Annotated in this window: 41 protein-coding genes, 1 tRNA gene and 1 riboswitch (1 of these 43 running past the window's edge); of the genes, 15 read left to right on the top strand and 27 right to left on the bottom strand. The window is 70.5% G+C overall.

Annotation, left to right across the window (positions count from 1 at the left end):
- Nucleotides 1-508 precede the first annotated feature (508 nt).
- From J7I98_RS19440 to J7I98_RS19430, 3 genes are all read right to left on the bottom strand, one after another.
- Nucleotides 509-1,045, bottom strand: coding sequence for a GNAT family N-acetyltransferase (locus tag J7I98_RS19440; protein ID WP_214922011.1), 537 nt, complete (start codon nucleotides 1,043-1,045; stop codon nucleotides 509-511).
- On the bottom strand, nucleotides 1,045-1,509 hold the full coding sequence (locus tag J7I98_RS19435) for a pyridoxamine 5'-phosphate oxidase family protein (RefSeq protein WP_308377862.1): 465 nt from the start codon (nucleotides 1,507-1,509) through the stop codon (nucleotides 1,045-1,047). The genes J7I98_RS19440 and J7I98_RS19435 overlap by 1 nt, the downstream gene beginning before the upstream one ends.
- A 67-nt stretch (nucleotides 1,510-1,576) precedes the next feature.
- Nucleotides 1,577-2,587, bottom strand: coding sequence for a CapA family protein (locus J7I98_RS19430; RefSeq protein WP_308377861.1), 1,011 nt, complete (start codon nucleotides 2,585-2,587; stop codon nucleotides 1,577-1,579).
- A 395-nt stretch (nucleotides 2,588-2,982) separates the two neighbouring features.
- Between J7I98_RS19430 and J7I98_RS19425 the strand changes: the two genes are divergently transcribed.
- Nucleotides 2,983-4,341 (top strand): rhodanese-like domain-containing protein, encoded by a 1,359-nt coding sequence (locus tag J7I98_RS19425; RefSeq protein WP_214922010.1) that lies wholly within the window; start codon nucleotides 2,983-2,985, stop codon nucleotides 4,339-4,341.
- A gap of 135 nt (nucleotides 4,342-4,476) precedes the next feature.
- Here the strand turns inward: J7I98_RS19425 and J7I98_RS19420 are convergent.
- The 10 genes from J7I98_RS19420 to J7I98_RS19375 form a co-directional block, all read right to left on the bottom strand.
- Nucleotides 4,477-4,550: transfer RNA gene (locus tag J7I98_RS19420), tRNA-Pro, on the bottom strand.
- Nucleotides 4,551-4,658: 108 nt separating this feature from the next.
- The gene (locus J7I98_RS19415) at nucleotides 4,659-5,585 is read right to left on the bottom strand and encodes an alpha/beta fold hydrolase (protein WP_214922009.1); all 927 of its coding nucleotides are present in this window, start codon (nucleotides 5,583-5,585) and stop codon (nucleotides 4,659-4,661) included.
- A 146-nt stretch (nucleotides 5,586-5,731) separates the two neighbouring features.
- Complete coding sequence (locus tag J7I98_RS19410; RefSeq protein ID WP_214922008.1) at nucleotides 5,732-5,905, bottom strand: hypothetical protein; 174 nt, start codon at nucleotides 5,903-5,905, stop codon at nucleotides 5,732-5,734.
- Nucleotides 5,906-6,084: 179 nt separating this feature from the next.
- Complete coding sequence (locus J7I98_RS19405; RefSeq protein ID WP_214922007.1) at nucleotides 6,085-7,266, bottom strand: Gfo/Idh/MocA family protein; 1,182 nt, start codon at nucleotides 7,264-7,266, stop codon at nucleotides 6,085-6,087.
- Nucleotides 7,266-7,835: a GAF domain-containing protein gene (locus tag J7I98_RS19400; protein WP_214922006.1), complete on the bottom strand. Its 570-nt coding sequence runs from the start codon at nucleotides 7,833-7,835 to the stop codon at nucleotides 7,266-7,268. The genes J7I98_RS19405 and J7I98_RS19400 overlap by 1 nt, the downstream gene beginning before the upstream one ends.
- A 27-nt stretch (nucleotides 7,836-7,862) precedes the next feature.
- The gene (locus tag J7I98_RS19395; RefSeq protein WP_214922005.1) at nucleotides 7,863-8,435 is read right to left on the bottom strand and encodes an ATP/GTP-binding protein; all 573 of its coding nucleotides are present in this window, start codon (nucleotides 8,433-8,435) and stop codon (nucleotides 7,863-7,865) included.
- Entirely contained in the window at nucleotides 8,413-8,784 is a 372-nt protein-coding gene (locus J7I98_RS19390) for a DUF742 domain-containing protein (RefSeq protein WP_214922004.1), read from the bottom strand. Before J7I98_RS19390 ends, J7I98_RS19395 begins: the two co-directional genes overlap by 23 nt.
- 3 nt (nucleotides 8,785-8,787) lie before the next feature.
- Entirely contained in the window at nucleotides 8,788-9,222 is a 435-nt protein-coding gene (locus tag J7I98_RS19385; RefSeq protein WP_214922003.1) for a roadblock/LC7 domain-containing protein, read from the bottom strand.
- 73 nt (nucleotides 9,223-9,295) lie between these two features.
- A complete protein-coding gene (locus J7I98_RS19380; RefSeq protein WP_214922002.1) occupies nucleotides 9,296-11,104 on the bottom strand; it encodes a sensor histidine kinase KdpD in 1,809 nt (602 codons plus the stop codon).
- Between the two features lie 227 nt (nucleotides 11,105-11,331).
- Entirely contained in the window at nucleotides 11,332-12,612 is a 1,281-nt protein-coding gene (locus J7I98_RS19375; RefSeq protein ID WP_214922001.1) for an MBL fold metallo-hydrolase, read from the bottom strand.
- A 212-nt stretch (nucleotides 12,613-12,824) separates the two neighbouring features.
- On the opposite strand from J7I98_RS19375, the gene J7I98_RS19370 reads away from it, so the two are divergent.
- The 5 genes from J7I98_RS19370 to J7I98_RS19345 are packed head-to-tail and all read left to right on the top strand — an operon-like array spanning nucleotide 12,825 to nucleotide 20,913.
- Entirely contained in the window at nucleotides 12,825-13,982 is a 1,158-nt protein-coding gene (locus J7I98_RS19370; protein ID WP_214922000.1) for an acyl-CoA dehydrogenase family protein, read from the top strand.
- 1 nt (nucleotide 13,983) lies between these two features.
- The gene (locus tag J7I98_RS41140) at nucleotides 13,984-16,254 is read left to right on the top strand and encodes a thiamine pyrophosphate-dependent enzyme (protein WP_251020850.1); all 2,271 of its coding nucleotides are present in this window, start codon (nucleotides 13,984-13,986) and stop codon (nucleotides 16,252-16,254) included.
- Nucleotides 16,251-17,438 carry a Glu/Leu/Phe/Val dehydrogenase dimerization domain-containing protein gene (locus tag J7I98_RS19360; RefSeq protein ID WP_214921999.1) on the top strand — a complete coding sequence of 396 codons (1,188 nt, stop codon included), beginning with the start codon at nucleotides 16,251-16,253 and terminating at the stop codon, nucleotides 17,436-17,438. The genes J7I98_RS41140 and J7I98_RS19360 overlap by 4 nt, the downstream gene beginning before the upstream one ends.
- Complete coding sequence (locus tag J7I98_RS41135) at nucleotides 17,435-20,095, top strand: acetate--CoA ligase family protein (protein WP_308377860.1); 2,661 nt, start codon at nucleotides 17,435-17,437, stop codon at nucleotides 20,093-20,095. Before J7I98_RS19360 ends, J7I98_RS41135 begins: the two co-directional genes overlap by 4 nt.
- Nucleotides 20,092-20,913 (top strand): SDR family oxidoreductase, encoded by an 822-nt coding sequence (locus tag J7I98_RS19345; RefSeq protein ID WP_214921998.1) that lies wholly within the window; start codon nucleotides 20,092-20,094, stop codon nucleotides 20,911-20,913. The genes J7I98_RS41135 and J7I98_RS19345 overlap by 4 nt, the downstream gene beginning before the upstream one ends.
- A gap of 176 nt (nucleotides 20,914-21,089) precedes the next feature.
- On the opposite strand, the gene J7I98_RS19340 is transcribed toward J7I98_RS19345, so the two are convergent.
- Nucleotides 21,090-21,668, bottom strand: coding sequence for a hypothetical protein (locus tag J7I98_RS19340; protein WP_214921997.1), 579 nt, complete (start codon nucleotides 21,666-21,668; stop codon nucleotides 21,090-21,092).
- A gap of 23 nt (nucleotides 21,669-21,691) precedes the next feature.
- Nucleotides 21,692-23,224, bottom strand: a complete 1,533-nt coding sequence (locus tag J7I98_RS19335) for an APC family permease (protein ID WP_214921996.1) — start codon at nucleotides 23,222-23,224, stop codon at nucleotides 21,692-21,694.
- Between the two features lie 191 nt (nucleotides 23,225-23,415).
- On the opposite strand from J7I98_RS19335, the gene J7I98_RS19330 reads away from it, so the two are divergent.
- Nucleotides 23,416-24,036 (top strand): TetR/AcrR family transcriptional regulator, encoded by a 621-nt coding sequence (locus J7I98_RS19330; RefSeq protein ID WP_214921995.1) that lies wholly within the window; start codon nucleotides 23,416-23,418, stop codon nucleotides 24,034-24,036.
- 25 nt (nucleotides 24,037-24,061) lie between these two features.
- Entirely contained in the window at nucleotides 24,062-24,985 is a 924-nt protein-coding gene (locus tag J7I98_RS19325; protein WP_214921994.1) for a carbohydrate kinase family protein, read from the top strand.
- A 21-nt stretch (nucleotides 24,986-25,006) separates the two neighbouring features.
- Here the strand turns inward: J7I98_RS19325 and J7I98_RS19320 are convergent, their stop codons facing one another.
- A complete protein-coding gene (locus tag J7I98_RS19320; RefSeq protein WP_214921993.1) occupies nucleotides 25,007-26,008 on the bottom strand; it encodes a DUF6745 domain-containing protein in 1,002 nt (333 codons plus the stop codon).
- Between the two features lie 62 nt (nucleotides 26,009-26,070).
- Entirely contained in the window at nucleotides 26,071-26,397 is a 327-nt protein-coding gene (locus J7I98_RS19315) for a hypothetical protein (RefSeq protein ID WP_214921992.1), read from the bottom strand.
- A 174-nt stretch (nucleotides 26,398-26,571) separates the two neighbouring features.
- Here J7I98_RS19315 and J7I98_RS19310 point away from each other — a divergent pair, with 174 nt between their 5' ends.
- From J7I98_RS19310 to J7I98_RS19285, 6 genes are read left to right on the top strand one after another with little or no spacing between them, the layout of a single operon-like run.
- Complete coding sequence (locus tag J7I98_RS19310) at nucleotides 26,572-27,516, top strand: STM4015 family protein (RefSeq protein WP_214921991.1); 945 nt, start codon at nucleotides 26,572-26,574, stop codon at nucleotides 27,514-27,516.
- Between the two features lie 7 nt (nucleotides 27,517-27,523).
- On the top strand, nucleotides 27,524-28,495 hold the full coding sequence (locus J7I98_RS19305; RefSeq protein ID WP_214921990.1) for an STM4015 family protein: 972 nt from the start codon (nucleotides 27,524-27,526) through the stop codon (nucleotides 28,493-28,495).
- Nucleotides 28,476-29,627: an STM4014 family protein gene (locus J7I98_RS19300; protein WP_214921989.1), complete on the top strand. Its 1,152-nt coding sequence runs from the start codon at nucleotides 28,476-28,478 to the stop codon at nucleotides 29,625-29,627. The genes J7I98_RS19305 and J7I98_RS19300 overlap by 20 nt, the downstream gene beginning before the upstream one ends.
- Nucleotide 29,628: 1 nt before the next feature.
- The gene (locus tag J7I98_RS19295) at nucleotides 29,629-30,441 is read left to right on the top strand and encodes an STM4013/SEN3800 family hydrolase (RefSeq protein WP_214922024.1); all 813 of its coding nucleotides are present in this window, start codon (nucleotides 29,629-29,631) and stop codon (nucleotides 30,439-30,441) included.
- Nucleotides 30,438-31,802 carry an STM4012 family radical SAM protein gene (locus J7I98_RS19290; RefSeq protein ID WP_214921988.1) on the top strand — a complete coding sequence of 455 codons (1,365 nt, stop codon included), beginning with the start codon at nucleotides 30,438-30,440 and terminating at the stop codon, nucleotides 31,800-31,802. The genes J7I98_RS19295 and J7I98_RS19290 overlap by 4 nt, the downstream gene beginning before the upstream one ends.
- A 7-nt stretch (nucleotides 31,803-31,809) precedes the next feature.
- Nucleotides 31,810-32,700, top strand: coding sequence for an STM4011 family radical SAM protein (locus J7I98_RS19285; RefSeq protein ID WP_214921987.1), 891 nt, complete (start codon nucleotides 31,810-31,812; stop codon nucleotides 32,698-32,700).
- Here J7I98_RS19285 and J7I98_RS19280 read toward each other — a convergent pair.
- The 3 genes from J7I98_RS19280 to J7I98_RS19270 all read right to left on the bottom strand — a co-directional run bounded on the left by J7I98_RS19280 (nucleotide 32,653) and on the right by J7I98_RS19270 (nucleotide 37,139).
- Entirely contained in the window at nucleotides 32,653-33,444 is a 792-nt protein-coding gene (locus tag J7I98_RS19280) for an SGNH/GDSL hydrolase family protein (protein WP_214921986.1), read from the bottom strand. The genes J7I98_RS19285 and J7I98_RS19280 overlap by 48 nt on opposite strands.
- A gap of 192 nt (nucleotides 33,445-33,636) precedes the next feature.
- Nucleotides 33,637-34,536 (bottom strand): LysM peptidoglycan-binding domain-containing M23 family metallopeptidase, encoded by a 900-nt coding sequence (locus J7I98_RS19275; RefSeq protein WP_214921985.1) that lies wholly within the window; start codon nucleotides 34,534-34,536, stop codon nucleotides 33,637-33,639.
- Nucleotides 34,537-34,540: 4 nt separating this feature from the next.
- A riboswitch (cyclic di-AMP (ydaO/yuaA leader) is annotated at nucleotides 34,541-34,713 on the bottom strand.
- A gap of 311 nt (nucleotides 34,714-35,024) precedes the next feature.
- A complete protein-coding gene (locus tag J7I98_RS19270) occupies nucleotides 35,025-37,139 on the bottom strand; it encodes an alpha-galactosidase (protein ID WP_214921984.1) in 2,115 nt (704 codons plus the stop codon).
- Nucleotides 37,140-37,308: 169 nt separating this feature from the next.
- Between J7I98_RS19270 and J7I98_RS19265 the strand changes: the two genes are divergently transcribed.
- Complete coding sequence (locus J7I98_RS19265) at nucleotides 37,309-38,121, top strand: tyrosine-protein phosphatase (protein WP_214921983.1); 813 nt, start codon at nucleotides 37,309-37,311, stop codon at nucleotides 38,119-38,121.
- 30 nt (nucleotides 38,122-38,151) lie between these two features.
- Here J7I98_RS19265 and J7I98_RS19260 read toward each other — a convergent pair whose 3' ends face one another.
- From J7I98_RS19260 to J7I98_RS19230, 7 genes are all read right to left on the bottom strand, one after another.
- Nucleotides 38,152-38,298, bottom strand: a complete 147-nt coding sequence (locus J7I98_RS19260; RefSeq protein ID WP_214921982.1) for a DUF6126 family protein — start codon at nucleotides 38,296-38,298, stop codon at nucleotides 38,152-38,154.
- 1 nt (nucleotide 38,299) lies between these two features.
- Nucleotides 38,300-38,893 carry a helix-turn-helix domain-containing protein gene (locus J7I98_RS19255; RefSeq protein ID WP_214921981.1) on the bottom strand — a complete coding sequence of 198 codons (594 nt, stop codon included), beginning with the start codon at nucleotides 38,891-38,893 and terminating at the stop codon, nucleotides 38,300-38,302.
- A gap of 63 nt (nucleotides 38,894-38,956) precedes the next feature.
- Nucleotides 38,957-40,354 (bottom strand): aspartate aminotransferase family protein, encoded by a 1,398-nt coding sequence (locus J7I98_RS19250; protein WP_214921980.1) that lies wholly within the window; start codon nucleotides 40,352-40,354, stop codon nucleotides 38,957-38,959.
- Nucleotides 40,351-42,264, bottom strand: a complete 1,914-nt coding sequence (gene dxs / locus J7I98_RS19245; RefSeq protein ID WP_214921979.1) for a 1-deoxy-D-xylulose-5-phosphate synthase — start codon at nucleotides 42,262-42,264, stop codon at nucleotides 40,351-40,353. The genes J7I98_RS19250 and dxs overlap by 4 nt, the downstream gene beginning before the upstream one ends.
- A gap of 25 nt (nucleotides 42,265-42,289) precedes the next feature.
- Nucleotides 42,290-43,453 carry a flavodoxin-dependent (E)-4-hydroxy-3-methylbut-2-enyl-diphosphate synthase gene (gene ispG, locus J7I98_RS19240; RefSeq protein WP_214921978.1) on the bottom strand — a complete coding sequence of 388 codons (1,164 nt, stop codon included), beginning with the start codon at nucleotides 43,451-43,453 and terminating at the stop codon, nucleotides 42,290-42,292.
- A gap of 4 nt (nucleotides 43,454-43,457) precedes the next feature.
- Complete coding sequence (gene hpnH / locus J7I98_RS19235) at nucleotides 43,458-44,480, bottom strand: adenosyl-hopene transferase HpnH (RefSeq protein WP_214921977.1); 1,023 nt, start codon at nucleotides 44,478-44,480, stop codon at nucleotides 43,458-43,460.
- Between the two features lie 5 nt (nucleotides 44,481-44,485).
- On the bottom strand, nucleotides 44,486-45,082 hold the 3' portion of the coding sequence (locus J7I98_RS19230; protein WP_214921976.1) for a 1-hydroxy-2-methyl-2-butenyl 4-diphosphate reductase. The gene runs 57 nt beyond the window's last position; the window shows 597 of its 654 coding nt (coding positions 58-654); the start codon falls outside the window, past its right edge; it ends in the stop codon at nucleotides 44,486-44,488.

The following is a 45,082-nucleotide window of genomic DNA, read 5'->3' as shown; positions in this document are numbered from 1 at the left end:
GGGCCGGAATATGGCCCGCTGTCCTCAGCGTCCTCGCTGTGTTTGCCTACCCGCCGCATGGGCCGGTAGGACTTCAAAGGAACCACCAACCCACCGAAGTGGGCCGGGGTATCAACATATCTGGCGTTGACTTTTGGCACGCTGTTGAGTTCTCAAGGAACGGACGCTTCCTTTGTACTCACCCTCGCGGGCTTTCCTCCGGGCTTTCGTTCGGTATTTCGTGTTTCCGACTCTATCAGACTCTTTCGTGTCCGACTTCCTCGTCGGTGGGGTTTGTCTTTCCGGCTGTTGGGCCGTTCCGACGTCCCGAACTCTAGCGGATTTCCCGGGCGGCTCATAATCGAGCCAGTGGAATGAATTCCGGCATGCCGAAATTCTCCCGGACGGGAGATCGTGCTGAGTTTGGGTGCCGCATTCGCGGCGGAGGTAACTGCCGCAGAACCGTTCCGGCTCCGTGACAACTCGGAGGACTGTACAGAGGAGCCACCTGCCCGTCAAACCCGCCGGCTCACGCCGTCAGATCGTCCGCCAGCAGGTCCATCAGCAGTCCGTCGTGCCAGCTGCCGTCCGGCCCCTGCTCGTACTGACGCATGATGCCGACAGGGCGGAAGCCGACCTTGCTGTAGCACCGGATGGCAGGGGCGTTGTCCGCAGCGGGGTCGATGACGAGCCGGTGGTGGCCGTGGTCGGTGATCAGGTGGCGGGCCAGGGTACGTACGGCGTCGGCGCCCAGGCCCCGGCCGTGCATCGCGGGGTCGAGGTAGATGTCCAGGCTGGCGTGGCGGTACTCCGGATCGGGCTCGGCCTCCCACTGGATGGCGCCGACCGTACGTCCGTCGTGCTCGATCGCCAGGACGGTGAGGTCCGGGTCGTCGATGGCGTCCGTAACGGCCGCCATCAGGTCATCTCCACCGCGCCACTTCTCGTAGACCTCGGGGGTGGCACGGATGGCGGCCAGGGCCGGAACGTCGTCCGGCACCGCCGGGCGCAGCACTACGTGCTCGCCGTACAGGTTCTTCACGGCTCGGACCGCTGCGTCAGACATCAGCCACCTGCCTCTCCTCCCCGCATGCAGGATGCGACTGAATAGCTCAGGTCCTGGGCGTTCAGGGACGACGGGGTCAACCGCAGCCATGTCGTGCCGCGTTGTTCAGGATCCTCGTGCAGATAGTCCAAGAAGCGTTTGTCCCACTGGGACTCGTCCATGCCCAGGTAGCGGACGAGTTTGCGTCGGCCGCGTGGCACGTCGAACGGCACGAGCTCCGCGCGGCCCCGGGCAGTGACCTGGCGAACGGCACCTGTCGCGACATCGCACTCGTCGACCACAAAGGCAACCTCTGGATCGCAACTCACCCGGTGGAAGAGCCCGCCCCACGGTCCCGTCAAGATCCAGAAGGCTCCTTCCTCCCACAGGAACCACACGGGCCGCACCGTCGGCCCATCGGTCGCGATGCGTGCGGTGAGCGGCCGGGCGAGAAAGGCGTCGATGTCGAAAGGCGGAGTCGTCACGCAATCATTCTTTCCTTCGCAGGCGCCGCCGGAACCGGTGGAACCCGCGGAACCATAGGCCAGTACCTCACTGCCACTCGACCCTCAGGCGACCGCCCCACTCGGTCACGGCGGTGCCGAGCTCGGCGCAGGCGGCGGTGAAGCGTTCACGGATCCAGTCCCATTCCTTTCCGCGTGCCAGCCGGGTGTGGCAGTAGTCCAAGAAGAGTGGGATCGCCTCAAGCCGTATGGGCACAGTGTGCGCGGGGTCCGGGCCGTCCAGGGTGACGAGGAAGAGCAGCCCGTGATCATTACGGAGCACGGGGTCGACCGCGTAGTCGTCGACGAAGTCACCCATGTCGTAGATGACGCGGTCGGCCACCCCGTGGAAGACATGGGCTGAGTGCCCGGCGACCAGCGTCGCTCCCGCCTCCAGCAACTGCGGGGCCGACCGCAGCACATAGTGCGGCGGCCGAAGGGTCATATTGGGTCCCCAGTGCGGGGTGACCAGTACGACGTCGGCCGTGGCCGCGGCCTGCGCGACCAGGTCGGTCAGCCACCCGGGTACGCCCCGCCCGAGGTCGGCGTACGCCACGCCGGGGCGGTCGTCGTCGGCGGCGAAGTCCTCGGGGTGGTCGGTGGCGCCGACCACGGCCACCCGTACACCGCCCGCTTCCAGTACGGCGAATTCGCGGGCCGCCCGCAGGTCCGCCCCCACGCCGACGGCACGGACACCGGCCCGGTCGAGCAGGGTGCGGGTGTCCGCCAGGGCGTCGAAGCCGTAGTCCAGGGCGTGGTTGTTGGCCAGCGTCACGCAGTCGACCCCGCACTCCGCCAGCAGCCCTGCGGTGGAGGATGGAGCACGGAAGAAGAACGGCTTGCCGGGGTGCTGCCAGCGCTCCCCGCCGTCGGAGACGCAGCACTCCAGGTTGAGCACGAACAGGTCCGCCTCCGCGACGGCCGCCAGGATCTCCGGGCAGAACAGCGTGCTCGGCAGGGGCGAGCTCCGCAGCTGCTCGGCCACGCCTCGCCCGAGCATCGTGTCGCCGGCCATGGCCACCGTGATCGCCATCTTCCCGGCCCGCCTCCCGAAGCTCACGCGGATGCCTCCTTCCATCCTGCTGCGCGAGCATGGCGAACGCGATGCGGGACTGCGGGATCCAAAGGTGCGGGATGCGCGCGGTACGGCGGCTGACTGAGTGCCCCTGAACAAACCCCAACGCTCCCGGCAGCCGGTTCAGTCGCGCCCACTCACAAGATCGAGTGGCGCGCAGCCTCGCAGCGGCCGCGATGCTTGCCCTCACAGCGGCTCAGCCCACCGCGACCTCGGAGCTGGTACGGGAAGTCCCCGCACCGTAGACAAGTGCGCCCGCCGGTGCCGCTCCGTGCGAGCGGCACCGGCGGCGGAGCACAGCGAGCCGGTGGGCCTGAGCGGCGAGCGGCCTGGCGCGCGCCGCAGCGGCCCGGCTCCTACGCTGATATTCGGAGGACCTGATGGGCTTCGCCGACGATCACCTCACTCCGCTCGTCGACACAGGCCTGGGCAACAGTGCCTACCTCGTCGAGCTCGGCGACGGCCGCGCCCTGGCCGTGGACGCGAGCCGGGACCTGCGGGCGCTGCGCGAGGCGGCCCGGCGGGGCGGGCTGACGGTCGCGTTCGCCGCCGACACCCACCTGCACGCCGACTTCCTGTCCGGCGCACTGCAGCTCGCGCACGACGACGGCGCCGCCGTGCTGGCCTCCGCCGCCGGGAACCGGACCTTCCCGCATCACCGCCTCGACGACGGCGACGAGACCGACCTGGGCGGGCTGACCCTGCGTGCGCTGGCCACCCCGGGCCACACCGACGAGCACCTGTCCTTCCTGCTGCTGGACGGCTCCCGCGAGCTCGGCGTGTTCACCGGCGGCTCGCTGATCGTCGGCTCGGCCGCGCGTACCGATCTGCTCGGCGCCGACCGGGCGGAGGAGCTCGCTCGTGCCCAGTACCGGTCTCTGCGTCGGTTGGCCGAGCTGCCCGACGAGGTCGCGGTGTGGCCCACCCACGGCGCGGGCTCGTTCTGTTCCGCCCCGCCGGGGGCCGAGCGCACCACCACCATCGGCGCCGAGAAGCGGGCCAACCCGCTGCTCGCCGCGCCCGACGAGGATGCCTTCGTACGGCAGCTGGTGGGCAGCCTCGGTTCCTACCCGGCGTACTTCGGCCGGCTGGCCGAGATCAACCGGCGCGGGCCCGGCATCGTCGAGTCGTCCCCGGTGCTCGCCGCGCTCACCGTGGCCGAGGTACGGGCCCTTCTGGACCAGGGCGCACAGCTTGTCGACGTACGCCCGGTCGTGGACTTCGCCGCAGGGCACATACCCGGCGCGGTCTCCATTTCGCTGCGCGACCAGTTCGCCACCTGGCTGGGCTGGTTGCTGCCCGACGACCAGCCGATCGTCTTCGTCACCGCAGCCGGGCAGGATCTCGCGGGACTCGTCTGGCAGGCGCTGAAGATCGGGTACGAGCGCCTCGCAGGGCACTTGCACATGGCCGTCTGGACCGCCTGCGGAGGCGAGCGGCAGACCCTCGAACGGCTCACCGCCGAGCGCATCGCCGACCGCCCGGTCCTCGACGTCCGCCAGCACTCCGAGCACACCGCCGGACACATTCCCGGCGCGGTCCCCATCGAACTGGGTGAGCTCGTCGACCGCTCCGGCGAAGCACCGGCGGGCGCCGTGGTCGCCTGCGGCCGCGGCGAGCGCGCCACGACCGCCGCCAGCCTGCTCCAGCGCGCGGGACATCAGGGCCTTGCTGTCCTCGCCGGCGGCCCCCGCGACTGGGCCGAGGCCACTGGCCGACCGCTCCAGGAAGGCGCGTGACAGCACTTCGGAGCAGCCGTACGCATGTACGAAACACGCCTACGTGCGGGGCAGCGACGGCCGCTGCGGCCCCAAAACGGTCAGAGGCCGTATCGAATTTCTCCGATACGGCCTCTGACCTGCGACTTCGAAAAGTCGGGACGACAGGATTTGAACCTGCGACCCCTTGACCCCCAGTCAAGTGCGCTACCAAGCTGCGCCACGTCCCGATGCCCGTCTGGCCTGGGGTTTCCCCCTGGCTGAACGCGCTTGAGAACAATACCGCACTTCGACCGGTGGTCACGAATCCCATTTCGCGCTCAAGGGTGCCGACGTGCTCAGACGCGCTTGTCGAGCCAGGCGGTGAGGTCGTCCTGGACCTCCTCGCGGCTGGTCTCGTTGAGGATTTCGTGACGGGCGCCCTCGTACCCCTTCCAGGTGAGGTCTTCGGTGCCGATGTAGCGGAAGTCCTCCAGCAGTTCGTACACGAGCGTCATCCGCTGGTTGCAGGGGTCCTCCGTGCCGACCGCGATGTGCACGGGCAGGTCGGCGGGGATGCGGGCGAGGTTGCGCGGGTCGTTGATCTTGCGGATTGCGTGTACCCAGTCCAGCGCGAGACCGGCGCTGAACGCGAAGCCGCAGCGCTCGTCCGCCGCATAGGCATCGACTTCCGCCTCGTCGCGCGAGAGCCATTCGAAGCCTGTGCGGTGCGGGTACGGGTCGTTGAAGGAGGAGAAGAGGGAGGGGATCCAGGAGGAGAGGACGGCGCGGCCGTGCGCCGCGATCTCCTCCTCCAGGCCGGCGATGGACCCCTGGAGCTCGGCTCCGGGGAGCGTGCGGAACGTACCGGAAAGGATGAGACCGGCCAGGTCGTCCGGGTACTCCTGCGCGTAGTCGCGGGCCAGCATGGAGCCGAGGCTGTGGCCGAGCAGCACCACAGGCAGGCCCGGGTGCAGCGCCCGTGCCTGGTCGCCGACCGCCTTGAGGTCGCCGACGATCGCGCGCCAGCTGTCCTCGCCGGCCACGCCGTAGCCGCCGGTGGCGGCCGCTGTCGCGCCGTGGCCACGGTGGTCGGAGGCGATCACGCCGTAGCCGTGGGAGACCAGGTGGCGGGCGAACCGGTCGTAGCGCAGGGCGTGTTCGGCCGCGCCGTGTGCGATCTGGACGAGGGCGCGTGGCCTGCCGTTCTCCGGGAGCCAGGTGTACGCGGCGATCTGCGCGCCGTCGCTCGCGGTCGCCGTTCCCGTGCGGTACGCGGTGCTCATGGGGCGCGCCTCCTGTGTGTCTGCGGTCGGGTGCCGGTCGGCGGGCGGGTGGATCGCACCCGCCGGGGCCTGGCCGGACACTGCCCCGGAGGCAGCGCCTCACACCGGACTCGCGCCGGTCCATTTACCCCTCCGTGGGCGCGAACCTACTCTGAGCGACGCATTCGGGAAAGCGCTTTCCGCCCAGCTCGGGCAAGAAGCTCGACGAACAGCGGCGCGATCGCGATTTTGTGTTCGTGGGCACCCGGCTTGTCCCGTACGGCGACTCCGGCGGCCGGGGCCGCTTCGGCCGCCGTAACCGGCATGACGTGCCGGCTCACGGTGAACTCCCCAGGAATCCGGAGGCAGTTACGAAGAGCCCTCCCGGAAAGAGCCCTGAGAAATCCCTTTCTGACAAGGCGTCGCCACACCAATGACTGGCTGTCCGCACGGTCAAATAGGTCGTCCCGAACGTTCGTACGGGGAGTGTCAGGTGGCGGGCGCCCCAGACGGGGGGAATTCAGACCTGGCCTCGCTCGAAGTACGCGGCCAGCTCGGGGTCCAGGTCCGGCACCCGTCGGGGCGTACCGCCGTCCCTCAGCGAGGCGGTCGCACCGACGCCCGCCGCGACAGCCATCCGCGCGGCGACGGGCGACGTGGCCGTCACTCCGCCGTTGCGCACGAACCGTACGAACTCGTCGATGAGCAGCGGGTCCGCGCCGCCGTGCCCCGCATTGTCCTCGCCGCCCGGGATCGCATGGGTCTCGTCGGCGTCGGGGCGGTGGCCGGAGCGCCGGGAGTTCCACACCTTGACGTGGCCGCCGGGTCCGTCGCCGAAGTTCTCCAGACGGCCGGCGTCACCGATGACGGTGTAGTTGCGCCAGTAGTCGGGGGTGAAGTGGCACTGCTGGTAGGCGGCGAGCACCCCGTTGTCGAGGCGCAGGTTCAGGAGCGAGACATCCTCGACGTCGATGACGGGGTTGAGGGCGCGCTGGGTGAGCGGCGGCCAGTGGCCGTCCTCGGTGTACCAGTCGTCGGCCTTGGGCTCGCCGTCGGAGCGGCGGTGCGGGTTGTCGCCGTACACCATGAGATCGCCCATGGCCTGCACGTCGCGGGCGTACCCGCCGGCCAGCCAGTGCAGGACATCGATGTCGTGGGCGGCCTTCTGGAGCAGCAGTCCGGTGGTGTGCCTGCGCTCGGCGTGCCAGTCCTTGAAGTACCAGTCGCCGCCGTAGCCGACGAAGTGGCGTATCCATACGGTTTTGACGTCGCCGATCGTGCCCCTCGCTATGAGGTCGCGCATAAGGCGTACGACCGGCATGTGGCGCATGTTGTGGCCGATGTAGAGGCGGGTCTTCGTCTCGTACGCCGTACGGAGGATCTCGTCGCAGCGCTCGACGGTGATGTCGAGGGGCTTCTCGACGAAGACCGGTTTCCCGGCGCGCAGGGCCTCGCAGGCGAGGTCGGCGTGCGTGTGGTCGGGGGTGAGGACAAGGACCGCGTCGACGTCCGGGTCTTCGACGACCTTGCGGTGGTCGGCGTGGAGCGCGGCGTGTGGGAATGCCTCGGCCGCCTCCGTACGTGCCTTGGCGTCGGGGTCCGCGAGGACGGTGACGCACGAGCCGGCGCCGGGGCGGTGAGCGGTGCGCGCGATGCTGCCGCGCAGTCCGAAGCCCAGGGCGCCGATCCGGAGGTCGGTCATCAGATCAGGCCGTCTTCTCGACGCCGGATCATTTCCGCGAGCTCCGCGGCCATCGCCTTGATCGTCTCCAGTCCGGCCCGTCCCCACTGCCGCGGCTCCGTGTCGACGACGCAGACGGTGCCGAGCACGAGGCCCGTACGGTCGATGACGGGCGCTCCCATGTACGACCGGATGCCGATCTCGTCGACGACCGGGTTGCCCGCGAACCGCGGATAGTCGCAGACGTCCTCCAGGACGAGCGCCTTGCGCCGTACGACGACATGCGGGCAGTAGCCGTGATCCCGGGCGAGGAACCGGCCGATGCGGCCGGTCGCGGCGGCCGTCCCCAGGTCGGTGCCGCCGTGCGTGCCGGCCGGGGTGTGCAGCCCGGCGAAGAACTGCCGGTTCTCGTCGATGAAGTTGACCATCGAGTACGGAGCGCCGGTCACTTCCGCCAGCCGGTCGGCGAAGTTGTCGAAGGCCGGGACGACGCAGTGTGCGATGCCGAGCTGGAGGAGCCGCTGTACGCGCGCGGGCGCCTCCTTGTCGACGGGCGTGAGCAGCAGATGGCCGATCCGGTCGTATGTCATGTGCGCGCTCCGTAGTTCGTCGCTCGTCTATGCCGGTGTGATGGTGAGCAGATGCCGGACCAGGGTGACCAGCGTCTTGATTCCTGAGCTGGCGATACGGGCGTCGCAGAGCACGACCGGGACCTCCTGTCTGAGGTCGAGAGCTGCCCGCACCTCCTCCGGTTCGTAATGGTGGGAGCCGTCGAACTCGTTGACGGCGACGACGAATTCGATGCCGCGCCGCTCGAAGAAGTCGAGGGCCGAGAAGCAGTCCTGGAGGCGGCGGGTGTCGGCGAGCACGACGGCACCGAGCGCGCCCTTGGAGAGCTCGTCCCACATGAACCAGAAGCGTTCCTGGCCGGGTGTGCCGAAGAGATACAGGACGTGGTGTTCGTCGAGCGTCATCCGGCCGAAGTCCATGGCGACGGTCGTGGTCGTCTTGTCCTCGACACCTTCCAGGTTGTCGGTCCCCACGCTCACCTGGGTGAGCAGCTCTTCCGTACTCAGCGGCGCGATCTCGCTGACCGCCCCCACGAAGGTCGTCTTGCCGACGCCGAACCCGCCCGCGACAAGGATCTTGAGCGCGGTGGGAAAGAGATCAGAGCTGTCGTCGTAAGCCATCGAGCACTGCCTCCAGCAGGGATACGTCGGTGGGTTGGTCGTCGAAGCGGGGCGCGTGGGTGGCGACTGCTCCGCAGTCGACCAGGTCGGAGAGCAGCACCTTGGTGACGATCACGGGAAGCCGCAGGTACGCGGCTATTTCCGCCACCGATGTGGGCCGTTCGCACAGTCCGAGCGCCTGGGTGTGCTCAGGACCGAGGTGCCCGTGGGGCTCGGCTCCCGTGGCCCGGACCATGGACAGCATGTCCAGGGCGGCCGTGGGCCGGGTGCGGCCGTCGCTCACCGTGTACGGACGGATGAGACGGCCGGCCGCATCGTCGAGCCACGGCACGTCCTGCGGGTGCGGCACGTGTCAGCGTCCCGTGGCGCTCGGTGCGCCCGCCCTCTGCCTGGCCGGGGTCACGAGGTACGGCCGTACGCTCTTGACGAGCATCGCCATCTCGTAACCCAGCACCGCCGCGTCCGCCTCGCGACCCGCGAGTACGGCGAGACAGGTGCCGGATCCGGCGGTGGACACGAAGAGGAGGGTGGAGTCGAGCTCCACCACGACCTGGCGGACCTCTCCGGCGTCGCCGAAGCGGGCACCGGCGCTGCGGCCGAGCGAATAGAGGCCGGAGGCGAGGGCGGCCATGTGGTCGGCGCTGTCGGTGTCGAGGCCGTGGACCGATTTGACCAGGCCGTCCGAGGAGAGCAGAACCGCGTTGCGTGTGAACGGAACACGCTGGACCAAGCCGCTCAACAGCCAGTCGAGGTCGGACACTTGGCCGGTCGGCGCATCGCTCGCCATGGTGCATCTACTCCTTGGGGTACTGCGGGCGGGGGAGGTGGGAAGGTGGCGGGGGATGGGTGACGGCGGTCCGTCAGCCCACGTCACCTTCGCGCTGCGGGAACGGCTGGTGGAGCTGCGGCCGCGGGGTGAGTTCCGGAGCCGGCAGCTGATCCTGAGGCGGAGGATCCGGTTGCGCCTCCGCCATGCCGATGCCTCGCTGGAAGGCGGCCATCAGACCGGGGTCGTGGACGGCGCCGTACTCCTCGTCCTGGCGCGCGGCGGGGGCGTCCCTCAGCTGGGGTACCAGGTTTTCCTGGCTGCGGCGTTTGGGCAGTTGGGGACGGCTCATGGTGCCGCGCACGTATCCGTTCGCGGCTGGGTGGGCCTGCGTGTGGACCGGCTCCGCGAAGTGCTGGGGGAGGTTCTCGGGACGATGCTCGGGAAGGCGCTCGGGGAGGTTGGTGCGGTCGATCCCCGGGCGGGCGGCGGCCGGGGTGGGCCGCTCCCCCTGCGCTCCGCGCACCGGCAGCGGCGCGCTGCCGGTGGTGGCGGTGCCGGTGATCGTGGCGGCGACCGGAGTGGTGGGCGCCTGGGTCGTTCGGGCCTGCGGGGTGGCGGGCGACGTGACGGGCCCGCGGCCGTTCTGCCGGCCTCCGGCGGTCCGCTGCCGGCCGAGACCGTCCGGCTGCTCGGCGCCGAGCAGTCCCTGGGGCAGGACGAGTACGGCCTGGACACCGCCGTAGATGTTGGCCTGGAGCCGGACGGTGATGCCGTGCCTGCGGGCCAGTGCGGACACCACGTACAGGCCGATGCGTCCGTCCTGGAGGAGATGGCCGACGTTGACGTTGTCGGGGTCGCAGAGCAGGGCGTTCATCCTGTTCTGCTCGCCGGCGGACATGCCCAGGCCCCGGTCCTCGACCTCGATGGCGAGGCCTGCGGTGACGTACTGGGCGCGCAGCAGCACCGTGGTGTGCGGGGCGGAGAACACCGTGGCGTTCTCGACGAGTTCGGCCAGGAGGTGGATGACGTCGGCGACGGCGTGGCCGCGCAGGGTGCCGTCGATCGGCGGCACGAGCTTGACGCGCGAGTACTGCTCGACCTCGGCGATCGAGGAGCGCAGCACCTCCGTCATGGTGACGGGGTTGCTCCACTGGCGGCGGGAGACGGCGCCGCCGAGGACGGCGAGGTTCTCCGCGTGGCGGCGGATGCGGGTGGCCAGGTGGTCCACGTGGAAAAGACCCTTGAGCAGTTCGGGGTCCTCGACGTCGTTCTCCAGCTCGTCGAGGATCTGGATCTCGCGGTGTACGAGCGACTGGAGACGCCGGGCGAGATTGCCGAACACCTCGACCTTCTGGTCGGTGCCCGTGCTGCTGGACAGCTGCGCCGCCTGCAGCACGGCGCCCATGGCGGTCTCGTGGGCCCGCCCCAGTTCCCGGGCGAGCAGGTCGAATTCGTCACCGCTCTGCCCGGCCGGTGGCGGCGTACGACGGGCGGGCGGTCCTTCGCCCCGGCGCAGCTGATCGACCACGGCGCGCAGGTCGGCCTGGCCGCGGGCGCTGGACCTGCGCAGGGCGTTGCAGCGGTCGAGCACCGATTTGGCGGCCCGGTCGGCGCCCACGACGGCTGCCGCCAGCGAGACTATGGCGAGCGCTCCGGCCGTGGCCACCGCCACCCATATGTCGCGCGTCGGCGGGACGGTGGCAGTGCGGAGGATGAAGAGCACGGCCGCGGCGCCACTCAGGGCCACGACGGCGGCCGGCAGTACGGCGGCGCGCAGAAGCTGGGAGCGTATGTGGAAGTCGGGCGTGGGCTGTGCGGGATGGGGCCGGGCGCCCGGTCGTCCGTGCCGACCGCCCTCGCGGCGGTCTGCACGTGCGGAGGGTGCGCGAAGTTGAGACATCAGTGTCCTCGGTACGTGGGGCCCCAGGGATCGGCATGCTGCGCGTGTTCGACCACTGTTGGTCTGGGCTCAACTCGGGTGATGTGGCCCCATGTTGATCACCGGCCACTCACGGTAGTCGGCAACCTTTCACGCTCGACGGGCAGTTGCCAAACTTCCCCGCGCAGCGTCCCGCCCTGGTATGACGTCTCGTACTACAGACCGAAAAACCTATGGCTCCACCGGCCCTAAACGGCCGGTGCGGCCTCCGGCTCACCCGTGCCGACGCCTCCGGTGCTGACACCGCCCGTGCCGACACCACTCGCACCCGCATCCCCTGCGGCAACGTCGCCCGCGCCGACGGGCCGCTTGAGTGCGGACCCACCACTGACGGGGTGCCCCTCGGCCGGCAGGGCGGCGACCGGGCGCCACCACGGCTCCGAGGGCAGGGCGTCCGAGGCCGGCTCGAAGGGCTCGCCCGGGCGCGGCAGCGCGACGCTGGCGCCCGCTTCACCGGCGGCCGCGACCGTGTCCTCGCCCGGTTCCGCCCACGGGTGCGGGGCGAGGTTGAACGTACCCCAGTGGATCGGCAGCATCGGGCCGCCCGACGGGCCGCCCTGGAGGTCGAGGTGGGCCCGGATGCCCTCGGCGGGCGTCATGTGGATGTCGGGCCAGTATTCGCTGTACGCGCCGATCTGGATCATCGTCGCGTCGAACGGGCCGTGCTCGGCGCCGATGTCCCGGAAGCCGTCGAAGTATCCCGTGTCGCCGCTGTGGTAGATCCGGTGCTCCGGTCCCGCGACGGCCCAGGACGCCCAGAGGGTGTGCTGCTGGTTGCGCAGGCCCCGGCCGCAGAAGTGGCGGGCCGGGGTGGCGGTGAGGGCGAGCCCGGCGATCTTCGCTGTGTCGTTCCAGTCGAGCTCGTGCATCCGGTCGGCGGGCACGCCCCAGCGCTCCAGGTGGGCGCCGACGCCGAGCGGCACCACGAAGACTGTGCGGGTGCCTGCGAGGGCGCGGATCGTGGGCATGTCCAGGTGGTCGTAATGGTCGTGCGAGATCACGACGACGTCGACCGGACCGAGCGAGGCGAGCGGCACGGGCACGGGGTGCAGCCGCTTGGGACCGGCGAAGGCGAAGGGGGAGCAGCGCTCGCCCCAGACCGGATCGAAGAGCACGCGGCGGCCGTCGATCTCGGCCAGCACACTCGAATGGCCCATCCAGGTGAGGCGCAGACCCGTGACGGGCGGCTTGGCGATGTCGGCCAGGGTCGTGGGGTGGACGGGAATCGGTCCCGCCGGCGCCCTGCGGAGCCGCTCTTCCTTACGGAAATAGACCTTCGAAAGTTCGAGCAACGAGCCGGACGGTCTGGTCCGGGCGCCGCCCTCCGGGTTCTGGAAGACCCCGTCCGCGAAATTCGGCGAGCGGCGGATTCGCTCCATCCGCTCCCCCGCCGGGTCGGCGCCGAAGGCTGCGGTCCTCAGCGAGCGCAGCCGGGAGCGCAGCGGGTGCAGGGCGTCGGCGCCGGTCACGGGACCTCCAGGTGCTCAGGGTCCTTCCATTATGTGCGGCGGGTACGACAGTGCGGGATCGGGACCGTTACAGGGCTGGGAACGGCGGGCGGCGGATCATGGCTTGAACTGATTCGTGGTTCAGTAACGGATCTCGTTGACAGGGCCGCTTCCGGGTCCAGATACTGACCGACGGTTCAGTTAAGGCATCGTCGTCGTACCTGGAGGCACCCATGTCCGACCTCCCCACCGAGCTCGTTCCGCTCAACGCGGAGCAGCGCGACATCGTCGAACTCACCCGGACCTTCGCACGTGAGGAGATCAGGCCGCGGGCGCGCGCCGTGGACGAGGCGGACACCGAGACACCGTTGGACCTGTGGCGCAAAGCCGCCAAGGTCGGCATCACCGGTTTCATGCTCCCGGAGGAGTACGGAGGCGGCGGCTTCACCGATGTGTTCACCCAGTGCCTCGTCCAGGAAGAGCTGTGCGTCGGCGACCTGGGCATCGGGAATCTGCTCTGCTCGAACGGATTCTTCGCCGACCCCCTGATGGAACTGGGCAGCTCCGCCCAGAAGCGGGAATGGCTCACCCCGCTCACCGGACCCGGCACCCCGATGACGTCCCTGGCGACCACCGAACCCGGATCCGGTTCCGACGCCGCCTCCATCGTCACGACGGCGACCCGTACCGCCGGCGGCTACCTCCTCAACGGCCAGAAGTCCTGGATCTCCAATGCCGGCGAGGCCGAGCAGTACGTCGTCTTCGCCAAGACCGACCCGGCTCGGCGCTCGCGCGGCGTCACGGCATTTCTCCTCCGCAAGGACACTCCGGGGGTCGTCTTCGGCGAGCCCATGCGCAAGATGGGCCAGCGCGCCATCGTCTGCCGGGAGATCTTCTTCTCGGACGCCTTCGTGCCGGAGGCCGACCGCCTCGGGGACGAGGGCCAGGGCTTCACCGGACTCATGTGTACGTTCGACATCTCGCGCGCGGTGCTGGGCGCGGCCGCGACGGGCGTCGCCAGGGCGGCGTACGAATACGCCCGCGATTACGCGAAGACCCGTCACCAGTTCGGCAAGCCGATCATCGAACACCAGACGGTGGCCTTCCGGCTCGCCGACATGCGCACGCGCATCGAGCAGGCCCGGCTGATGACCTGGCGGGCGGCCAAGCGTCTCGACGCGGGGCTCGACGCGACCGCCGAGGCGGCGATGGCGAAACTGACGGCCTCGGAGACCGCGGCGTACTGCACCTGGGCCGCCGTCCAGACGCTGGGCGGCTGGGGTTACTCGCGCGAGTACCCGGTCGAGCAGTGGGTGCGCGACGCCCGGCTCGACGAGATCGAAGAGGGGACCTCGGACATCATGCGCCTGGTCATCTCGCGGAGCGTATGACATGGGACTACCTCAGGTGGGACAACCGCAGGTGACACCCCACGGGCGCTACGGCCCGGAGACCGCCATGACCGGCGGCGAAGCCCTGGTCAGGGCGCTGGCCGTGCACGGGGCGCGCACGGCGTTCGGCATCCCCGGCACGCACAATCTGGAGATCTACCGGCACCTGCGGCCGTACGGCATCGGGCATGTGACACCACGTCATGAACAGGGCGCGGGGTACGCCGCCGATGCGTACGCCCGGGTCACCGGTCGCCCCGGCATCGCCGTCACCACCACTGGCCCCGCCCTGCTCAACATCGCGGCGGCGGCCGGCCAGGCGTACTCGGACAGCGTGCCGCTGCTGATCGTCTCGCCGGGCATGCCGCTGCGCCACCCGCGGCAGCCGACCGGGACGCTGCACGAAATGCGCAGCCAGACGGAGGCACTGCGCGGGGTCGTCGCCTTCAGCCACCGGGTGTCGACGGTCGAGGAGATCGGCGTTGCGGTCGCGCGGGCCTTCACGCTCTTTCGCACCGAACGGCCCCGGCCCGTGCACATCGAAGTGCCGCTGGACCTGCTGGAGGCGGCGGAGCGGGTGGGCAGCGTACGGTTCACGCCGCCGGTCGGCGACCGGCGGCCCTGCGCCGGGGCGGTCCGGGAGGCCGCCGCGGTGCTTGTGGCAGCGCGTCGGCCCGCGCTGGTTCTTGGCGGCGGCGCCCGGCGGGCGTCGGCGGAGTGCCGCGCGCTCGCCGAGGAGCTCGGTGCGTTCGTCGTGACCACGGCCAACGGCAAGGGAATCGTGGACGAGTCCCACCGGCTGTCGCTCGGCGTCTCGCTGCACAGCCTGTCCGTGCAGAAGGCACTGGCGGACTGCGACGCTGTCCTGGCCGTAGGCACCGAGCTCGCCGAGTCGGACCTGTGGTCGCCACCGCCGACGCTCGGCGGGACGCTGATACGGGTGGACCTGGACCCGGCACAGATGTACGCCGGGTCGTTGCCCGCCGACATTGCACTGGTCGGCGACGCGCGGGCCACGCTGGGCGCGCTGCGTGAGGCGCTCGCGGAACTACACCCGAGGGCCGCGATCGGGGACGGGGCCGCCCCGGTCCTGACCCCGCTCGCGTCCGAACGCCACTGTGCGGCACCGGGGGCCGACGGCGCTGGTGGCACGGTCACGGCCGGGGGCAGCGGGACGGGCGGGGCCGACGGGACGGTTGAGGGCAGCGACACGGCCAGGGTTAGCGGAACCGCCGGGGGCAGCGGCACAGCCAGCGCCGACGGCACAGCCAGGGGCAGCAGCACAGCCACGGCCAGCGGCAGAGGCCTCACTGCAGCCGCCCGGACGGAGAAGTCTGCCGACCACGACCCGTCCGGACGCCACCCCAGGAGGTCGGGACCCGACAGCGCCCTCCCCGCTGGCGGCGAGACCAGGGCCGACGGCGCGGCCGAGGCCGGTGACAGCGGCGTCACCGCAGCCACCCAGGCCGAGGAGTCTGCCGACCACAACCCGTCCGGACGCCACCCCGCGAGGCCTGGGCCAGACAGCGCCCTCCGCGCCAGCGGCACGGGCAGGGCCAGGGGCGACGACGGCCTCACCGCAGCCCGCCGGGCCGAGGAGTCGGCAGGCCGCTGCGCTGCGCTCGCCGTCCGAGCCGTCGTGCCTCCCCTTGGTGCCCGGGACGCCTACACCAGCGGGCCCGCCGCGTGGGCCGTCAGCGCGCTGCGGCGTGAGCGGGATGCGGAGACGGCGGTGCGGGACTCGCGCTGGGTTCCGTATCTGCGCGCGATCCGCGGCGTGCTGGACGAAGACGCCGTCATCACGTCGGACAGCGCACAGTGCTGCTACTACGGCGCGCTCCCGCACCTGCCCGTCGGCCCCCGGGGCCGCTATCTCCACCCGACCGGTTTCGGCACGCTCGGATACGCCCTGCCCGCCGCCATCGGCGCGAAGTCGGCGTATCCCGAACGGCAGGTCGTCGCGCTCAGCGGCGACGGTGGCCTGCAGTTCACCGTGCAGGAACTGGCGACCGCCGCGCAGCTCGGACTGCCGCTCCCCGTCGTCGTGTTCGACAACGATGGGTACGGCGAGATCCGCGACGAGATGAACGCCCGCGGCGACACCCCCATCGCCGTCGACCTGGCGCGGGTAGACCTGCCGGCGCTGTGCCGCGCGTACGGCGGCCGGGGCGCGCACGCCGCGTCCCCCGGCGCACTCGCCGACGCGCTGGCGCGGGCGCTGGACACCCCCGGCCCCACCCTCATCACCGTTCCCGAGGAGACCACCGCATGAGCAGCAGCCCCTTGATCTCGCTGAGCTGGACCGACCACGTGACAGGGCGCCAGGGGTTTCTGGTGGTCGACCGGCTCGTGCGCGGTGTGTCCAGCGGCGGTCTGCGCATGCGCAAAGGCTGCACGCTCGACGAGGTCGCCGGCCTGGCGCGCGGCATGACGATGAAGGAAGCCCTGCACTACAACGCCGAGGGCCGGTACATCCCGCTCGGCGGCGCCAAGGGCGGCATCGACTGCGACCCCCAGGACCCCGAGGCGTACGGCATCCTGGTGCGCTACCTGCGCGCCATGCGTCCGCACATCGAGAACTTCTGGACCACCGGCGAAGACCTCGGCCTGACCCAGGACATTGTCGACAAGGCCGCCGCCGAAGCGGGTCTCGTCTCCTCCATCCAGGCCGTCTATCCGCTGCTCGACGACGAGACGGCGGCGCGGCAGCGGCTCGCCGACGCGTTCGCCGTCGAGGTGGACGGCATCGGCCTCGACGAGCTGGTCGGCGGCTGCGGAGTCGCCGAGTCGGTCCTCGCGGCACTCGACCGCGCCGACGTCGCGTACGAGGGCACGCGGGTGTCCGTACAGGGCCTCGGCACCATGGGCGGCGCGACCGCCCGCTTCCTGTCCCGCGCCGGGCTGAGGATCGTCGCCGTGGCCGACGTACTGGGTACGGTCGCCAACCCGGAGGGTCTGGACGTCGAAGCGCTGCTCGCCTCGCGCGACGCGTACGGCGCCGTGGACCGGGGTGTGCTGCGCCCCGGCGACCGTGAGCTTCCGGGCGACGCCTGGTTGTCCGTGGAGGCGGAGGTGCTGGTTCCGGCGGCCGTCTCGTACGCCGTTGACGAAGCCAACCAGGAGCACATCAGCGGCACCGCCCGCTGGATCGTCGAGGCGGCGAACATGCCGGTGCTGCCCGGCGCGGAGGCGCTGCTGGCGGCGCGCGGGGTGACCGTCCTGCCGGACGTCGTCGTCAACTCCGGTACGAACGCGTGGTGGTGGTGGACCCTCTTCGGCGACATCGGCGCCGACGCGGACGAGGCGTTCGCGTACACCCGGCGCTCGATGCGCGCCCTGATCGACCAGATGCTCGCGCGGGCCGAGGCGGACGGCACGACGCCACGCGCCGCGGCCCATGCGATCGTCGCCGACCACCTGCCGGTGATCGCGGAGCGGTTCGGGTGGTACAGGTGACACACACCTCTCGGACCGTTCGCGCCGCCCTCGACGCGCTCTTCGATCCCAGGTCCGTCGCGGTCGTCGGCGCCTCCGGAAACCCGGAGAAGTGGGGGTACTGGCTGGCCGCCGGGGCCCTCGAAGGACGCGACCGACGTACGGTCCACCTGGTGAACCGGCGCGGCGGCGAACTGCACGGCGTACGGTTCGTGCCCGGTCTGGACGGCCTGCCGGACCCACCGGACCATGTGGTGATCGCCGTACCTTCGCAGCAGGTCCGCCCCCTCGTGGTCCAGGGTCTCGCGGCGGGGGCACGCTGCTTCACGGTCATCACGTCGGGCGGTACGAGCGCGGCCGAGGAGCGTGAACTCGCCTCCTTGATAACCGCGGGCGGGGCGCGGCTGCTCGGCCCCAACTGCATGGGCGTCGTCGACACGACCAGCGGACTGCGCCTCAGCTGGGGCGACTTCCCTGCCGGTTCCGTTGGCCTCGTCTCGCAGAGCGGCAATCTGGCGCTGGAAATCGGCAGGCTGCTCGCCCGCGCAGGGCAGGGGTTCTCGCGCTTCGTGTCGCTCGGAAACCAGCGCGACATCAACGCGGCGGACGCCCTGGACGCACTGATCGCCCACCCCCCGACGCGGGTCGTAACCGCGTACGTCGAGGACTTCCGCGACGGCCGCCGCCTGGCCCGCACACTGACCGCGGCCCACGCGGCGGGCAAGCCGGTGCTGCTGCTGACGGTGGGCGCCAGCGAAGCCTCCGACCGTGCGGCGGCCTCGCACACGGGGGCTCTGGTCAGCGCACGCGCGACGGTGGAGGCGGTGTGCCGCGAGGCCGGGGCACTGCTGCTCGACACGGCGGGCGAACTCGTCGACACAGCGATATGTCTACTGGCTGTGCCCGTAGGGGCGTTGGGGCTGCGGACGGGCGGGCACGTGGAAGCCTCTGGCGGGGCGATCGGTGGGCACACGAGCGATGGGCCGGCCCACGCCGATGCCGGGGCGAACGAAGTTCGGCACATGCTCGGCCAGGGCGACGGCCCCGACTTTGTCGGCGCAGGCCAGGGGCAGGTTTCTGCCGAGGCTCGCGGGGCGGCGACTCCCGCGCCGTCGGCCGACGGAACAGAGGCGGCGTCCGGAGGCCGCTCGCTGCTCGGCGGGGCACCTTCCCGGCAAACCCGGGCTGCGGACGGCGGTGTGCCCCCCCCCCCCGAAGGCTTCGGAGGGCAGGCAGCCGACGGCCCGCCGCTGGGTGGAACGCCCCTGCAACCACGCCCGACGGCAGACCCCGGTGAGTGCCCCGATGCCATCGGGGGACTCACACCCGGAGGCTCACTGCCCGTCGGGGCGCCCCTCCAGCCCCCCTCGGCGACAGACCGCAGTGCATCCCCCGAAGCCCCCGGACACCCGGCAGCCGGTGCGCCGCTCGCGGTGGCTGATCCGCTCCCTTCGCTTCCCGCCCCGCGTGTCCTTGCCGGGGCGTCGGGCCCTGCGGTCGGCATCGCCAGGCCGTGGGCTCTGCGGGTCGCTGCCGTCGGGGACAGCGGAGGGCAAGGGGCCCTCGCCGCTGATGCGTTGGTGGCGCGTGGGCTTGATGTGCCTGGGCTTTCGGCCGGGGCTGCGAGCGCGGTCGCCGCGCTCCTGCCGCCGGGCGCCGCCTGCGGAAACCCCGTCGACCTTGCGGGGGCCGGTGAGGCCGACCTCGGCAACTATGCCCGTATCGCACGGGCACTGCTGTTCGGCGGGGACGCCGACGCCGTCGTCCTCACCGGTTACTTCGGCGATTACGCCACGGCCAACCCCGCCCAGGCCGACCGCGAGTGCGAGGTGGCCAGTGAACTCGCCTACGCCGCAAGGGAGTCCGGGCGGCTCCTCGTCGTACACACCATGGCGTGCGACACCCCCGCCCTCGCGGTGCTCCGTGCGCACGCCGTCCCCGTGTACGAACGCATCGAGCAGGCAGCGACCGCCCTCGCCGGAGCGGCCAGGCTGCACACCACCGTCGTGGCGGCTCCCGCCGCGTCGCCGCGCCAGGCCTCGTACAGCGTTCCTGACGGCGGTTACGAGACCGTGCGCGAACTGCTCGCCTCGTACGGACTCACCTTCCCGGCGGCCGAGTTCGTCGCCACAGCCGACGAGGCGGTGGAGGCGGCCTACCGCACCGGCTATCCCCTCGCCCTGAAAGCCATGGGGCTGGCCCACAAGACAGAGGTGGGCGACGTCGCGCTCGGCATCGCCGAGGAGGGCGGGCTCCGTGCCGCCTTCGCGCGGATGCGGTCCGCCACCGGCGCCGCGCGCTACGTCGTGGAGGCCATGGCCTCGCCCCCGTACGCCGTCGAACTCATCGTCGGCGTACGGCGCGACCCGGCCTTCGGCCCCGTCGCCGTGGTCGGCATCGGCGGGGTCAACGCCGAGCTGCTCGCCGACACTGCGGTCGCGCTAGCACCCCTCACCCCCGAACGCGCCCGCGAACTGCTCCTGTCGCTGCGCCACGCTCCGCTGCTGACGGGCTGGCGGGGCGCACCGCCCGTACATCTCGACGCGGCCGCAGCTGCTCTGTGCGCGGTGGCACGGGCAGGCGCGGAGCATCCGGAGCTGTCCGAACTCGAAGTCAATCCCCTGCTGGTACACCCGGGTGGCGCGATCGCCCTCGATGCGCATGGAGTGCTCCGATGACAAGTGCGATCAGAGAAGACGAGAAGTCCGAGTTCGCGGGACGCACGTACCTCGTGACCGGCGGCGGCAGCGGCATCGGCCGCGCGGTGGCCCTCGCCCTTGGAGCGGCGGAGGCCCGGGTCGTCGTCGCGGGCCGTACGCCCGAGAAGCTGGAGGAGACGGTCGCCCTGATCGAGAAGGGGGGCGGCCACGCCCTCGCCGTACCGACAGACGTACGGGACCCGGCCGCCGTCGACGCACTGGTGGCAGCCGCCGTGGACCGTTTCGGCCGACTGGACGGTCTGGTCAACAATGCGGCCGGGAACTTCGTCGCGCCGGGCATCGACATCAGCCCGAACGGCTGGCGCGCGGTCGTCGACATCGTGCTCAACGGCTCGTACTACTGCACGCGCGCCGTCGCCGGGCAGCTGCGCGCGCAGGGCACGGGGGGCAGTGCTTTCGGTGATCGCGACGTACGCCTGGCACGGGCATCCGGGTACGGTCCACTCGGCCGCAGCCAAGGCGGGGTGCTGGCCATGACCCGCACGCTCGCGGTGGAGCTCGCACCGCTCGGTATCCGCCTGAACTGCATCGCCCCCGGGCCGACGGAGACGGCCGGTGCGGGTGCCGCGCTGTGGGCCACGGAGGAGGCGCGGGCCGAGGTGCTCGCGACGGTCCCGGCGGGCCGCTTCGCGGACCCGGCGGAGATCGCGGACGCGTCGCTGTTCCTGCTGGGTGAGCGGGCGTCGTACTTGACGGGTGAGTGTCTGACGCTGGACGGCGGCCAGTGGCTCGGCAAGCAGGTGTACGGGCGGACGGCCGCCACCGCCGCTCACTGAGGCGGGGCCTGCGGCGCTTTCCCCTACTCGCCCCTTCCCGCTGTGACATTTTTGCGGCTGCCGCCGCGTGGGGGGCAAGCCCTCAGAACCCCCTGGACGCCCTTGAGGACCCAGGTCTGGGGCGGAGGGGCGGGGTGGGGAAATGTGCCGCAGGCATGCCCCTGCGGCCCCCTTCGTCAGACCGTGGTCCTGGCCGTCACCAGCCGGTGGCCGCCCAGAACCACCGAGAGCTCCGCAAGGAACCGCCCCGAAAGCGGCGGCCAGTTCCACAGCACCAGCCCCAGATGAGCGACCGCGACAGGCGGGTCGATCCTCCACGCCAGGAGGTCCGCCCGCCCACCGCACCGGACACAGGCCCCGCTCCCCGGCCCCGTACCGCCGAACCATGCGTACAGATCGTCGAGCAGCGGGGCCCACTCGCGCGTCCACATGTCGGGCCCGCTGTCGGAGGGCTCTGCCGTCGCACCGCAGTGCGGGCATGTCGCCGTCCAGACCTCCGCGCACAGATACACGCGGCGTTCGATCTCCATGCCGACGCCGCACGCCCCGAGCTCCGTCACCTCGTCCTCCTCGGTGACGGCGCTCGCGGCGTGCGGTCCTGGTGGCCTGCCGAGCTCGTCCCCGAGCAGGCAGTGGGTCAGTTCGCTCCGGACGATGCCTTCTTCCTCCAGCCAGTCCATGACCCGGCCGGCGAGCTCGGCGGCTTCCTCCGGTCGGGCGTCGATGTCGGCCACCCATACGTACGCATCGCCCATGCGCGCACGCTATCCCTTGTCCCCTACCCCTTGGAGCGCCGAGTCTTCACACCCAGCGCGTAGAAGATCAGCCCGATCACCAGGAACAACACCAACGGCACGACCTGGCTGAGCGTGTACTGAAGCCGCTCCCCCGCGAAGGACTCGGGCAGCGAGTCCGCGGCCGCACCGTCCGTGCCGAACCACCCCACCCCGAAGCCCGGCCAGATCAGTACGACGACGGTGAAGGCCACGAACCCGGTGGCGAGCGCCGTGACCAGCCATGCTCCGGCGCGGCCGCCCGGGACGGCGTACGGGCGGGTGACCTCCGGGTACTTGCGGCGCAGCACGACGAGGCTCGGGAAGGTGATGACGTACGAGATGAAGGTGGTGCAGATCGTCAGGCCGAGGCCGGCCGCGAAGTACTTCTCGCCGTTGCCGCCGGTCAGGTTGAGTGCGACGACGAAGAGGAGGGAGGCCAGGACGGCGGAGAGCAGGTTCACGCGGACCGGCGTGCCGTGCTTCTCGGAGATCGCGCCGAGCCAGGCCGGGCCCGCTCCGTCGGCGCAGGCGACGGCCTGGGCCCGGTGGGCGCCCATGGCCCAGGTGACGCCGCTGGTCAGCAGCCCGATGAGGCCGGCGGCGGCGATTCCGCCGAAGACGGAGCCCGCACCGGTGAGGGTGACCGTGCCGTCGGCTGCGATCGACCCTCCGTAGACGGTGAAGACGGCCTTGCAGGCGTCGATGAAGCCGCCGAGGCTGCCGATGTCCTGGCTGGGGAGAACGAACAGGATGCCGAGGATCGGGCCGCCGTACAGGACGAGCGAGGCCAGGCCGGAGCGGAGGATGGACAGGGGGATGTCGCGGCGCGGGTTCTTCATCTCCTCGGCGGCGGAGCTGGGGAGTTCGAACCCTACGAAGTTGAAGATCAGGACGAGGGCGACGAAACCGATATAGGTGGGGGCGAATTCACCGGCGGGCAGGGCGCGTACGCCGTTCTCGGCGGCGGAGACGAGGAAGAAGCCGAGCAGCACGATCCGCGCGATCGCGCCCGCGATGGGGACCCACTTGCCGATGCGTACGGACTGTACGACGGCGAGCGCCCCGCCCCAGATGCAGACGAGCCCGGCTGCGTACTTCCAGCCGCCGGGGAGTGGGGTGAAGAACTCCTCCCAGGTGGTGAGCGCGATGATGCACAGACTGCCGCCCACCCAGACCGGGTTGGAGATCCAGTACAGAATCTGGTTGATGCCGGCAGTGAGCCGCCCGAAGGCCAGCCGGGTCCAGACATACGGGCCGCCCTGCACGGGGAAGGCGGAGCCGAGCTCGGCGACGAGCAGCCCGTACGGGAGGAAGAAGGCGACCGCGAGGATCGCCATCCAGGTCAGGCCCTGGGGGCCCTGCGCCGCCACCGAGCCGATGGTGTCGAGGCCGACCAGTGTGCAGATGAGGAAGAAGAGGACGTCGAGGCGGCGCAAGTCCTTGCGCAGCCTTCCGCGTTGTTCGCCCCAGCCCTGGGAGAGGTCGGGGGCTTCGGCTGAGTTCGCGTTTGCTGGGGAGGGAGGTGCTTGGGTCACGAGGCGGACTCCTACGGCGGTACGGGGACTGCGTACAGGCGTGGCACTTCGGCACTTCGAGCTTTGAACGGCAAACTGACTGAATGGCCAGTCAGTAGGGCGTACCGTGGCCCGCGCCACAGTGCGGTGTCAAGAGCCCGTCGGCATCTTCCGGACCGGCCTGGCAGACGGCCCGTGTGTAGGGTTGCCGCGTGGCAAGAGTCCGGTTGAGCGTGGAGGAACGGCGCGAGGAAATGCTGCGCGCCGCGGTCGAACAGATCGAGGCGCGGGGCGTGACCGCCGTACGCATCGCGGATGTCGCCTCGGCTCTCGGCGTCAGCAACGCGCTGGTGCTCTACCACTTCTCGACCAAGGAAAAGCTCGTCGCGGCCGCTTTCATGTACGCCGCCGAAGGCGATCTCGCCCAGCTGCGCAAGCTGCTCGGCCGTCGTACCAGCGCCGTCCGCAGGCTTCGCGGCGCGGTCCGCTGGTACGCGCCGACCGGCCAGGCCAAGGGTTGGAAGCTGTGGATCGAGGGGTGGGCGGCCTCGTTGCGTGAGCCGGTGCTCCGCGAGGTGGCCCGCGACCTGGACCAGCAGTGGAAGGCGGCACTGACCGAGGTCATCGCGGAGGGCGCGGAGGCCGGTGAGTTCCGGTGCGACGACCCTGCGGCGGCGGCCTGGCGGCTGACGGCCCTGCTGGACGGTCTCGCGGTCCAGATGATCTCGTATGCCGGATCCCTCTCCCGCACCACCATGCTGGAGTGGGCCGACGGCGCACTCGCCCGCGAGCTGGGCATCGACCGCGCGGAGCTCACGGCTGCCGGGCGCTGAAGTCCCGGTGGCGCCCTAAGGAGACATGGTGTCTGTGCAAAAGTCCGAGCACTCGGTGTACGACGTCCTGGTCATCGGCGGCAGCGGGGTGGACACGGTCGTCCGCGTCGACTCGCTGCCCGTGCCCCTGGCCGACTCGGTCGGCGTGCCACCCATCCGGGAGTGGCCGGGCCACACCGGTGGCAACGTCGCACTGGGTTGCCGGGCCCTCGGACTCCAGGTGAAATTCCTTGACTTCATCGGCGACGACTGGATCGGCGGACAGGTCCGGGAGCGGCTCGCCAAGGGCGGTGTCGACTTCGAACCGCTGATATCACCCGCCGGCACCCGCCGCGCGGTGAACCTCGTCGACACCTCGACGGGCCGCCGGATGTCCTTCTACGACGCCCGCGACCCCGAGGACCTGCGGATGCCGCGCGACTTCTACCTCCAGCATCTGCGGCGGGCCGGTCATGTCCACCTGTCCATCGTGAACTTCGCCCGGCACCTCCTCGACGACATCGAGGAACTCGGTGTCCCCGTCTCGACCGACCTGCACGACTGGGACGGACTCGACGACTACCACCGGGAGTTCGCTCTCCGCTCCGACCTCGTCTTTCTCAGCGCGTCGGGTGCGGGCGAGCGCATTGCCTCCGTGATGCGGGAGATTCTGCGCGAGGGCCGCGCCGAGGCCGTGGTGGCGACGGCGGGCGCGGGCGGCTCGTACCTGCTGACGCGCGACGGGATCCGCACCCCACGCCCGATCCCCGCGACCGTGCCGCCGGGCCCGGTCCTGGACTCCAACGGCGCCGGGGACGCGTACGTCAGCGGTTTCCTGTACGGACGGCTGTCCGGCCGGGATCTTGAGGAGTGCGCCGGCCTGGGCGCGCGGGCGGGCGCCCACGCCTGCACGACCGAGGGGAACACCGACCTGATCGGCCCCGGCGGCCTTCTCGCACCCCACGCCTGATCCGCTCGGCGTCGGATCCGCTCAGGTCTGGCGCACCGGTTCGTACGCCTCCTGCCCGAGCCCGAACGTCCACGCCACGCCCTCCTTCGCGGTCCTTGTCGTGGGCGGCACGCGCAGCCAGTACGTACGGTGCGTGCCGTCCGGCTCGGGGGTGGAGTTGACCACCTCGACCATCACCACGTCCTCGTCGCCTTGGAGCGCGATCCGCCAGAGGATGCCGGTCTCGTCGCGGTGCACCGGCTGGGCGTCCGACTCGCTGAGGTAGCGGTCGTAGCCGTAGTACTCCAGCATCACGCGGCGCAGCTCCGCGTTCTCCTCGGCCCGTATCCGAGCGGGGGTCAAAGACGCGAGCTCGTCGAGGAACGCGGCGGGCACGGGCATACCGCGCCAGGCGTACAGCGCGAAGCCGTCCGTGAAGGCCAGGGCAGGGCCGTCCCCGCGGTCGAGGCGCCCGGCCTCGTCGCGGTGCAGCTCCACCGGCCGTTCGCTGATGACCACCACGTTCTCGTACGGCCACCACCATCCGGCGTGCCTGGCCACTTGTGCCAGGCCGGCGAGCCGGTCGCCACGGCCGTCGAACGCCGCGAGCCAGGCCGCGTCGTGCTGGCCGAGCACCGCGTCGAGGAGGAGCAGACGTACGTCGGACTCGTCCTCCGGCTGCTCCGTGAGCGCTGCGACGACTCCGGTCCGGATCCGCTCGGCCAGTTCCCTCGTGGTGTCCCACAGCTGCGCGCCGGTCGAGGACCACAGCGCGGCCCAGCCCTGGGGACCCAACTCGTCGTGCAGGCGGCGTCGTTCATCGGCCCACGGCCGCGTACGCACTTCGTCGCGCACCGAGCGCCCCGCCCCGACGAGCTTTTCGACGGCCTCGACCGCCGCCTTGGGCGACTCGGCCCAGACGATCGTCTCCGGCTCTGCGAGACCGGCCGCGCGGTAGGCGAGCCGCACGCCTTCTTCCGCGGCCGCCCGGTCCGCCGCTCCCGTCGCCGCCGCGACGGCCCGCCATGTCATTACGTGCTCCATCAGAAGTCCCTGTCCCCTGTTCTCTGTTCCGGTCCCACCCTGCACTGCCCTGCGGGCGACGCTCAGTCGGCGACGATACGGACCGAGCCCGGCACGTACTCCCGCTGACGCACCACCCGGTACCAGCCCTTGGGCAGCGGTATCGCCGCGTGCTCCTCATGCACCACCCGCCCGCCGTCCGGCAGATGAAGCAGCATCGGGTCGAGCGGTCCTGCCTCGCGCACCAGCCTTCCCGGCCCCTGCACCGCGTGCGCATGCCCGGTGACTTCGCCCAGTGCGAGCACCAGCCTTCCCCGCCCGTCGCGCAGTTCACCGGGTGCGTCTGCCAAGTGCGCCGGCACCGCCGACTCCCCCAACGGCATGATCAGTACGTCCCCTTGCCGGTACATGGCTGTCTCCCCTCGTTGGCGCACACGCTGTGCCGACCACGTGGAAAACGCTACGGCCCGGGTCTGACAATCGGCCCCGACCTGCGACAACGGGGCCCGCTCACCGCATTGTCAGTGCGGCTTGGTAAACCTTTCGCACGTCAGTCGACCGCTCAGCGTCAGGAGATCAGGGCCATGTCCCACGTGGACCATCTGCAGGAATTGCTCGGCCTCCCGGCCGTCGACTTCCACCCCACCCCGTCGCCCTTGCCCGCCGCGGACGCCGCCGCGTGGCGCATCTCCGTGAACCCGTACGACGACGACCCGCCCTGGGACGAGGTGTTCGACGAGTTCCTGAAGACCGTCGACCCCGGGCAGGTGCGCGCGCTGATCATCGGCCAGTGGGGCGAGGCGTACGACAACGATTCGAGCTTCCCCATCAACCTGGTCATCGCCGCCGCCGACCGGCTCACCGCCCTGGAGGCCGTCTTCGTCGGCGACATGACCTCCGAGCAGAACGAGATCTCCTGGATCGAGCAGTCCAATGTCACGGGCCTGCTCAGCGCGTTCCCCCGCCTGCTGGAGCTCGGCGTGCGCGGCGGCAGCCGGCTCCGCTTCCCGCCGGTGCACCACACACGGCTGCGCTCGCTCGTATTCGAGTCCGGCGGCCTCCCGGCGGAGGTGGTGCGCGGCGTCATCGAGAGCGAACTCCCCTCCCTGGACCACCTCGACCTCTGGCTCGGCGTCTCGGAGTACGGCGGCGACACCGAGATCACCGATCTCGCACCGCTGCTGTCCGGCTCTCGCTTCCCCGGGCTGCGCCACCTCGGTCTGCGCAACAGCGAGATTCAGAACGCGATCGCGGCCGCGATCGCGTCGGCCCCCGTCGTCGCCCGGCTGGACACCCTCGACCTGTCGAACGGAACCCTCGGCGACGAGGGTGCGGCCGCGCTGCTCGAAGGGCAGCCGCTCACCCATCTCGAATGCCTCGACCTGCACCATCACTTCCTCTCCGAGGAGATGGAGAGCCGGGTGGCCGACGCGCTGGAGCCGCACGGCGTGCACGTCGACGTATCGGAGCGTGAGGAGCCGTGGGACGGCCGCGGCGCCGAGGGCCGTTACACGGCAGTGGCGGAGTGAGGCGGCCATGACCGGCATCGACCACCCCGAGACGTTCCACGGACTTCCCGTCCACACGTTTCCCGAGCCCGACGACCAGCACGCCCCGCCGCTCCCGCCCGCGGACTCCGTGGCCTGGCGCCTGGACTGTCTGTGGAACGAGGACAATCCGTTCCCCGAACTGTGGGACCGATTCCTCGCCTCCGTCGACTCCTCGCAGGTCAGAGCGCTGGTGCTCGGCCCGTGGTGGCACGACGAATACTCGCCTCTGCGTCCCGTCTTCGACCTGATCGTCGCGGACGCGGACCGCTTCCCCGCGCTGCGTGCGCTGTTCCTCGCGGACGTCATGAGCGAGGAGTGCGAGGTGTCCTGGCTGGAGATGACCGACGTCACCCCCTGCCTCGAAGCATTCCCGCGGCTCGAAGAGCTGACGGTGCGCGGCTGTGGCGACGCCTTCTCGAAACAGGACGTCCTGTCCCTGCGACCGGTCCGCCACGACGCACTGAAAGTGCTGCGCTTCGAATCCGGCGGACTGCCCGGTTCCGTCGTCAGGGCTGTCGGCGCCTCCACGCTGCCCGCCCTGGAGCGCCTCGAACTCTGGCTCGGGGTCACGCATTACGGCGGCGACGCGACGGTCGCCGACCTCTCACCCCTGCTCTCCGGGAGCTCCTTCCCACGTCTGAGGCACCTGGGGCTGCAGAACAGCGATATCCAGGACGAGATCGCGGTCGCCGTCGCCTCGGCCCCCGTCGTCGCCCAGCTGGACTCGCTCGCCCTCTCGATGGGCACCCTCAGCGGCACCGGTGCCGAAGCCCTGCTCGGCGGCCAGCCGCTGACCCACCTCCGGGACCTGGACCTCCACCACCACTACGTCCAGGAGCCGATCCAGCAGCGCCTGCGGAAGGAACTCGAACCACACGGCGTACGGCTGAACCTGGACCAGGCCGACTACTGGGACCCCGAGGACGACGAGCCCCGCTATGTCGCCGTCGCCGAGTAGCGCGGAGCCGCGATTCGCGGTGGTCGGCAATCCCGCCAACCGCCGCGTCGCGCTCTTCCAGGACGCCGTGGCTGCCGCCGGCCTGCCCGCAGCGCGCGTCGTGTCGTGGCTCGACGTCCTCCGCCGAGGCGCCTCCTTCCGTCCGGGCGAGACCGTACGGATCGACTCGCCCGGGGAAGACCCCGACGTCGAGCGGCTGTTGCGGGGCGTCGGCGACGCCACCCGGGTGGAGGGCTCGGCGCGCTGGTACGAGCGGTTCACGGCGGCCGTACGGGAGGTGGGGCGGGCGTCCGAGGGCTGCACTCTGCTCGACGACCCCGAGGAGCTGGCGGTGCTGTTCGACAAGCGGCTGTGCCATGCCGTGCTGCAGCGCGCAGGCGTTCCCGTGCCGCCTTCGCCCACGTCCGGGGCCCCGGTACGGCCCGTGCGAGGCTGGTCGGACGTACGCGAACTGCTGCGCGCGCACCGTATGCCGCGCGCTTTCGTCAAGCTCGCGCACGGCTCGTCCGCCTCCGGTGTGCTGGCCGTCGAGACGGCGGGCTCCGGGCGGGTGCGGGCCACCACATCGGTGGAGCGCGACAGCGAAGGGCGGCTCTTCAACTCCCTTCGTGTACGTCTCTGTACGACCGAACGCGAGGTCGCCGCGATCGTCGACGCGCTCGCGCCCGACGGCCTGCACGTCGAGCGCTGGCTGCCCAAGGCCTCCCAGCGGGGCCGGGCCGCCGACCTGCGGGTGGTGGTCGTCGGCGGCCGGGCCACCCATGCCGTCGTACGGACCAGCCGCTCCCCCATGACCAATCTCCACCTCGGCGGCGCCCGCGGAAACCTCGACGAGGCCCGCGCGGCCGTCGAGACGGCGGGCGGCAGCTGGGCCGACGCTCTGGGGGTATGCGAGCGGGCCGCGGCCTGCTTCCCGCGCACGCTCTGTGTGGGCGTCGATCTGCTGCCCTCGATCGGCTGGCGCCGCTTCGCCGTCGGCGAGGTCAACGCGTTCGGCGATCTGCTGCCGAACCTCACCGGCCTGCCCGGGAGCGGCGCCGAGGGCCTGGACACCTACGCGGCGCAGGTCGCCGCCGCACAGCTACAGCGCGCCGTGCAGCGCACAGCAAGGAACCACCATGCAATCACCTGACATGAACAAGATCGTGGGCAGCCACGATCTGCTGCTCGTCACCCTCGACACCCTGCGCCACGACGTCGCCGCCGAACTGGCCGCCGCCGGACGCATCCCGAACCTGGTTGCCCATCTGCCCGGCGGCGTCTGGGAGAAGCGGCACGCGCCCGGCAGTTTCACCTACGCCTCGCACCAGGCGATCTTCGCGGGTTTCCTGCCCACGCCCGCCGCGCAGGGCCCCCACCCGCGGCTCTTCGCGGCGCGCTTCGCGGGCAGCGAGACCACCGCCGAGCGCACCTTCGTCTTCGACACCCCCGATCTGGTCTCCGGCCTCGCGGACGCCGGTTACCGCACGGTGTGCATCGGCGGCGTCGGTTTCTTCAACCGGCAGGGCCCGCTGGGCTCGGTGCTGCCCGGGATGTTCCAGGAGAGCCACTGGGAGCCGGAGTTCGGTGTGGCGTCCCCCGTCTCCTTCGAGGAGCAGGTGGTCCGGGCCGAGAAGGTCGTCGCCGGACTGCCCGCCGAGCAGCGGCTGTTCCTGTTCGTCAATGTCTCCGCGCTGCACCAGCCCAACTGGTTCCATCTGCCCGGCGCAACCCGCGAGGCCGGCGACACCCGCGCGACCCATGCCGCTGCCCTGGAGTACGTCGACCGGCACATCGGCAGGCTCTTCGCCGCCGCGAGCAGCCGCCGCCCCTGCTTCGCGATCGTCTGCTCCGACCACGGCACGGCGTACGGCGACGACGGATACACCGGCCACCGCCTCGGTCACGAGGCCGTCTGGACCGTCCCCTACGCCCACTTCACTCTCGATCAAGGGGCCACCCGATGAGCACCAGGACGCCCCGCCCGTACCAGAGTTACGTCTACGCCTACCCGCACAAAACGGCGTATCGCGAGCTGAAGAGCCGCCCCGCGCTGCGCGATCTGTGGGCGGGCGAGCCCAAGAACGCCCTCTCCCTCTACCTCCACATACCGTTCTGCGAGGTCCGCTGCGGCTTCTGCAACCTCTTCACCCGGATCGGCGCCCCGGACGAGCTGACCGGCCGGTATCTCGACGCACTCGACCGCCAGGCCACCGCCGTACGCGACGCCCTCGACGAGACCGGAGACAAGGCCGGAGGCGAGGCCGGAGAAGGAGGCGGGACCCGCTTCGCCGCCGCTGCCTTCGGCGGCGGCACCCCCACCTTCCTCACGGCCGGCGAGCTGGAGCGGCTCTGCGACATCGCCGAGAAGCGGATGGGCGCGGACCTGCGCGCCGTGCCGCTCTCCGTCGAGGCGTCCCCCGCGACCGCGACGGCCGACCGGCTCGCCGTGCTCGCCGACCGTGGTACGACGCGCCTCAGCCTCGGAATCCAGAGCTTCGTCGACGCCGAGGCCCGCGCCGCGGTGCGCCCGCAGCGCCGCGCCGACGTCGAGGCGGCCCTCGGCCGCATCCGCGACGCCCGTATCCCCGTCCTCAACATCGACCTGATCTACGGCATAGAGGGCCAGACCTCGGACACCTGGCGCGTGTCGCTCGACGCCGCGCTCGCCTGGCGGCCCGAGGAGCTCTACCTCTACCCCTTGTACGTACGCCCGCTGACCGGCCTCGGCCGGATCGGCGCCGAAGCCGACGCCGCCTGGGACGCCCAGCGGCTGCGGCTGTACCGCGAGGGCCGGGACCACCTCGTTGAGCACGGCTACGAGCAGGTGTCGATGCGGATGTTCCGCCGCAAGGATGCGCCGAAGCAGGCGGCCGACGACTACGCCTGCCAGACCGACGGCATGATCGGCCTCGGCTGCGGAGCCCGGTCGTACACCTCCGCGCTCCACTACTCCTTCGACTACGCCGTCGACATGCGCGAAATACGGTCGATCATCGACGACTACACCGCCACCGAGGACTTCTCCCGTGCCGAGGTCGGCCGGTACGTCGACGCCGACGAGGCACGCCGCCGCCACCTGCTCCAGTCGCTCCTGCAGGCAGACGGAATGCCCCTGGCCGAGTACGCCGACCGGTTCGGCGCCGCGCCTGCCGACGACTTCGCCGCCGAGCTCGACCGCTTCGCGGCGCGTGGCTGGCTCGACGACACGGCCGGCCCCGGCCTGCTGCGCCTGTCCCCCGAGGGCCTCGCACACTCCGACGCGCTCGGCCCCGAGCTCTTCTCCGACTCCGTACGGGCCGCCATGGCCGCGTACGAACTGAAATGAGCCCGCCATGGACCTGACGATTCTCTACCGCGGCCCGCTCGCCTCCTGCGACTACGACTGTCCGTACTGCCCGTTCGCCAAGCGCCGTGACACCCCTGAGCAGTTGCGCGCCGACCGCGCCGCGCTGGAGCGTTTCACCGCCTGGGCCGCCGCGCAGACCGGCGACCGCCTTTCGGTGCTCTTCACCCCCTGGGGCGAGGGCCTGGTCCGCTCCTGGTACCGCGAGGCGCTCGCCGAGCTGTCCCGGCTGCCGCACCTCGCGCGCGTCGCCATCCAGACGAACCTCAGCTGCCGCACCGACTGGCTCGCACAGGCCGACCTCGACACGCTCGCGCTGTGGTGCACCTACCATCCGGGCCAGACCCCGTACGACCGCTTCCTCGCCAAGTGCCGCGACCTGACGGCGATGGGCGCGCGCTTCAGCGTCGGTGTCGTCGGCTTCCCTGAGCACCTCGACGAGGCGCGACGGCTGCGCGCCGCCCTCCCCGGCGAGGTGTATCTCTGGGTCAACGCGGCCGAGGGCCGCACCTATACGGACGAGGAGGCCGCCCGCTGGACCGCCCTGGACCCCCTCTTCCCGTACAGCCGCCACCCGCACCGCTCGGCCGGACTGCCCTGTCGTACGGGCGAGTCGGTCATCTCGGTGGACGGGGACGGCACGGTGCGCCGCTGCCACTTCGTCCGCTCGGAGCTCGGCAATCTCTACGACGGCTCGTACCGGCAGGCGCTGGGCCCGCGCGCCTGCCCCCTCGCCGTCTGCGACTGTCACATCGGCTATGTCCACCTGGAGACGCTGCCGTTGTACGACGTCTTCGCGGGCGGCGTCCTGGAACGCATACCCGCCGGGCATTCAGAGCGGCAGCAGGTCGGGCCTCTTCGCCTCGACGTGATCGCCTGACGACTCGCCGCGCAGCCGCCGCCCGATCCATGGCACCAGGTGCTCGCGCGCCCACTGGATGTTGTCCTTGCGCGCCTCCAGCGTGCCGCGCGGCGCCTGCGGCGGCCATGCCTGGTCCGGGTCGGCCGGCACGTCGAGCCCGAGCACCTGCGCCGCGCGCAGCGCGACGCGTGTGTGCCCCTCGGGCGAGAGGTGCAGCCGGTCGCCGTCCCAAGCGCGCCTGTCCTGAACAGACTTGAGCGACCACAGGTCGAGCACCGGGCAGTCGTACCGGTCGGCGACGGCCCGTACGTGCGCCGTGTACGTCGCGATCTTGCCCCGCAGATGGCGCAGGACGGGCACGCCCCGCGTGTCGAAGCCGGTGGTCACCATGACGGTGCCCACGGCGTTGGTGAGGTCGGCCACGGCCCGCTCGAAGCGCTCGGCGACGTCGTCCGGGTCGCTGCCGGGCCGGAGGATGTCGTTGCCTCCCGCACAGAAACTCACCAGATCGGGGGCCAGTTCCCGGGCGCGCGGGACCTGTTCCTCCACGATCTGGTCGAGGAGCCGGCCGCGCACGGCGAGGTTGGCATAGCGGAACGTGTGCTCGGGGACGCGGTCGTCGAGGAGTACGGCCAGCCTGTCGGCCCAGCCGATGAACGCACCGTCGGGTCCGGGGTCGCCGACTCCTTCGGTGAAGCTGTCGCCGATCGCCGCGTACGACCCGATGGTGCCTGCACTGAATGATCTCGAATCGTCTGCCACGTCGATACATCCTTCACTGGGGCAAGTGACCTACGCCACCGTAGGGAGGGGTTGACGAGGGGTGAGATAAGACACCGGTCAAGATTCACCCAATCCGGAATACGCCGAAAACACACGTACGCCCCTTTCCTCCTGCCAGTTGTGGCGGGGGAAAGGGGGCGTACGGAGAGGATTCCGCAGTGGCGGGGTGCGTCAGATGGAGACGCCGTTGCCGCGCAGGTAGGCCAGCGGGTCGACGTCCGAGCCGTAGCCCGGGCCGGTCCGGATCTCGAAGTGCAGGTGCGGGCCGGTGGAGTTGCCCGTGCTGCCGGAGAGACCGATCTGGGTGCCGCCGCTGACGCTCTGGCCGGACGAGACGGCCAGCGAGGACAGGTGGGCGTACTGCGAGTACCGGCCGTCGTCGTGCTTGATGACGACCTCGTTGCCGTACGCGCCGCCCCATCCGGCGGAGACGACGGTGCCGGAGCTGACAGCCTTGACCGGCGTGCCGCTCGACGCGGAGAAGTCGACGCCCGTGTGGTAGCCGCTGGACCAGCTGCCGCCGGCGGCGCGGTACGGCGTGGTGACGCCCGCGGGGACCGGGGCGGAGAAGCCGGAGCCGGTGACGGTGCTGGTCTCCTGCTTGGCCGCGGCCTCGGCCTGCGGCTTGACCTCGGGCTTGGCCTCGGCCTTCGCCTGGGGGGCGGCGGGAGCCTCGGCCGGGGCCTTGGCGCCGATGGTGAGCTTCATGCCCGGAAGGATCAGCGAGGGGTTGCCGCCGACGACCTCACGGTTGTCGGCGTACAGCTTCTGCCAGCCGCCGCGCACGTTCTCCCGGTCGGCGATCTTCGACAGATAGTCGCCGGAGACGACGGAGTAGGTCTTCGTGCCGGTCTTCTTCGCAGCTGCCTGCGTGGCCTTCTTGGTGACCTTCTCCGCAGCCTTCTGCGTCACGGGCGAGGAGGCGGCGGCCGGTGCGGCCTTCTCCGCGGCATTCGCGCCGGTGGCGGCAATGAGCGGGAGTGCGAGTGCGGCACCGCCCGTGCCCGCGGCGACAAAACCGCGAGTGATCGAGTTCGACCTCGGGCGACGGTGCTTACCCTTTGCAGGCATGGCGAATTCCTCTCCGTCGCCTACGAGGTGAGCTGTCGGGTTCGGGCTGGAGATGCCCGGCCGCGCTCTCGCGCGACTTCACCCCGAGCCGGTCCGGACCGACGTGCAGATCCGGATGAACGGCGTACTTACCTGGGTCCCCCGCTCCTGCCACGCTTGAGTGAGTGAGTGCGGTTGCCGGGCGGTGGCAGGATTAGGCGGTCCACCCGGATTGACGGTGACCGTAAGCCGATAGGACGCCTGTGGACAAGCCACTCCATTCACTCGGGCATTGGCCAGCGGGAATTCACCATGAAATTCCGGTCACACTCCGTGGATTACGGATCTCAAACCTCCGCCCAGGACCAGGCATTTCCGTTCGGCGCCTCGCCACGCACCGTCACAAATATGATCCTGCTCACCAGGGGACCGGCCATTCCCCTTACGAGCAAGGGGAGTTACAACCAATTGCCCGATTAGCCCGAAGTGCAACGCAACATCCCGAACCATTACGCATCTCCCGATCCGCGCACCCGCCGCAGCCGGAAGACCGCAGCGTCCAGATCGCCGCGCAGCGCCGTGCGCAGACCCCGGTGGAGCAGTACGGCCCCGCGGTGCACGGCTGACGTGTCCAGGCACGCGTAAGCCGCCGCCGGGTCGAGCCCGCGCAGCCGCAGCGGTGGCTGCTGCTCGCCGTAATGCTGGGCCTGGAGCCAGGCGAGGACGACGATGTCGTCCCCGTGCGTGTACTGGACGGCGCTCAGGCCGCCGTCGGGCGGGCGCAGCCGGTGCATCTCGCCGTGCTGCACGACCGGCCTGATCTCCTTGTAGAGATCCACCCACTCGCGCGCCTCGGCGATCTCGTGCTCGCCCCACTCGGTCAGATCGCCGCCGATGCCGAGCACGCCCGCCATCGCACTCACGAAGCGGAAGCGCAGCGAGCTGACCCGCCCATTGAGCTGGGTGTTCGGGCTGTCGGTGACCCATGCGGCCATCGCGCGCGCCGGGTGCAGCTGGCTGAAGCCGTGCTGGATGACGAGCCGGTCCAGCGGGTCGGTGTTGTCGGAGGTCCACACCTGGTCGGTACGGGAGAGAATCCCGAGGTCGATCCGCCCGCCGCCGCCCGAGCAGGACTCGAAGGCGACGGTGGGGTGCGCGGCCCGCAGCCGGTCGAGCAGCCCGTACAGGGCGTGCACATGCGCGGTCCACAGCTTCTGCGGATACGGTTCGCCCGGCCAGCCCGCGTCGGTGAAGCAGCGGTTGAAGTCCCACTTCACATAGTCGACCGGCGCGGCCGACAGCAGCCCGTCGAGCTGCTCCCAGAGGTAGGTCTGGACATCGTCACGGGCGAGATTGAGCACGAGCTGGTTGCGGAACTCGGTGCGGGTGCGCCCCGGGTGATGCTGCACCCAGTCGGGGTGCGCCCGGTACAGATCGCTGTCGGCATTGACCATCTCGGGCTCGACCCAGATCCCGAACTGCATACCGAGGCCGTGCACTTCGTCGGCCAGCGGCCCCAGCCCGCCGGGGAAGCGGTCGCGGTTCGGTGTCCAGTCGCCGAGCCCGGCCCGGTCGCTGACCCGCGCGCCGAACCACGCGTCGTCCACCACGAACAGCTCGACGCCGATGTCCGCAGCCCGTCGCGCGAGCGTGCGCTGCTGCTGCTCGGAGATGTCGAAGCCGGTCGCTTCCCAGGAGTTGTAGAGGACGGGCCGCAGCCGGTCGGCGTCCGGGATGACATGCGCGAGCTGCCAGGCGTGCCAGGCCCGGCTCGCCCCGCCGAACCCGCCCTCGCTCCACAGCCCGGCGAAGACGGGTGTGGTGTACGTTCCGCCGGGCGCCAGCCGCAGCAGACCCGAATCGTCGTGACCGGCCCCGCCGGTGATCTGCACGGTACCGTCGGGAAGCTGCTGTACGGCGATGCGCCACGACCCGGACCAGCCGAGCGCGCACCCGTACACCTCGCCGCTCTCCTCCGTGGCCCCCTGCGCGTCGAGTGCGACCCACGGCAGGTGCTGGTGCCCGGTATGGCCGCGCCGGCTGCCCAGGACCTTCTCGCCGGGAGTGAGCTCCGAACGTACGAGCCGGGACTCGGCCGCCCACCGGCCGTGCAGCTGGCTCAGCCGCCACCGCTCGCGCAGAGGCAGCGTCCAGGCCGCGGCGTCGGCCCGCAGCAGCTCCAGGTCCGGGGAGTCCGCCGGGCCCTCGTGCGTGACGGTGGCCCACCGCTCGACGACGGCGGAGTCCTCGCGCATCCGGTAGTGAAGAGTGACGCCCAGGTGGTGCACGGGATCGGCGAAGGACAGCCGCAGCTCGTCGCCCGCCACGGTGGAGTCGGTGCGGCGCCACTCGGTGCCGCGTACCGCGGGCGTACGTACGGACAGGGCGGGCCGTACGAAACGGGGGCCGCCCTCGACCGGGTACTCCTCGCGCCCGTCGAGCTGCGACTCGAACGGCCAGTAGGGCGGTGGGGGTTCGGCGGCGAGCGACTCCGCGTCGGCGAGGGAGATGCGCGGACCCCAGTGCAGGTGCACCAGCTCGTCGCGGTCGGTGAGGTGCAGCCCGTAGCTCCCTGCCGCCCCCGAAAGCAGCCAGGTACGCCCGTCGCCACCAGTCTCGATCATCCGAGCCCCCCAGATCCGAACAGGTCCAAACATTTTGGTTCGCCCGACGTCCCTGGGGCAACGCCTGTGCAGGGACAGCCGAGATGGTTGCCTCACGAACCAATGTCGTATCGTCAAAAGGCGCCGAAGTCGGCGAGCAACGCCGACGGCAGACCCTTCAGGAGCCACCGTGACACAGCAGCTGCCGCAGGTCCCGTCGACAGAGCCCGAGCTTTCGGGAGTGCGCAACTTCCGTGACGTGGGCGGACTGCCGACCGTGGACGGGCGTCGGGTGCGGTACGGAGTGCTCTTCCGCAGCGGTCACCTGGCGCACGCGACCGACTCCGACGCGGCTTTCCTGGGCTCGCTCGGCCTCCACACGATCTTCGACTTCCGCAATGCGGCGGACCAGAAGCTGGAGGGCCCGGACGTCGAGCTGCCCGGCGTGCGCAATGTCAATCTGCCGCTGACCGACCCGGCCGACGGCGCCGAATTCTGGAAGATGGTCCGCGACGGCGACCTCGACGAGCTGCGGTCGATCCTCTCCGACGGCAAGGCCGCGGACCGGATGTCCGCGACGTACCGCTTGATCATGAAGGAGCGTACGGAGGAGCACAGCCGGGTACTGCACGCACTCGCCGAGGACAGCGTCCCCGCACTGATGCACTGCGCGGCGGGCAAGGACCGGGCGGGGCTTTCGATCGCGGTGACGCTGCTGGCTGTCGGTGTGGAGCGCGAGGCGATCGAGGCGGACTATCTCAAGTCGAACGACCCGCACCGCCGCTACAAGGTGCGCCGCAGCGACAACTCCCCCGTCGGGATGTCACCCGAGGTCATGGCGCTGCTCAGCCCGCTCTTCGAGGCGCGCGCCGAGTACCTGGCCGCCGCCTTCGAGACCATCGACGAGACCTGGGGCACCACCGACCGCTACCTCGCCGAGGGCCTGAAGATCACGCCCGAGACACGTGAGCGGCTGCGGCTGCGCCTGCTCGACGAGAGCTGAGACGCGAGCTGAACAGGCGGAAAGACGGGGTCAGCGCTCGGCACCGAGCGTGAAGAGCAGGTAGACGAAGGCCGCGAAGAGGTGGCCTGCGACGACGTAGACGAAGAGCCGGATCACCAGCCCCCTGGGGATCTTGTCCTCGATGAAGCGGCGCGCGGTGGACTTCTCGTCCGGCATTTCAGATCTCCTGGGGTAGGCACAGCCCGGCCGCGGCGCTCTGCAGCAGCGTGTGAACGAAGAGGAGCTCGGCGCCGTCCCGGGTCGCAGCGCCGATGCGGTGGGGGGTCAGCGAGTCGAAGTGCGCGCTGTCCCCCGCGTCGAGCTGGTGGACGCTCTCGCCGAGGACCAGCCTCAGCCGCCCCGACAGCACGTACAGCCACTCCTCGCCCGGGTGGACACGCACCAGGTCGCCCTGCGCGCCGTACGGCACACGCACCCGCAGTGCCTGCATGGCGCGGCCCGGCCCGCCGGCCCGGTGGTACGTCCAGCCGTCGGCCTCCCGCGCCTCGGCCTCACCGGACCGCAGTACGGCGTCCCGGTCGACGGCGGTCTCGCCGAGCAGCGCGGACACCGTCGTACCGTAGACACGGGCCAGCGTGAGCAGCATCGGCAGCGAGGGCTGCCGCCGGCCCGTCTCCAGGCGGGACAGGTGCGCGGGCGAGAGTCCGGCGCGACGGGCGGCCGCTTCGAGGGTGAGGCCGCTGCGCCGGCGCAGGTCACGCAGGCGTGGGGCGACCGAGGGCATTGCCTCGGCCGGCTCTTCTGGGGTCATGTCTCCATTGGGCCAGAGGCATTGCCCGTAAGGCAAACATCTTGCCTCTAAGGCAAAAGGGCCTTATCGGTTGCCGACTGCCTGCTTCATCAGTGTCTTGCCGAAGTCCCACATCAGACCGCCGCCGCTGTGCGCCTCGTCCATCACGGCGGTGAACGCCTCGATGAAGCGGTCCACCTCCTTCACCCCCACCGTCAGCGGCGGAATCAGCTTGATCACCTCCAGGTGGTCGCCGGAGACCTGGGTGAGGATGCGGTGTTTCCGGAGCAGCGGTACGACGACCATCTGCGCGAAGAGACCCTTGCGGGCGGCCTGGAGCATGGTCCAGCGGCTGCGCAGTTTCAGCGAGCCGGGCCGGCCGAACTCGATGCCGATCATGAGGCCGCGGCCTCGTACGTCGTGCAGCAGCTCGTAGCGGCCCACGAGTGCCGTGAGCCGCTCACGCAGCAGATCGCCGGTGAGCCGGGCGTTCGCGACGATCTCCTCGTCCTCCATCACCGAGAGGACGGCGAGACCTGCCGCCATCGCCTGGGCATTGCAGCCGAAGCTGGCCGAGTGGACCAGCACCCGGTCCATCGACGAGTACACCTTCTTGAAGATCCAGTCCTTGCCGAGGGTCGCGCCCACCGGCACGTATCCGCCCGACAGCGCCTTGGCGACGCACAGCAGATCCGGCTCGACGCCCTCCTCGTGCTGGTACGCGTAGAAGTCACCGGTCCTGCCGAGTCCGGTCTGGACCTCGTCGGCGATCAGCAGCGCCTTGTGGCGGCGCAGGAGGTCCTGGGCGGCGCGCAAAAAGCCGGGCGGGGATTCGTGCACGCCCTTGCCCTGGATGGGTTCGACGACGAAGCCGGCCACGTCGCCCCGTTTCAGCTCCCGCTCCAGGGCGTCCAGGTCGCCGAGTGAGATCGGGGTGTCGGGCAGCAGTGGCGCGAAGCCGTCGCGGAAGCCGTTCTCGCCGTTGACCGACAGCGAGCCGGCGGTCAGGCCGTGGAAGGCGTGGGCGCAGTACAGGATCCTGGGTTTCCCGGTCGCGTACCTGGCGAACTTCAGCGCGGTCTCGACGGCTTCGGTACCGCTGTTGCCGAAGAACACCCGGTCGAGGTGCGGGCTGTGGGTGAGCAGTTTCTCGGCGAGGAGTCCGGGCAGCGGCTGGCAGTCGAAGCGGGTCAGGTCGGCGAGCGAGGCGTCGAGTACGTCGTGCAGCGCCTTGCGTACGACGGGGTGGTGCCTGCCGAGGCCCATGACGCCGAACCCGGCGAGCATGTCGAGGTAGTCGTTGCCTTCCGCGTCCCAGAAGTAGGCGCCCTCGGCGCGCTCGTAGACCTTGTCGAAGCCGATCGTGTGCAGCATGCGCGGCAGCTGGTGGTTCAGGTGTCTGGCATGCAGTTCGTAGCGCTCGGCTCCGCGCTCGGCGAGGAGCGTCGCCAGATCGAAGCCTCTCGGCTCGTCGTCCTTCATTCCCCGGTCTCCTTCACCAGCACCTGTGGGACTTCCTGAGCTGCCAGGGCGGCGGTGATCCGCCCCGCGATCTCGACGGGGGTGAGCCCGATGTCGGCCAGTACCTCGCCGCGTTTGGCGTGCGCAAGGAATTGGCCGGGGATGCCGTACGTCCGCAGTGGTACGTCGACTCCGGCGTCGCGCAGCGCCTGCCCCACGGCCGAACCGACGCCGCCGGCACGGCTGTTGTCCTCGACGACCGCGACGAGGCGGTGCAGTTCGGCGAGGGGTGCGAGCTGCTCGTCGACGGGCTTGACCCACCGGGGGTCGACGACGGTGCAGGTGATGCCACGCTCCGACAGCAGGTCAGCGGCTTGGAGGCAGACGGGCGCGAGTGCGCCGACGGAGACCAGGAGCACGTCGGGCTCTTCGGGCTCGTCGGCCCGGTACAGCACGTCCATGCCGCCCACCCGGCTGATCGCCGGGATCTCCGGGCCGACCGACTCCTTGGGGAAGCGCAGGACCGTCGGCGCGTCGTCGACGTCGACAGCTTCGCGCAGCTGGGCGCGCAGTTGGCCGGCGTCCCGCGGTGCGGCGATGCGCAGGCCGGGTACGACCTGGAGGATCGACATGTCCCACATGCCGTTGTGCGACGGGCCGTCGACGCCGGTGACACCGGCCCGGTCGAGGACGAAGGTCACGCCGCACTTGTGCAGCGACACGTCCATCAGCAGCTGGTCGAAGGCGCGGTTGAGGAAGGTGGCGTAGACGGCGACGACGGGATGGAGGCCGCCGGTGGCGAGTCCGGCGGCGGACACCGCTGCGTGCTGCTCGGCGATCCCGACGTCCCAGATCCGCTCGGGGAACGCCTCGGCGAACTTCGTCAGCCCCACGGGGTGCAGCATGGCCGCCGTGATCGCGACGACGTCCGGCCGCTCGGCCCCGATCTTGGCGATCTCGTCGCCGAACACCGAGGTCCAGGAAGGGCCGTTGGACGGTGCGAGGGGCTCACAGGTCAGCGGGTCCATCACTCCGACCGTGTGAAAACGGTCGGCCTCGTCCTGCTCGGCGGCTGCGTAACCGCGCCCCTTCTCGGTCAAGCAGTGCACAAGCACCGGGCCGTGGAAGCGTTTGGCGCGGCTCAGTGCCGACTCGACGGCGGCGATGTCGTGGCCGTCGATCGGCCCGACGTACTTGAGCCCGAGGTCCTCGAACATGCCCTGCGGGGCGAAGGCGTCCTTGAAGCCCTTCTTCGCGCCGTGCAGCGACTCGTACAGCGGCTGCCCGATGACGGGAGTGTGCTGAAGCACCTCCTTGCCCCAGGCGAGGAACCGCTCGTACCCGTCGGTCGTACGGAGCGTGGCGAGGTGGTTGGCAAGCCCGCCGATGGTGGGGGCGTATGAGCGCTCGTTGTCGTTGACGACGATGACCAGGGGCCGGTCCTTCGCGGCGGCGATGTTGTTCAGCGCCTCCCACGCCATGCCGCCGGTGAGCGCACCGTCCCCGATGACCGCGACGACGTGGTCCGTCCTGCCGAGCACCTGGTTCGCTTTGGCGAGGCCGTCGGCCCAGCCGAGGACGGTCGAGGCGTGCGAGTTCTCGATGACGTCGTGCTCGGACTCCTCGCGCGACGGATAGCCGGAAAGCCCGCCCTTGCCACGCAGCTTGGAGAAGTCCTGCCGTCCGGTGAGCAGTTTGTGTACGTAGCTCTGGTGGCCGGTGTCCCACAGGATGCGGTCGGCGGGTGACTCGAACACCCGGTGCAGGGCGATGGAGAGTTCCACCACGCCGAGGTTGGGCCCCAGGTGACCGCCCGTTCTGGCCACGGCCTGGACCAGGAACTCCCGGATTTCGGACGACAGATGACAGACTTCGGCTTCTGTCAGCGCCTTCAGGTCGCGCGGCCCCCGGATGGTTTCCAAGATCGTCACGCTCGGGCCCCCTCTCTGATCCTCTTCAGCTCACGGTGACGTCGGGCGCCCCCGAGGGGACCCCCTCGTCCTCCATAGTTGCGGCGATCTTCATCGCCTCTTCGATGAGGGTCTCGACGATCTTCGACTCGGAGACGGTCTTGATGACCTCGCCCTTCACGAAGATCTGACCCTTTCCATTGCCGGAGGCGACCCCCAGGTCCGCCTCGCGCGCCTCACCGGGACCGTTGACCACACAGCCCATGACGGCGACCCGCAGCGGCACCTCCATGCCTTCGAGCCCGGCCGCCACCTCGTCCGCGAGCCGGTAGACATCGACTTGCGCACGCCCGCACGAGGGACACGAAACGATCTCCAGGCGGCGCTGCTTGAGGTTGAGCGACTCCAGGATCTGGAGGCCGACCTTGACCTCCTCGACGGGCGGGGCCGACAACGACACCCGGATCGTGTCGCCGATGCCCTCGCTCAGCAGCGCGCCGAAGGCGACCGCCGACTTGATCGTGCCCTGGAAGGCGGGGCCGGCCTCCGTGACCCCCAGGTGCAGCGGGTAGTCGCACTGCGCGGCGAGCTGCCGGTACGCGTTGACCATCACGACCGGGTCGTTGTGCTTGACCGAGATCTTGATGTCGCGGAACCCGTGCTCCTCGAAGAGCGACGCCTCCCACAGCGCCGACTCCACCAGTGCCTCGGGCGTGGCCTTCCCGTACTTCTCAAGGAGCCGCCGGTCCAGCGATCCGGCGTTCACACCGATACGGATCGGAGTCCCGGTGGCCGAGGCAGCCTTGGCGATCTCCTTCACCTTGTCGTCGAACTGCTTGATGTTGCCCGGGTTCACCCGGACCGCCGCACAGCCCGCGTCGATGGCCGCGAAGACGTACTTCGGCTGGAAGTGGATGTCCGCGATCACCGGGATCTGCGACTTGCGCGCAATGGTCGCCAGCGCGTCGGCGTCGTCCTGGGTCGGGCAGGCCACTCGTACGATCTGGCAGCCGGACGCGGTCAGCTCCGCGATCTGCTGCAGCGTCGCGCCGATGTCGGACGTCCTGGTGGTCGTCATCGACTGCACCGAGACGGGCGCGTCCCCGCCCACCGCCACCGACCCGACCTGGATACGCCGCGAAGGGCGGCGCACCGCCAGCGGCCGGGCCGGCAGCTCGGGGAGCCCCAGTGCGACAGGCTCGCCGGTCATCACGTCACCCGTGGCTTCCCGAGACGGTTTCGCGGACCGCGCGCAGGGACTCCTTCAGGGAGCCCATGGTCGCGAGGACGGCCGTCGGCTCGTAGCCGCAGTGCGCCATGCAGTTGGCGCACCTCGCGTCCTTGCCGCGCCCGTACTTGCTCCAGTCGGTGTCCTCGATGAGCTCGCGGTACGTCGGGACGTACCCGTCGGCCATCAGATAGCAGGGCCGCTGCCACCCGAAGAGCGAGTAGTTGGGAATCGCCCACGCCGTGCACGGGAAGTCGGCCTTGCCCTCCAGGAAGTCCAGGAAGAGCGGCGAGTGGTTCAGCCGCCAGCGGCGCCGGTTGCCGCCCGCGAATGCCTTCTTGAACAGCTCCCTGGTCTGCTCCACGCCGAGGAAATGCTCCTGGTCGGGAGCCTTCTCGTAGGCGTAGGCGGGCGAGATCATCATCTCGTCCACCTGCAGGTCGTCATTGAGGTAGTTGAGCACCTCGATGATCGTCTGCGGGGTGTCCGTGTTGAAGAAGGTCGAGTTGGTGGTGACCCGGAAGCCGCGCTTCTTGGCCTCCTTGATCGCCTCCACCGCCTCGTCGAACACCCCCTCCTTCGCCACCGATTCGTCGTGCCGCTCGCGCAGCCCGTCGATGTGCACGGCGAAAGCGAAGTAGGGAGAAGGCTTGAACTTCTCGATCTTCTTGCGCAGCAACATGGCATTGGTGCACAGGAAGACGTACTTCCTCTTCGCCACCAACTGGCGGACGATCTCGTCGATCTGAGGATGCATCAGTGGCTCGCCACCGGCGATGGACACCATCGGTGCCCCGGATTCGAGCACCGCGCCGACCGCCTGGGCGACCGGCATGCGCTGCTTGAGGACACCGGCCGGATGCTGGATCTTGCCGCACCCTTCGCAGGCGAGATTGCAGGCATAGAGCGGTTCCAGCTCGACAATCAGCGGGAACTTCTCACGCTTGCGGAGCTTCTGTTCAACGAGGTACGTCCCGACCCTGATGGTCTGACGGAGCGGCATGGCCATCTAGCTCACCTCCTGGGGAGCAGTAAAGAACGGTGCCATTCAAAGAAAGCGGGCAGAACGGCGCGGAGAACACGAAAGGCTGATATTCCACCGCGCAGCGTCCCAATGCGGACGAGCTCATGCTCTGGGGCGTCCACGACCACTCGTACGGCCGCAACCGGGCGCGGTCCCGCCCGCAGCGCGCTCCAGAGCGTCGCCGCGGATTCCATGTCCACCGCGATGGCCCCGGTGGCCCGCAGCTCGGCCCGCTCGTGCCCCCGTACGACATGGTCGGAGCCGGTCAGCGGGCCGGTGTGCACCGTGCGCCCCGGCAGCGCTCCGGCCAGCGCCTCCGCGAGCAGCTCCGCCCCCGTACAGGGCGTGCTGCCGTACGGCCCGCGCGTCTCGTCGGCGACGATCAGGTCCCCGGGGTGCATCCCGGGGGCGAGACCGGCGCAGAAGCCGGAGGCGATGACGGCGGTGTCCCCGGCGGGGCCGCCTTCGCCGAGCGCCCGGGTGACGGCGGCTTCGGCCGCCCTGGCTCCCATGCCCGTACGCAGTACGGTCACGGGCCCCGGCGCCCCCCTGCGGACGCCGCTGCGCAGCGCGAACTGCTCGATGCC

Source organism: Streptomyces sp. ISL-98 (assembly GCF_018614055.1).
In the GTDB taxonomy this organism is placed as follows: domain Bacteria; phylum Actinomycetota; class Actinomycetes; order Streptomycetales; family Streptomycetaceae; genus Streptomyces; species Streptomyces spiramyceticus.
The sequence above is the reverse complement of the archived record's forward strand: the minus strand, read 5'-3'. Positions and strand labels throughout refer to the sequence as shown.

Bases quoted from the DNA above. Each gene is read 5' to 3' on its own strand.
- J7I98_RS19440 (WP_214922011.1), bottom strand. From the start codon at position 1,045: ATGTCTGACGCAGCGGTCCGAGCCGTGAAGAACCTGTACGGCGAGCAC.
- J7I98_RS19425 (WP_214922010.1), top strand. From the start codon at position 2,983: ATGGGCTTCGCCGACGATCACCTCACTCCGCTCGTCGACACAGGCCTG.
- J7I98_RS19415 (WP_214922009.1), bottom strand. From the start codon at position 5,585: ATGAGCACCGCGTACCGCACGGGAACGGCGACCGCGAGCGACGGCGCG.
- J7I98_RS19405 (WP_214922007.1), bottom strand. From the start codon at position 7,266: ATGACCGACCTCCGGATCGGCGCCCTGGGCTTCGGACTGCGCGGCAGC.
- J7I98_RS19400 (WP_214922006.1), bottom strand. From the start codon at position 7,835: ATGACATACGACCGGATCGGCCATCTGCTGCTCACGCCCGTCGACAAG.
- J7I98_RS19395 (WP_214922005.1), bottom strand. From the start codon at position 8,435: ATGGCTTACGACGACAGCTCTGATCTCTTTCCCACCGCGCTCAAGATC.
- J7I98_RS19385 (WP_214922003.1), bottom strand. From the start codon at position 9,222: ATGGCGAGCGATGCGCCGACCGGCCAAGTGTCCGACCTCGACTGGCTG.
- J7I98_RS19380 (WP_214922002.1), bottom strand. From the start codon at position 11,104: ATGTCTCAACTTCGCGCACCCTCCGCACGTGCAGACCGCCGCGAGGGC.
- J7I98_RS19370 (WP_214922000.1), top strand. From the start codon at position 12,825: ATGTCCGACCTCCCCACCGAGCTCGTTCCGCTCAACGCGGAGCAGCGC.
- J7I98_RS41140 (WP_251020850.1), top strand. From the start codon at position 13,984: ATGGGACTACCTCAGGTGGGACAACCGCAGGTGACACCCCACGGGCGC.
- J7I98_RS19360 (WP_214921999.1), top strand. From the start codon at position 16,251: ATGAGCAGCAGCCCCTTGATCTCGCTGAGCTGGACCGACCACGTGACA.
- J7I98_RS19345 (WP_214921998.1), top strand. From the start codon at position 20,092: ATGACAAGTGCGATCAGAGAAGACGAGAAGTCCGAGTTCGCGGGACGC.
- J7I98_RS19340 (WP_214921997.1), bottom strand. From the start codon at position 21,668: ATGGGCGATGCGTACGTATGGGTGGCCGACATCGACGCCCGACCGGAG.
- J7I98_RS19325 (WP_214921994.1), top strand. From the start codon at position 24,062: ATGGTGTCTGTGCAAAAGTCCGAGCACTCGGTGTACGACGTCCTGGTC.
- J7I98_RS19320 (WP_214921993.1), bottom strand. From the start codon at position 26,008: ATGGAGCACGTAATGACATGGCGGGCCGTCGCGGCGGCGACGGGAGCG.
- J7I98_RS19315 (WP_214921992.1), bottom strand. From the start codon at position 26,397: ATGTACCGGCAAGGGGACGTACTGATCATGCCGTTGGGGGAGTCGGCG.
- J7I98_RS19310 (WP_214921991.1), top strand. From the start codon at position 26,572: ATGTCCCACGTGGACCATCTGCAGGAATTGCTCGGCCTCCCGGCCGTC.
- J7I98_RS19305 (WP_214921990.1), top strand. From the start codon at position 27,524: ATGACCGGCATCGACCACCCCGAGACGTTCCACGGACTTCCCGTCCAC.
- J7I98_RS19300 (WP_214921989.1), top strand. From the start codon at position 28,476: ATGTCGCCGTCGCCGAGTAGCGCGGAGCCGCGATTCGCGGTGGTCGGC.
- J7I98_RS19295 (WP_214922024.1), top strand. From the start codon at position 29,629: ATGAACAAGATCGTGGGCAGCCACGATCTGCTGCTCGTCACCCTCGAC.
- J7I98_RS19290 (WP_214921988.1), top strand. From the start codon at position 30,438: ATGAGCACCAGGACGCCCCGCCCGTACCAGAGTTACGTCTACGCCTAC.
- J7I98_RS19285 (WP_214921987.1), top strand. From the start codon at position 31,810: ATGGACCTGACGATTCTCTACCGCGGCCCGCTCGCCTCCTGCGACTAC.
- J7I98_RS19275 (WP_214921985.1), bottom strand. From the start codon at position 34,536: ATGCCTGCAAAGGGTAAGCACCGTCGCCCGAGGTCGAACTCGATCACT.
- J7I98_RS19270 (WP_214921984.1), bottom strand. From the start codon at position 37,139: ATGATCGAGACTGGTGGCGACGGGCGTACCTGGCTGCTTTCGGGGGCG.
- J7I98_RS19260 (WP_214921982.1), bottom strand. From the start codon at position 38,298: ATGCCGGACGAGAAGTCCACCGCGCGCCGCTTCATCGAGGACAAGATC.
- J7I98_RS19255 (WP_214921981.1), bottom strand. From the start codon at position 38,893: ATGACCCCAGAAGAGCCGGCCGAGGCAATGCCCTCGGTCGCCCCACGC.
- J7I98_RS19250 (WP_214921980.1), bottom strand. From the start codon at position 40,354: ATGAAGGACGACGAGCCGAGAGGCTTCGATCTGGCGACGCTCCTCGCC.
- ispG (WP_214921978.1), bottom strand. From the start codon at position 43,453: ATGACCGGCGAGCCTGTCGCACTGGGGCTCCCCGAGCTGCCGGCCCGG.
- hpnH (WP_214921977.1), bottom strand. From the start codon at position 44,480: ATGGCCATGCCGCTCCGTCAGACCATCAGGGTCGGGACGTACCTCGTT.